This is a genomic window from Curtobacterium sp. PhB115, assembly GCF_003752025.1.
Lineage (GTDB): Bacteria > Actinomycetota > Actinomycetes > Actinomycetales > Microbacteriaceae > Curtobacterium.
The window spans coordinates 1-57,671 of the sequence record NZ_RJKR01000012.1; the positions used below are offsets into that span (position 1 = coordinate 1).

Consider the following 57,671-nt stretch of genomic DNA (forward strand, 5'->3'; position numbering starts at 1 on the left):
ACCTTGTGGGAGAGTAGGACGCCGCCGGACTTAACGTTGCAACACCAGGAAACCCCTGACCAAGTTTTGGTCAGGGGTTTTCTGCGTTTCCAGGGTGGTCGGCCGGCGCCGCGGTAGGATCGTCGGGTCATGACTGCGCCATTCACCACTGCCTCCGGATCCGACATCCGCGTCCGATTCTGCCCGAGCCCGACGGGGACCCCGCACGTCGGGCTCATCCGCACGGCGCTCTTCAACTGGGCGTACGCGCGCCACACAGGCGGCAAGCTCGTGTTCCGCATCGAGGACACCGACGCCGCCCGCGACAGCGAAGAGTCGTACGCGCAGATCCTCGATGCGCTGCGGTGGCTCCGTCTGGACTGGGACGAGGGCGTCGACGCCGGCGGTGAGCACGGCCCGTACCGGCAGTCCGAGCGCACCGCGATCTACGACGACGTGATCGCGAAGCTCAAGGCCTCCGGCCACATCTACGAGTCCTTCGTCACCCCCGAGGAGATGGAGGCGCGCAACAAGGCCGCTGGTCGCGACCCCAAGCAGGGGTACGACAACCACGAGCGCGACCTCTCCGACGACGAGCGCCAGGCCTTCCGCGACCAGGGCCGTGAGCCGGCGCTGCGGCTGCGGGTGCCGGATCGCGACCTCAGCTTCGACGACCTCGTGCGCGGGGAGATCACGTTCAAGCAGGGCACGTTCCCGGACTTCGTCGTCGTGCGTCCGAACGGCAAGCCGCTGTACACCTTCACCAACCCGGTCGACGACGCGCTGATGGGCATCACGCACGTGCTCCGTGGTGAGGACCTGCTGTCCTCGACGCCGCGTCAGATCGCACTGTACGAGGCGCTGTACGAGATCGGGCTCGCGCCGTCGATCCCGGTGTTCGGTCACCTGCCGTACGTGATGGGAGAGGGCAACAAGAAGCTCTCGAAGCGTGACCCCGAGTCGAACCTGTTCCACCACCGCGCCGCCGGCATGATCCCCGAGGGTCTGGTCAACTACCTCGCCCTGCTGGGTTGGTCCATCGGTGCCGACCGGGACGTGTTCTCCATCGACGAGATGGTCGCGGCGTTCGACGTCACCGACGTGAACCCGAACCCGGCCCGCTTCGACCACAAGAAGGCCGAGGCGATCAACGGGGACCACATCCGACTGCTCGACGCGGACGACTTCCGCTCGCGCCTGGTGCCGTACCTGACGGAGTTCCTCGCCGACCCGGCCACCCCGGAGCAGCTCGAGGTCCTGACGAAGGCCGCCCCGCTCGTCCAGGAGCGTATGCAGCTCCTCGGCGAGGCGCCGGCGATGCTCGGCTTCCTCTTCACACCAGACGCCGACCTCGTGGTCGAGGACGACGCGCTCGCCTCGCTCAAGGGCGACACCGGAGCCGTCCTGCAGGCTGGGATCGCGGCGCTGGAGCAGCTCGACGACTGGCGGACCGAGGCGATCGAGGGGGCGCTCCGCACTGCGCTCATCGAGGGCCTCGAGCTGAAGCCGCGCGTGGCCTTCGGACCGCTGCGTGTCGCTGTCTCCGGACGACGGATCAGCCCGCCGCTGTTCGAGTCCATGGAGATCCTCGGCAAGGAGTCCACGATCACGCGACTCCGCGCCCTCGCGGACCGCTGAGCGCCCGACCGTGAGCAGTCCAGACGTGCCGGTGGTCCACGACGTCGCGGTCATCGGTGCCGGCCCCGCGGGGCTGAGCGCTGCGCTCAACCTCGTCCGGGCGAAGCGCACTGTGCTGCTCGTCGACGCCAACAGACCGCGCAACGCGGCGACCCTGCGCTCGCACGGGTTCCTGACGCGCGACGGCATCTCGCCGCTCGAGCTCCGGAAGCTCGGGCGCGCCGAGGTCGAGGGGTACGACGAGGCGACCGTGGTGCAGGCCGTGGTCGACCTGGTGGCCCCGGACGGCGACGCGTGGCGGCTGCACGGTACCTGGCGCGGTGCCGAGGTCGATGCCCGTGCGCGGACCGTGGTGGTCGCGACCGGCCTCCGTGAGGAGTTCCCGGCGCTGCCGATGCTCCGCGCGTTCTACGGGACGGCCGTCCACAGCTGTGTCGAGTGCGATGCCTACGACAAGGCCGGGGAACCGCTCGCGTTCATCTGCGAGACGGACGACGTCGTCGAGCGTGCGCTCCTCATCGGTACCTGGACCGACGACCTGATCGTGTACACGAACGGCGTCGCGGAGATCGACGACGCCGGGCATGCACGGCTCGCAGCTGCGGGCATCGTGGTCGACGAGCGCGTGGTCGAGGACCTCGAGGGGGACCGGAGCGGGATGACCGGCGTCCGGCTGGTCGACGGGCACGTGGAGCCGCGCTCCGGCGGGTTCGTCCGACCGACCTGGCACGCCGACCTCGACTGGCTGCAGGTCGACACGCCCGACCCGCGCGGGACCCTCGATCGCGACGCCTCCGGGCTCCTCGTCGTCGACCGGGCGGGCCGGACCAGCGTCCCTGGGCTGTACGCCGTGGGGGACGTGACTCCTCCGGGGCCGGAGCAGCTCATCGTCGCGGCCGGGCACGGGGCCGTGACGGCCGCTGCCGTCCACCGTGACCTCGTCGGTGGTCTCACGGACCTCCGGGATGCTGTACAGTAGTTGATCGTGCCCCGGACAACGGGGCCGGAAGGCCAGCAGGCCTTTTGGGGTATGGTGTAATTGGCAACACAGCGGTTTCTGGTACCGTCGTTCTTGGTTCGAGTCCAGGTACCCCAGCACTCGATGAACAGCCCCCGGGAGATCCCGGGGGCTGTTCTCGTTTCCCGGTGGTGATCGCGACGGCGTTCTTCGCGACGGCGTTCTTCGCGACGGCGTTCTTCGCGACGGCGTTCTTCGCGACGGCGTTCTTCGCGACGGGGTTCATCGGGAACTCGTAGCCGACGCAGAGCGGACAGCGAGGTTGCGCGGAACCGCACGATGGCCGCAGCCCGCGGGCGGTGTGCGACGTCACCATCCCGGCCCGGACGTGCGGGGCGGGGCCGAACCGCGCCTCCAGGCCGGATGCGGGACCCCGCACACGACGTGCGCCGTGTCGCGACCCGGCGGGACCCCGACGTACCGTCCGAGGACCGTCGCGGCATCGTGGCGGCACCACAGACGAGATCCCGAGGTGTCATCGTGACCTCTGCCGAACCGCTGACCGCCGTCCACCACTGGACCCACCACGCCGCCGTGCCCGCGGCCGACGACCACTCCGTCCTGGATCGCTGGGACCGTGTCGTGGCCCTCCACGGCGACGCGCCCGCACTCACCGGTGACGGCAGAGCGTTCACGTTCGCCGAGGCCGACCGCGCTTCGCGGGGACTCGCGACCGTGCTCGCCGAGGTGCTCCGTCCGGACGACCACAGCGGCGCCGGCGTCGAGTCGGTCGCCGGCGGTGCATCGAAGCCGATCGGCATCATGGCCGGGCAGACCACCGAGGCCGTGGTCGGGATCCTGGCACTCGCCCGGGCCGGCCGCACCGTCGTGGTGCTCGACGACCACCTGCCGCCCGCGCGGCTCGCGCACGTCGCACAGCTCGCGGGCGTCGACGAGATCGTCGCGGACGCCGATCGCGCCGTCGCCGCGGAGGACGTCGTGGCCGACCGTGACGGCCGGGTGCACGCGCTCGAGGAACTGCTGGAACGGGCCGAGCACGCCGCGGACGCGACGAGCGCGGCCGACCACGCCGCCGACGCGACGAGCGCGGCCGAGCACGCCGCCGACGCGCACGAGCCCAGCGGGCACACCGCCCCGCGCCCCGGCGGCCGGGACCCCCTCGTCCTCGTCTTCACCTCCGGGTCGACCGGGATGCCCAAGGGCGTCGCGATGACCCACCGCCAGCAGCTCCAGAACGCCGAGCAGGACGCCGTCGCGCTCGGCACCGGCCCCGCCGACCGGCTCGCCGTCGTGCTGCCGCTGTCCTTCGCCGCCGGGTTCCTGTTCGCCTTCGACACCCTGCTGTGCGGCGGGACGGTCGTGCTCCTCGACCCGCGCGACCTCGGCGTGGAACGGCTCCTCGGCCGACTGCGGACGGACGACGTGAACACGCTCGTCTGCACCCCGCACCTGCTCCGCTCGATCGTCGGGGCGCAGACCGCCCCCGGCGCGCAGCCGACCACACCCGCCGCCCGGCCGGTGCTCGGCGGCCTCCGCTACCTGATGACCGTCGGGGAACCCGTCACGGGCACCGACGTCGCCGCGGCCCGCCCGCACCTCGACGACACCACCGTGCTGTTCAACGGCTTCGGCTCGAGCGAGATGGGCTGCGTCGCGTACTGCCCGGTCTTGCCGACGGAACCGGTGCCGGAGGGCGTCGTGCCCGCCGGGTACCCGCTGCCGGGCAAGTCGGTGCGGGTCGTCCTCGAGGACGGCAGCCCCGCGGGGCCGGGGGAGACGGGCGAGCTCGTCGTCGTCTCCGACGGCATGACCGCCGGCTACTGGGGCGCGCCCGAGAAGACGGCCGAGCACGCCGGCACCACGGACGGCGCGGACGGCACCACGGACGACGAACAGGGCACCGCACCGGGCACACCCACCTGGCGCCAGGGCGACCTGGCCCGGCTCGACCCGGACGGCCGGCTGGTCCTGCTCGGCCGGTCCGACGACGCCGTGAAGGTCCGTGGCTACCTCGTCGAGCCGAGCGAGGTCGAGGCGGCGCTCCGCGCGAACCCCGAGGTGCACGACGCCGTCGTCACCGCGCAGGTCGACCCGCCGGCGGTGACCCGGCTCGTCGCGTACGTGGTCGGCCGCCCCGGACACCGCACACCCGCACCGGCCGCGATCCGCCGGGACCTCCGCGAGCGGCTGCCGGAGTACATGGTGCCGGCGTCGATCGTGCCGATGACCGAGCTGCCGCGGAACGAGCGCGGCAAGGTGGACCGGGCCGAGCTCCCGGGGGCTCCGAGCGTCGAGACCGAGATGGTCGAGGGCGAGTACGACCAGTGGGAGCTCGTCGTCGGTCAGATCTGGGGCGAGGTCCTCGGGCTCCGCGGCGTGCACCTCGACGAGGACTTCTCCGCCCTCGGCGGGGACTCGCTCTCCGCCGAGGAGATGCTCGCCATCGTCCACGACCGCCTGGGCGTCGACCTGCGGTCCTCCGAGGTGCTCGAGCACCCGACCCTCCGCGCGTTCGCACGACGGGTCCGGAACGGTACGAGCGCCCTGCCGAGCCACCCGGACGTCGTGAAGGTGTCCGAGGCCCGCGAGTCCGGCCGCCCGCCGGTGTTCTGCTTCGCGGGCGGCGGTGCCCTGGCGCTGACGTTCCTGCCGCTCTCGCGGTACCTGCCCGAGCACGACGTGTACGCCTTCCAGCAGCACGCCCTCGAGCGACGCGGGCTGCCGGACTGGAACATCGAGCGGAGTGCCCGCCGGTACCTGGCGCTGATGCGCATCGTCCAGCCACGCGGCCCGTACCTGCTCGTCGGCCACTCGCTCGGTGGACTCGTCGCACTCGAGGTCGCCCGGCTCCTCACCGAGAGCGGGGAGCAGGTCGAACACGTCGTGCTGCTCGACACGTACCTGCCGCGGACGAAGTCCGAGCTCGCGCGACTGCACTTCGGCCGGATGGCCCCGCGCGAGCAGTCGAAGACCGTCGTGCGCACCCTGCAGCGCGGGGTCGACCGTGCGGTGCGGCGCGTCCTGCCGGCCGGGGTGCCGTACGGCGACCTGTTCGTCAAGCGGCTCCGCGCGTACAGCGCCGGGGTGCTCCGGCACGGCGGTCAGAAGGACTTCGACGCGTTCTTCGACCAGGCCGAGATCGTCACGAGGCGGCATGCCCCGACGCCGTTCCACGGCCGGGCGACGTACGTGCTCGCGGACGCCAACCCGGACGCCGAGGGCTGGTCCGCGCTCCTGCGCGGCCCGACCGAGACCGTCCGGATCGCCGCGGAGCACACGTCGCTGCTGCGGGAACCGCACGTCGCGGACCTCGCGACGTCCCTGCGAACCGCCTTCGCGACCGAGGCCGCGGCCCGGGACTGACGCAGGACGACGACGGGAGGCGCGGTGCCAGCTGGCACCGCGCCTCCCGTCCGTCGTCCTGCGTGCGTCCACGGTCCGCAGGCCGCTGCGCCCGTCCGGCCGCCTGCGCGGTGTTGCGGGTTTCCGTATCCGCACCCGGGGGTCCGCAAGGGACCGCACCGCGCATTGACCCCCACCCCGCCCACGGCGATGGTTGGACCGCGGGGGAGAGTACCCACTCCTCCGCGCATCCCGGTGGCGTCGTACCCGCGCCCCGCCGGCCGGCGACGTTCCCTCGTCGTCGAGGCGTCGTCAGTGGACGCCCGTTCCTCCCTGAGACACACCCGACAGCAACCCTGACCCGACAGGACCGCGCCAATGCCCGCACGAACCGTCCGACCTGCAGACCCCCGGGTCTCCGTCGTCATCCCGGCACGGAACGAGGCCCGCAACCTCGAGATCATCCTCCCGAAGCTCCCGCCGGTGTACGAGGTCATCCTCGTCGACGGCAACTCCGTCGACGACACCATCGCCACCGCGCAGCGCGTGATGCCCGGCATCCGCGTCGTCCACCAGACCCGCAAGGGCAAGGGCAACGCCCTCGCCTGCGGGTTCGAGGCCGTCACGGGCGACATCGTCGTGATGTTCGACGCCGACTGCTCCGCCGACCCCGACGAGATCCCGCGCTTCGTGCAGGCGCTCGTCGAGGGCGCCGACGTCGCCAAGGGCACCCGCTACTCGCTCGGCGGTGGCAGCGACGACATCACCATCGTCCGCAACCTCGGCAACCGCGGCCTGAACCTGATCTGCAACACGATCCTCGGCACCCGCTACAGCGACCTCTGCTACGGCTACAACGCCTTCTGGGCCGACGTCCTGCCGGAGATCGGGCTGCTCTCCTCCGAGCTGCCGAAGCCGTCCGACGGTTCGATGCTGTGGGGCGACGGGTTCGAGATCGAGACCGTGCTCACCTGCCGCTGGTCGGCCGCCGAGCTCGCGATCACCGAGGTCCCGAGCCACGAGAAGCTCCGCGTGCACGGCACCAGCAACCTGAACGCCGTCACCGACGGCATCCGCGTGCTGAAGTCGATCATGCACGAGCGCCGTCGCGCCGCCATCGGTCGCTCCGAGGTCCGCCGCGCCGCGATGAGCGTCGTCCCGCCGGCCACCCAGCTCGCCGCCGCACCGGCAGCGCCCCTCGCCGCCGCCGGAGCCGCCCACGGCGGACCCCTCGGCACGCCCGTCGCCGCAGCCGCGGTCGTCGGCCTCGAGGAGGACGTCGCGTGACGAGCGTCGCGGTCGTCATCTGCGCGTACACCCAGCAGCGCTGGGGCGACCTGCAGGACAGCGTCGAGTCGGCCAAGCGCCAGCCCGAGGCACCCGAGGTCGTCGTCGTGATCGACCACGAACCCGAGCTCCTCGCCCGCGCCACCGCGCGCTGGCCCGAGCTCCGCGTCGTCCCGAACACCGAGGACCGCGGCCTGTCCGGCGCGCGGAACACCGGAGTCGCGTTGACCGACGCCGACGTCGTCGCCTTCCTGGACGACGACGCGACGGCCGACCCGGACTGGCTCGGACACATGCTCACCGCGCTCGAGGACCCCACGGTCGTCGGGGTCGGCGGTCGCGCCACGCCGTCCTGGCCGACCGCGACCGGCGCCGGCCCCTACGCCGACGAGCTGCTCTGGATCGTCGGCTGCTCCTACCGCGGCCTGCCCGAGACCCCCGGCGACGTCCGCAACGTCATCGGCTCGAGCATGGCGTTCCGGCGCGACGCGATCCTGCTCGCCGGTGGCTTCCGCTCCGGCATCGGCCGCGTCGGCAACCAGCCGCTCGGCTGCGAGGAGACCGAGCTGTGCATCCGCATCGCCCAGGCCCGACCGGGTGCACGCATCCGGCACGAGCCGCGCTCGAACGTCTCGCACCGGGTCTCCCCGGACCGCGTGACGATGCGGTACCTCCGTCGCCGCAGCTACTACGAGGGCATCTCGAAGGCCGTCCTCAGCCGCCGCGTCGGCACCGGTGACTCGCTCGCGAGCGAGTCGACGTACCTGACCAAGGTGATCCCCGGCGCGGTCGTCCGCGAACTCGGTCAGATCGGACGCGGTGGTGCGCTCCGCGCCTTCGCGATCGTCCTGAGCGTCGCCTCGACCGTCACCGGCTACGCCGTCGGCCGGGTCCTCGGCGGCGTCGTCGTCAGCACTCCCGCAACCCGTCCCGTCCCGCAGCCGGTGGGCACGAGATGACCCGCGCGACCCTGGCGATGGTCATCTCGCCGATCGTCACGGGAACGCTGTCCCCGACGTGGGACGGCGCCCTGTGGGTCGGCGAGGTGGACCGTGCCGACGTGCACGCGTCCAGCCACCGCGACGTGGTCGCTCTCGAGGGCGCTGCGGGCTACCGCCGCGCCCGACTGCTCGTCCGCGACCACGGCGAACCGCTCGGGTTCGTCGAGGCGGACATCACCGAGCACCGTCGCATCGGTGGTGCCATCGACGTCCGCACCCTGCAGCGCGCGATCCGGCCGATGCCGGTGCCCGAGCGACGGCCGACAGCAGGTCTGGTGCTGCCGTCCGTCACCGTGGTCCTCTGCACCGACGGTGCGGCCGGTCCGACGATGCGCTCCGTGCTCGCGAACACCCACGAGGACTTCGACGTGCTCGTCGTCTCGCACGGTGCCGACGACGGCGGCACCGCCACGGTCGACATCGACGGCCACCGCGTCACCACGATCGCAGCACCGGCCGGCGGACTCGCCGCCGCACGCAACGCCGGGCTCCTCGCCGCGACGGGTGACGTCGTCGCCTTCGTCGCCGAGGGCGCCGTGGTCGACGCCGGCTGGATCGGCGCGATCGCCGGTGCGTTCGCCGCCGACCCCGACGTCGCCTGCGTGACCGGACCGGTGCCGAGCGCCGAGCTCCGCACCCCGGCGCAGCGCTGGCACGACGACCGCACCCCGGCCGGGCGCACCCTGCGTCGCCGGGTGTTCCGGCTCGACGGCGGCGCCGACGACCTGCCCCTGCACCCCTTCGCCGCTTCCGCCTACGGGACCGGCGCGAACCTCGCCGTGCACCGCGCGACCGCGCTCCGGATCGGCGGGTTCGACACCGCCTTCGGACCGGGGACCAGCGTCGGTGGCGGCGACGACCTCGACCTCTTCACACGACTGCTGTTCGCGGGTTCCGCGATCGCCGTCGAACCGGCCGCGATCGCGTGGCAGCGGACGGCGGACGACGTCGCGTCGCTCCGCAGCGCCGCCGCCGCGCACGGCCACGGACTCGGAGCCTGGATGACCAAGAACGCACTCGACCGCGAGACGCTCGCCGCCTCGGTGGACGCAGCGCCCGAGGCCGTCAGCGCCTTCGCACGACTCGGCCTCGAGCAGGGCGACCACGCCGCGGCGGTGGGCGGCGCTTCCGGTGCCTCTGGTGCTTCGGGGGCCTCCGGTGCCTCGGGTGCCGCCGGCGCCTCCGGTGTCGACGCCGTCGACGCCGAGTTCGCGCAGACCACGCGGCGGCTCCGCGGCGTGGAACAGCGTTCCGTGGTCACCGCACCGTTCCTCGCGCTCCGCGAGCGACTCGACGGCGCCGGCACGATCGACCGGACCGCACACGGACGCCACGAGCTCCAGCGCGGGCTCGCCGAGGCCGGGCCGGCGCGACGCGTCGTCGACGGCGCGATGGGACCGGTCAGCCGGCTCGTCGCAGCCGGGATCGTCGTCCTCACGCTCGTGCTCGCCGCGGTCGGCACGGTCTTCGACCTGTCGGTCCTGCGGGGGAGCGCCACCGGGCTCTTCCTCTTCGCCCTCCTCGGCGTCGCACCGCTCCTGCTCCTCCGTCCGGTCTCCCTCGCCCGGTTCGCCGTGTTCGCCGTCACCGGGTCGCTCGTCGGCACGATCGGCATCGGCTACACGATGGCGACCTTCCACCTCTGGGCGCCGGTCGTGCCGTTCGTCGCGGTCATCGTGCTCACCGCGGCGGCGCTCGCCGTCGCGGTGCCCCGCGACGTCGCGGAACTCCGGCGAGCCGGCCTGGTGCCGCCGGTCGCCCGCCCGCGGTGGGGGACCACCGCCACGGTCACGACGCTGTCCGTCGTCGGACTCCTCGTCGTCGTCGTCGCAGCGCTCACACACATCGGCGACCCGGTGCCCGCCGGGCTCTTCGGCTCGCTCGGCCCCGGTCTCGTCATCGGCCTCGCGCTCGTCGTCGGTGCCGCCGTCGTCGCCCTGGTGCGCGGTCGCGGACTCGCCGTGCCGGTCGTCGTCCTCGGCGGCTCGATCCAGCTCGCCCAGGCGATCACCTACGGCGTCCCGACCGTGACCGCGGCCGCCCGGCACATCGGCGTCCTCGAGTACATCCGGCAGTACGGCGGCACGAACCCGGCCGCCGACATCTTCCAGACGTGGTCGGGGCTCTTCGCCGGCGGCGCCTGGGTCGCCGACATCGGCGGGATCGCGAACGCGATGCTCATCGCCGCCTGGGTGCCGGTCCTGCTGGCCTTCAGCACGACGATCGCCGTCGGCGTGCTCGCGGCGCACTGGCTGCCCGGTGACCGGCGGCCGTGGATCGCGGCGCTGCTCACCGCGATGACCGGGTCGCTCAACACGACCTACTTCTCCCCGCAGTCCGTCGGCATCCTGCTGTCGATCACGATCCTGGTGCTCGCGACGGGTCCGCTCCGCGACGCCGTGGTGACCACCGCCGACGGGACCGTCGGGGCGAAGCCGCGTGCTCGGAAGGTCCCGCTCTCGAAGATCCTCGCGATCACGCTCATCGGGATCGTGATGGTCGTCACGCACCAGATCTCGCCGTACCTGACGGTCGCGGCGCTGGTGGCGCTCATCGTGTTCCGCCTGGTGCGGCCGTGGTGGCTCCCCGTCGTCGTGCTCGTGCCGGCGGTCGCCTTCGCCGCGCTGAACGGCGACATCCTCGGTCGGTTCCTGTCGCTCGCCGCCGTCGGCCGAGTGCTCGACAACGTGCAGCCGCCGACGCACGACATGACGGTGCTGCCGAAGCCGCTGGTCACCCGGCTCGCCTTCGACATCCCGGCAGCGGCACTCGTGGTCCTCGGGCTCGCAGCACTGATCACCGTGCTGCTCCGCCGTGACCGCGTGCACTGGGCGCTCCTCGCCGCAGCAGCCAGCCCGATCTCGCTGCTCGTCGCGACGAACTACGGGCAGGAGGGCGTCTTCCGGGTCGTCCTGTTCGCCACCCCGTGGATCGCGATCCTCGCCGCCGCGCTGCCGATGCCGTCCGGTCGACTGGCCCCCGTCGGCGCACTCGTCAGCCGGGCGATGCGTCCGTCCGCCGTGCGCTTCGCCGTGGCGGGAGCCGGGATCGCCGCGCTCGTCGCGATCGGTGCCTTCGGCCAGACCTCGCTCGACTGGAACCGCGTGATGACCCGCAGCCAGTCCGAGGCCACGCAGCTGTACGACCGCACGGCGCCGAGCGGCTCCGTGATGCTCCTCACCGGTTCCGCGAACGCGGTGCCGAGCAACACCGGCGCCCGCTACTTCGACGTCGGGTACCTGTCCCGTGAGGCGCTCGGGGCCTACCCGTCCGGCACCGACTACGACGCGGCCGCGGACGTGTCCGACATGACCCGCGAGCTCGTCGAGAACTGGACCGCGACCGGGTACTACGCCCTCGTGGCCGAACCGTTCGGTGCCTACGACGAGCGGTACGGATACCAGAGCGACGCCGACTACCAGGAGCTCGCAGCGGCGATGGCCGACTCGCCCTACTGGAAGGTCGTCTGGTCGTCCGGTACGACCGCGATGTACGAACTGACGACGGAAGGGATGCGTCATGCAACCGAGTGAGCACAGACCGAGCTGGAGGGGACGTGCGGCGTCCGTCGCGGCCGTGCTCGCGACGGTCCTGGCGGTCCTCGTCGTCCCCAACCTCGACGCCGGGGCGGCCGACGCGGCCACCACGGCACCGGACTGCAGCGCCGGGCGGGTGCTGAACGTCATCGCGCACCCCGACGACGACCTGCTGTTCCAGGGCACCGCGCTCCGCGCCGACATCGAGGCCGGCCGCTGCGTGCGGTCCGTCGTGGTGACCGCCGGTGACGCCGGGAAGCCCGCCTGGTACTGGCAGGAACGCCAGACCGGGCTGCTCGCGGCGTACGCGAGCATCGCGGGTGTCTCCGCCGCCACGACGACCGGGTCGATCACGGTGGCCGGTCGGACGCTGCACACCGAGACGCTCACCGCCGACCCGCGTGTCAGCCTGGTGCTCATGGAGCTGCCGGACGGCAACGTCGAGGGCAACGGCTTCTGGGCGACCGGCTACACGAGCCTGCAGCAGCTCTACCAGGGCGCCATCCCCACCCTGCAGACCGTCGCGGACGCCACCCACCCCGCGCAGTACACCCTCGCGCAGCTCAAGGCGACGCTGCTCGGGATCGTGCAGGACTTCGCGCCGACGGACATCCACACCCTCGACTACCAGGGCCAGTACGGCGACGGCGACCACAGCGACCACCACACCGTCGGGTACCTCACCGACCAGGTGCAGCAGCAGTACACGGCCGCCCACGGCTTCACCGGGTACCTCGGGTACCCGATCGCGGACCGACCCGCCAACCTCACCCAGGCGCAGACCGATGCGAAGGCCGCGGTGTTCTTCACCTACGCCGCCCACGACAGCGAGACCTGCGCCTCGTGGGAGGCCTGCGCGGCACGCCCCGAGAGCACTTGGCTGAGCCGTCAGTACACGGTCGGCTCATCGGTGCCCACGACCCCCACGGACCCGACCGACACCCGGACGGACGTGACTGCGTCGGCGACGGTGTCGGCGAGTGCGGAGAACCCGGCTGACGGGCAGACGGCTGCGAAGGCGGTGGACGGTGTGGTCTCCGGCTACCCGGCGAACCCGTCGGCGGAGTGGGTTGCTCCGTCGGGTCGTGCTGGGACGTGGATCCAGCTGACCTGGGCGAAGGGGACGTCGCTGGATGCGATCGACCTGGCTGACCGGCCGAACGCGAACGACCAGGTCCTCGGTGGGACGTTGACGTTCTCGGATGGTTCGAGTGTGGCGGTGCCGTCGTTGGCGAACGCGGGGACGGCGCAGCGTGTGACGTTCGCGGCGCGGACGGTGACGTGGGCTCGGTTCACGGTGACGTCGGTGAGTGCTTCGACGGAGAACATCGGTCTGGCCGAGATCCGCGCGTTCTCACCAGCAGCCACCACCACCCCGCCGCCGACCCGGACGGACGTGACTGCGTCGGCGACGGTGTCGGCGAGTGCGGAGAACCCGGCTGACGGGCAGACGGCTGCGAAGGCGGTGGACGGTGTGGTCTCCGGCTACCCGGCGAACCCGTCGGCGGAGTGGGTTGCTCCGTCGGGTCGTGCTGGGACGTGGATCCAGCTGACCTGGGCGAAGGGGACGTCGCTGGATGCGATCGACCTGGCTGACCGGCCGAACGCGAACGACCAGGTCCTCGGTGGGACGTTGACGTTCTCGGATGGTTCGAGTGTGGCGGTGCCGTCGTTGGCGAACGCGGGGACGGCGCAGCGTGTGACGTTCGCGGCGCGGACGGTGACGTGGGCTCGGTTCACGGTGACGTCGGTGAGTGCTTCGACGGAGAACATCGGTCTGGCCGAGATCCGCGCGTTCTCACCAGCAGCCACCACGACTCCGACGCCGACTCCGACGCCGACGCCGACTCCGACGCCCACCCCGACTCCGACCCCCACGCCGACTCCGACGCCCACGCCGACCCCGACCCCGACGCCGACCCCGACCCCGACGCCCACGCTCCGTGACGTGACGTCGACGGCGAAGGCGACCGCGAAGTCGGACAACCCGGCCGACGGTCAGACGGTCGCGAAGGCCGTCGACGGTGTGGTCTCCGGTTACCCGGCGAACCCCTCTGCCGAGTGGGTCTCGCCGTCCGGTCGCACCGGCGTGTGGTTCCAGCTCGACTGGACCTCCCCGATCGCCCTGCAGCGGATCATCCTGAACGACCGCCCGAACGCGGCCGACCAGGTCACCGGTGGCACGCTGACGTTCTCGGACGGCAGCAAGGTCACGGTCGGGTCCCTGCCGAACGACGGCTCCGACCTCGTGGTCGACTTCACGAGCCGGAAGGTCACCTGGGTCCGGTTCACCACGACCAAGGTCTCGAACAGCACGGTGAACGTCGGGCTGTCCGAGGTCCGCGCGTGGGCAGTCGTGTGACCGGGTTCGGTGACGGGTTCCGACCCGTCGACGACCGGTCCGCGGCTGGCCACGGCGCGCCACCGGCGCACGGTGCCGGGTTCGCCCGGCACCGGTTCCCGCTCCGCACCGGAGCACGACGCGTCGTGCTCGCCGCTGCCGCCCTGGCGATCGCCGCCGGGGCGGTCGCCGCGTCCACCACCAGCGCCACCGGTGACGGTGTCGACCCGAGCGGAGTGACGATGCCCACGACCTCAGACGGCTCCGGGTGGGAGCGGGTGTTCTCCGAGGACTTCGCCCTGACCACGCCGAAGGGCGGCTTCGAGGCGGACTACGGTGACCGGTTCTCCGTCTACCACGGGTTCGCGGACACCGCGGGCACCGGCCGGTACCAGTCGTCGACGCTCACCGCGCACGACGGCATGCTCGACATGCGGCTCCGGACCACCAGGGGCGGCACCCCGCTCGCCGGCGGCGTGGTGCCGCTCGTCGACGGGCAGTGGGGCGGTCAGACGTCCGGGCGCTACAGCATCCGGATGAAGAGCGACGAGGTCGACGGCTACGGTGTCGCGGTCCTGCTCTGGAGCGACGAGAACGTCTGGGAGGACGGCGAGGTCGACTTCCCGGAGGGGGCCCTCGGCGCGCCGGCGTTCCTCAACGTGCACTGCCTCGAGGACCCCGCCGAGAAGTGCGTCCAGTACGAGACCGAGGCGTCGCTGGCCGACTGGCACACGTACACGATCGAGTGGACGCCGGCCCGGATGTCCTTCCTCATCGACGACCAGGTCGTCGGGACGACGACGGAGAGCATCCCGACGTCGCGCATGCACCTCGTCGTGCAGGCGGGGTCCAACGACGGGCAGCCCCCGAAGAGCGCGGACGGCTCGCTCCTGATCGACTGGATGACCATCGACGTCCCCGCCGACGGCGCCGAGCCGGAGGCATCGCTGCCGTCGGACGACTCGGCCGTGCCGGACGAGGGCAGCTGGACCGCCGACATGGCAGCGCCGCAGTGACGGCGCAGTGACGGCGCAGTGACGGCCAGTGACGGCCAGTGACGGCGCAGTGACGGCGCAGTGACGACAGCGCGACACGACGAAGGGCCCCGGGGCGCTGAGCGATCAGCACCCCGGGGCCCTCCTTCTGCGCGCTGCGCGCGCGACGCGTCGGGTCAGCGGCCGGCGAGCTCCTGCAGCTCGTGCAGCAGCGCGGAGACGTGCGGTTCGCGGCCGTAGTGCGCTCCGACCCACTCGCGGCACCGTTCCCCGAGGGACGGGTCGTGCACGGCTTCGTCGAGCGTGTCGAGTAGCTTCTTCGCCAGGGCGTCCGGGTCCGCCGGGTCGACGGTGAACCGCGCCCACTCACCGGACAGGATCTCCCCGGTGCCGCCCGACGCCGCCGCGACCACCGGACGTCCGGCCGACATGGCCTCGACGACGACGCGCCCGAAGCCCTCCGGCTCGATCGAGGGGGCGACGACGAGGTCAGCGGCGTGCAGCAGCGGGACGACGTCGTCCCGCTCGGGTGCCAGCAGGACGGAACCGTCGGGCAGCGCGGCGATCGCCTGGTGCACGGCGTCCGCCTCCTCTGGGTAGAGCGCGCCCGCCAGCACGAGCAACGGGAGCCGACGGACGGGGTCCGGCGCGGCGGGGACGGTGTGGGGGAGCCGGTCCGCAGCGGTCGCGAGGACGCGACCCCATGCCTCCAGGAGGGCGAGCACGCCCTTCGACCGCGAGAGGCGACCGTAGTAGAGCACCGTCGGGGTCGCGTCGTCGATGCCGAGCGCGGCACGCGCATCGTGCACCTGCGCGGCGGACGCCGCCGGGAACGCGTCGGTGTCGACGCCGTTCGGCACGATCCGGATGCTGTCGGTCGGTGCGCCGGCGTCGTGCCAGGCGCTCGCCATCGCGTTCGAGACGGCGAAGTAGCGGGTCCGGCCCCCGGCGATCGGGCCGATCCGGCTGTAGTTCGGGGCGTGGTGCAGGTGCACCGCGAGCGGGACGCCCGACATCACGGAGGCGACGCGGCCGAACGGCAGGTACTCGGGGCGGTTCAGCCAGAGGACGTCGAGGTGGGAGCGGCGGAGCCGCAGGCCCTCGCGGGCGAAGCGCCAGGCGTCGCGGAGCGCGGTGCGGACGCCGAACCGGTAGTCGGTCGCGTCCACGAGCCGCACACCCATCGCGTCGAACGGCGCCGGGCCGTCCTCGGCGCGTGGTGCGTGCGCGTTGCGGTGCCAGATCTCGACCTCGTGGCCGGCGGCGACGAGGTCCCGGGTGTCCTCGAGCACGCAGCGCTCGAGTCCTCCGGTGATCGCGAGCCCGGTCACGACGACGCCGATGCGGAGCCGCCGTGGCTCGTCGGTCGATCGTTTGCGTCTGGTCATGAGACAACACCTCCACGTGCTGCTCGGAGCCGGCGGAGGAACCACGGCAGGCACGCGATGACGCCGGCGGCGCGGACCCAGTTCCAGAGGGCGTCCTGCGGGACGAGCAGCGACGCTGCTGCGACGGCGAGCGCCGCGGCGAGGGTCAGCACGACCCGGAGGCCGGGACCCCGCCACTCGCGGCGGTCGGACAGGGCGAACTGCTGCATCGCGGCCAGGATCACGTACGCCAGGACGGTCGCGAGCGCGGCGCCGGCGATACCGAACAGCGGGACGAGCAGCAGGTTCGCCGCGATGTTGACCACGCCCGCGATCGCGGCGATCACGCCGACGGCCACGCCTCGACGTTCCACCAGGAGCAACCGTCCGGTCGCTCCGCTCGCGACCACCGGCAGTGCCGTGATCGCGACGATGAAGACCACGACGGTGAGTTCCTGCACCCGGTACGACGCGGGCGCGAGGATCGGCAGCGCGACGGGTGAGGCCAGCGTGACGGCCAGCAGCACGGGCGCGAGCATCCGGTAGAGCTCGTCGCGCGAGTGCATGGCGAGCTCGCGGCGGGCGACGGCGTCGCGGAGGGCGGCGAAGTGCGGCGCCCAGGCCTGGTTGGTGAACGTGAGCAGCAGGATGACGGCGGACCCGACGACGTAGGCGATCTGGTAGCGGGCGACCTCTTCCGGGCCGAGCAGTCGCTGCACGACGACGCGGTCGCCGGCGTTCAGGACGAAGTACGACAGGTTGCCGAGCGCGATCGGGATGCCGAGCCGGAACGCACGGGCCGTGGTCTTCCGGTCGAACAGGCCGGCGAGCCGCGGTCGGGTGGCCGCGATGCCGATGACCATGGCGACGCCCTGTGCGACGACGCCACCCCACGCGTACGTGGTGGCGTCGGCGTGCACGAGGGTGAGCAGCCCGAGGCCGATGATCGAGCCGCCGATGGACGACAGCAGGCTCGTCACCGCGAAGACCTTGATGCGGTCCTGCGCGACGAGGAGCGCGAGGGAGATCTGCACGATCGCTGCGGGCCCGGTCCAGAGCACGGCGACGAGGAGCAGCGGGTGCGCGCCGACGAACCCGGCGGCGTCGCCCCAGAGCGGGATCGTGCTGAGGGCGATGACCGTGACCACGGACGCGGTGACCATGCCGACGGCGAGGAGACCACGGGCACGGCGATCGTCGCCGTCCTCCGCGCGCTGCAGCACCGAGGCCTGGTCGATGCCGGCGACCGCCAGCACGACGAGCGCCTGGTAGAGCGCGATCGCGGAGGCGAGGACGCCGAACTCGGCCGGCGGCATGAGGTGCGCGAGCACCGGGGAGATGAGCGAGGAGACGACGAGCTGCATCGACCACACGACGACGTAGAGCAGGCCGCGGCCGAAGAGCGCGTTGGCGCCCTTGCGGACGGCGACGCTCCCGGTGTCGAGCGATTCGGGCGCCGGGGCGACGGGCTGGTCCGACAACACCTCGGACACGTCGGCTGCTTCGCGCGCCGCACGGGCCTCGCGTCGGGTCTGCGGGGGAACGGTCACGGTGCGACCACCGCTGCAGCGGACGGACGAGCAGCAGGGCGAGCAGCCGGCTGAGCGGACGGACGCGCAGCGCCCTCCCGCAGCCCGAACGCGGCGTCGACGATGTCGAGCAGGTCGGCGCTCCGGTCGGTCGAGAACTTCCGCGCGAACAGGTGTGGCAGCTCGACGTCGGGGTCGGTGCGGCGTTCCAGCACCTGCCCGGCGTCGGCGGTCGTCAGCCACGGCGGGCTCTTCCGCGCCGTGCCGTCCCACCCGATCCACCACAGTGCGTGCGGGACGTGCTCGTCGGCGAACCCGGGGGTCAGGGCCGGCGAGTTGAGGACCGAGGGGACGAAGGTCTCGTCCGCGACCCAGCTCCGGCGCCAGAACCGGACGAGGTCCGGACGCTGGTCCACCGCGTCGACGACCGCCGCCGCGTGCTGTCGGGCCAGGACCTTCATCTGCGACCCACCGGCGGGCACGACGTCGTGGGGCAGGCGACGGGGGACCGGCAGCCGGAGCATGTGCTTGCGCCATGCCCAGTGCGGGTACCGCAGCCGGGCGACGCCGCCGTTCGGACCCCACTCCGCGTACGGCAGCGGGTGCACGGCGATGAACGACTCGTGCCGGTGCGCCTCGAGGAGCGCGGTCACCTCGGTCGCGTTCGCGAGCGGGTAGTCGCTGCCGGTGAGGACGGCCACGTGCGTCGCGTCCGTCTCGGCCAGGGCGGCGCGGTAGCCGGAGACCTCGGCGGCGACGTTCTCCCACTTCGCCCAACCGGTGCGGATCCGGGGCAGCAGCCGGACACGCGCGGGCAGGCCGTCGGTCATCGCCCGGAACACGTGGTCCGGGGTCCGTGCGTCGACGTGCAGGAACACCGGGAACGGGTCGAGCGCCTCGACGAGCCGGCGCACGTGCTCTGGGTCCTCGTGGGCGAGGACGATGCACGCAGGAGCGGCGGGGGAGATGGCCATGGACGCGACGCTAACCGCGTCGTTCCGGGCCCGACAAGGCAGTCAGGAGGCTCCTGCGGGGAAGCGGCGGTTTCCCGCACCACCCCCTGCTGATCAGCGGTTCCGGCGGAACTTCGGGCAGTCGCAGAGGGCGCAGTCGGTGCCGGGACGGTAGTGCTCGTGGGCGTCCTGCACGTGTCCGCAGACGCACGTCGTGGTGTCGACCACGAGGACGGTCCGTTCGGAGGGGAGCACGGTGCCGAACTCGGTGCTGGGGCCCAGCGGCATGCGTCCTCCTCGTGCCCGGCGCGCTGCCGCCGGGTCGTCCTCACGATCCTACGGGTCCGAGCCCCTCCGGTGGCGGCAAACCGCAAGTCGGACGACCGTCGCCGCATCCGCGGGGCACCGCCGTTGACCCCGCCGGAGCGTCCCCGGAGCATCGGAGCATGACCGACCACCAGGCGACCACCACCAGCGTGCTCACGCTCACGCCCGCGATGCCCTCGCCCGACGCGCCCACCTGGGCCGGCGCCGCCTGGGTCGGGGCCGTCGACCGGCAGGAGGCGCTCGCCGCATCCGCCGTCGAGCTCGCCGGTGCCGAGGGCTTCCGCCGCGCCCGGCTGCTCGTCCGCGACGGCCGCGAGATCGCCGGATTCGTCGACGTCGCCGTCGACGCGAGCGGGGACGTGGACCCGGCCGAGCTGGGACCGGCCCTGCGCGCCCTGCGTGCCACGGGCCTCCCGGCCGCTGCCACGGGCACGCCCGTCGGGCGCGTCTCGGTCGTCATCGGCACCCGCGACCGACCGGACGCCGTCCGTCGCGTCGTGCGCTCCGTGCTCGCGTCCGAGTACTACGACTTCGAGGTCTTCGTCGTCGACAACGCACCGAGCACGTCGGCGACGCGCGACGTGGTCGCCTCGTTCGCGGATGACCGACTGCACTACGTCCTGGAGGCCCGACCCGGCGTCTCGCGCGCACGGAACGCCGGTCTCGCCCTCGCGTCCGGGGCCGTGGTCGCCTTCGTCGACGACGACGTGGTCGTCGACCGGCACTGGCTCGCGGCGCTCGCCGACGCGTACGCCCGCGACGCGGACGTCGACTGCGTCACCGGACTCGTACCGAGCGGTGAGCTGCGGACCCCCACCCAGCGGTACTTCGACGAGCGGGTGACCTGGGCGCGCAACACCGAGCGCCGGGTGTTCCGGACCTCGGCGCCGCCAGCGGACCTGCCGCTGTTCCCGTTCTCGGTCGGGGCGTTCGGCACCGGCGCGAACATGTCGCTCCGGCGGTCGGCGGCCCTCGCCCTCGGCGGCTTCGACGTCGCCCTCGGCCCCGGCACGCCGGCGCGCGCGGGGGAGGACCCCGACGTGTTCACGCGGGTGCTCTTCTCCGGGGGCGCGCTGGCCGTCGAACCGACCGCCCTCGTGTGGCACGAGCACCGGGCCGACCGGGCAGCGCTCCGCTCGCAGGCGCTCGGCTACGGCACCGGGCTCGGCGCCTGGGTCGCGAAGCTCGTGCTCCGTCCCCGCACGGCGGTGGCGGTGTTCCGCCGGGCCGTCGGTGCGCTCCGGCAGCTCGGGGCGCTCGGACAGGGCCCCGGGACCGACCAGGTGGCGACGCCGGTGGACGGCGTCGGTGCGTGGACGGCCGACGAGGAGTTCCTCGCGGCGACCGCCGGCCTCAAGCGGGTCGAGCTGACCGCGGCGCTCGGCGGTCCGTGGCGCTACGTGCTGGGGCGGCTGCGCCGCGGGTGACCCGGGGCGCGGCGCGGCGGGCGCGGCGGGCGGGCACGCGGAGCGGCACCAGTCTTGCGACAGAACACGCGCGGTACGACGCGTGTTCTGTCGCAACTCGCGTGTGCTCGCGCGACCACGAACGGACGGGAGGCCCGTGGCGGTGTCGCCACGGGCCTCCCGTCCGTCGGTGTGGGTGCGTTCACTCCCCGTGGTTGCTGCTCGCCTCCACGTCACGCCAGAACTTCCGGCTCCGGAAGTACGCCGCGGGACCGGCCGGGAAGCCGCGGAACTCGTGGTAGGCCAGGGACCGGGGGATCCGGGTCGTGGAGGCCTCGGTGATCGTCTCGGCTGCGGCGTCGCGGCGGCCGGCCAGCCGTGACACGAGCTGCTTCAGCTTGATCTTGCCGGCACGGGGCATCAGTCGAGCGAGGACCAGCGCGTGCCGACGGTCCTTCGCGATGAGCTCGCACATCAGGGCCGTGAAGCCGACGCCGTTGGAGTGCAGCTGCCCGTGCAGGCCCTCGAGCGTCTGGCGGTGCCGGTGGTGCACGACGGCGCGGGGCTCGAAGCCGATCCGTCCGCCGGCCCACAGGATGTCGATGAAGATGGCGAGGTCCTCGCCGCCGCGTGCGGGCACCCCGGCGCCGAGCACCGGGTCGAACCCACCGACGGCGTCGAAGGCCGAGCGGCGGACGGCCCAGTTCGCGCCGGCACCGTAGCCGCCGATCCCGTACACCGCGAAGTGCTTCTGCACGGTGCCGTCGGGGCTCACCGCGGTCGCCTGCGCGTGCCGCATGACCCCGGGGACGTCGTCCGGGATGATCGTCACGGGAGCGAAGGTGCGCTCGCCGCTGAAGCCGCCGTAGTACGCCTCGTACCAGATCTGCGCGGGGGTCTCGAGTTCGACGGGCAGGATCATCCCGGTCACCGCGGCCACCTCGGGCTCGCGGACGAACCGGGTGCCGATCGAGCGGAGCCACTGCGGATCCACGCGGACGTCGTCGTCGGTGAAGGCGATGACCTCGCCGTTCGCAGCGGCGACGCCGGCGTTCCGGCCGGCCGAGCATCCAGGACGGCGTTCGACGACGAGTCGCACGTTGCGGCCCTCGAGGAGTCCGGGCAGCGCGTCGATCTCCGGCAGCTTCACGCGGTTGTCGACGAGGACGACCTCGTAGCGCGGGTAGTCGAGGTGCTCGAGGAAGTCGAGGAGCTTCCCGATGTCCTCCACGCGCGTGACGATGGTGGAGACCACGATCGAGATCAGCGGCAGCTCGTGGTCGGGGACCGGCGCCTGGTCGTCGCCGGTGGTGCGCACGACCTCGTCGACGAGCGGTGCGAGGGCACGGGCGGCGTCGGCCGGGTCGGCGGTGAGCAGCACGTCGAGGGTCGTGACGGGGAAGCCGTCGCGGTAGCCGACGACGAGTGCGGAGGAACCCGACTCGTCGGCGACCAGCCGCGGCAGCGGAGCGTCGAGATCGACGCTGACGACCCGACGGGGGCCGGGCACGGTGACGGAGGAGTGCTGGGTCATGTCCCGGACGCTACGGGGAGCGCCGTCCGCCGACAACGCACGGCGGTGCTCGTGGCGGGGTTCGTGCGGGGTTCCGCAGTCGGCGCGCTCGACCACCCCCGAACACGGGTGAGCGCTCACCCAGGAAGTCTCCGGGACTTCCAAGGTCACGCTCAGGTCACGGAACCGATGCAACCGGTTGCGGAACCCCCGGGGCGGGCGTAGCTTCCTCCACCAGCAGGCAGCGTCGCCTGCTCCAGGGCAGTGTCGTCGACACCCGATCGATGCCCCCTGGTGATCTCGATGAGGAGACAACGCTGTGAAGACAACACGCGCCAGGGTGCGGTTCGCATCCGTTGCGGGGGTCGCGGTCATCGGCCTCGTGCTCACCGGCTGCTCGAGCGGCAGCTCCGCGAACGACGACGCCAAGAGCGGCCAGGACAGCCGCGGGCCGATCACCTACGTGCAGGGCAAGGACAACTCCAACGTCGTCCGCCCGCTGATCGCGAAGTGGAACAAGGCACACCCCGACGAGAAGGTCACCTTCAAGGAGCAGTCCGACCAGGCCGACCAGCAGCACGACGACCTCGTGCAGCACTTCCAGGCCAAGGACGACAACTACGACGTCGTCGACGTGGACGTCGTCTGGACGGCGGAGTTCGCCGCGAAGGGCTGGCTGACCCCGCTGACCGGCGACATGAAGCTCGACACTTCGAAGCTGCTGCCGGCCACGGTGAAGACCGCGACCTACAACGACACGCTCTACGCCGCCCCGCAGACCTCTGACGGCGCGCTGCTCTACTACCGCAAGGACCTCGTCAAGACGCCTCCGACCACGTGGAAGGAGATGATGGCCGACTGCAAGATCGCGAAGGACGCCGGCATCGGTTGCTACGCCGGGCAGTTCGCGAAGTACGAGGGGCTGACGGTCAACGCCTCCGAGGCGATCAACGGCTCCGGCGGCTCGGTCCTCAGCAAGGCCGGTGACCCGGACGTCGACACCACGGACGCCAAGGCCGGTCTGCAGAACCTCGTCGACGCGTTCAAGGACGGGAACATCCCGGCCGAGGCGATCACGTACCAGGAGGAGCAGGGCCGCACCGCGTTCGAGGCGGGCAAGCTCCTGTTCCTGCGCAACTGGCCGTACGTGTACAACCTCGCGAAGACCGACGGCTCCAGCAAGGTCAAGGACACCTTCGGCATCGCCCCGATCCCGGGTGCGGACGGCGTCGGTGCCTCGACCCTCGGCGGACACAACGCGGCGATCAGCGCCTACTCGAAGAACAAGGCCACGGCGCACGACTTCCTCGAGTTCCTGACCTCGGACGAGACGCAGAAGTTCTTCGCGACCCAGGGCTCCCTCGCCCCGGTCGTCGGTGACCTCTACACGGACACCGAGCTGACCGCGAAGCTGCCGTACCTGCCCACCCTGCTGAAGTCGATCGAGTCCGCGGAGCCCCGCCCCGTGACGCCGTTCTACCCGGCCGTGACGAAGGCGATCCAGGACAACACCTACGCGGCGCTCAAGGGATCGAAGTCGGTCGACGAAGCCATGAAGGACATGCAGGACGCCCTCAAGTCGGCGACCAGCAGTTAGCAACACGCGGCTCCCGCCGCTTGCCGGACCGGAGGCCCGTGGTGCGTCCACCACGGGCCCCCAGTCCGCCCACACTTGCGTTCCGACACCCCCGGCAAGGAGGCCGACACGTGTCAGCAGCAACCGAGATCCCCGCAGCCATCCCGGACCCGAAGGGGATGGAGCCGAAGCAACCCCGCCGCAAGGGCGGCCTGAACGCCGAGCACGGCCGGTGGGCCGTGTACCTCATCGGCCCGACGATCGTCCTGCTCGCGATCGTCATCGGCTACCCGGTGGTCAGCGCGATCATCCAGTCGTTCCAGCTCGACCAGGGACTCGACAAGGCCACCGGACTCTTCGTCCAGGGCGGCTTCGCCGGGCTCTCCAACTACGTGCACTGGATCGGCCAGCGGTGCGGCGACGTCGCGTGCCCGCCCGGCAGCCTCGGCTCCCAGTTCTGGGTGGCCTTCGGCAACACGTTCTTCTTCACGATCGTGACCGTCGTCCTCGAGACCGTCATCGGGCTCTGGATGGCCATCATCATGAACCGCGACTTCAAGGGCCGCGCGCTCGTCCGTGCCGCGATCCTCGTGCCGTGGGCCATCCCGACCGCCGTCACCGCGAAGCTCTGGTACTTCATCTTCGACGCGAACGGCGTGCTCAACCACGTCATCGGCCACCAGGTCCTCTGGTTCTCCGACGAGTGGGCGTCGCGGTTCGCGATCGTCATCGCCGACACCTGGAAGACGACGCCGTTCATGGCGCTGCTGATCCTCGCGGGGCTGCAGCTCATCCCGGAGGACGTGTACGAGGCCGGCAAGATGGACGGCGCGTCGACGTTCCAGCGCTTCGTCCTCATCACGCTGCCGCTCGTCCGACCCGCCCTGATGGTCGCCGTCCTGTTCCGTGTGCTCGACGCGCTGCGCATCTACGACCTCATCGCGATCATGACCGGTGGCGGCGGTGGTTCCGGCAACGCCACCGTCTCGCTCTCGGTGCTGGTGGTCGACCAGATCCGGCAGGGCTTCAACGCCGCGTCCGCCCTGTCCACCATCACGTTCCTCATCGTCTTCATCGTCGCGTTCGTCTTCGTCCGGTTCCTCGGCGCGAACGTCGTGCAGACCCAGGCAGCACAGCAGAAGGGTGAACTCAAGTGACCCTCGCAGCAGACCGACCCCGCTCCTCGGCGGCCGCACGCGACCGCGCGATCGACCGTTCCGACGTCCGTGTCAAGCGGCACATGGGGCCGAAGATCCGCACGATCATCCAGGCCGCCGTCATCACCATCTGGTGCCTCCTGCCCTTCTACTGGATGGTGGTGACGAGCTTCCGCGACGTCGGGTACACGTTCGACCCGACGCCGTGGTTCACGCACGTGACGCTCGACAACTACGCGACCGCGTTCTCCACCGCACTCGGCAACCACCTCGGACGGGCGCTGCTGAACAGCGTCTTCATCGGGATCGCGGTGACGGTCATCGCCCTGCTGGTCGGCACCTCGGCGGCCTACGCGCTCGCCCGGCTCGAGTTCGGCGGCAAGTCGCTCATCGCCGGTGCGATCCTCGCCGCGTCGATGTTCCCCGGCGTCGCGCTCATCTCCCCGCTGTTCCAGCTGTTCACGGACATCGGGTGGATGGGCACCTACCAGGCGCTCATCCTGCCGAGCATCTCGTTCGTGCTGCCGCTGACCGTGTACACGCTCGCCTCGTTCTTCCGGGAGATGCCCTGGGACCTCGAGGAAGCGGCGCGCATCGACGGGTGCACCCGCGTGCAGGCGTTCCGGCGGATCATCCTGCCGCTCGCCGCCCCCGCGGTGTTCACGACGGCGATCCTGGCGTTCATCTCCAGCTGGAACGAGTACCTGATCTCCTCGCAGCTCTCGAGCGACGCCACGCAGCCCGTCACGGTCGCCATCGCGTCCTTCGCCGGGTCGCAGCCGCACCAGGAGCCCTACACGGCGGTGATGGCCGCGGGGACGATCGTCACGATCCCGCTCGTGATCCTCGTGCTGATCTTCCAACGTCGCATCGTGGCCGGCCTCACCGCCGGTGGCGTGAAGGGGTGACGACGATGGCACAGCGCGCGCCCGCCCGGCCCACCGCACGCATCGAGGAAGCGATCGGCTTCGTCGGCTGCTTCGGCGTCCTGTTCCTCGGCGTCACGATCTTCTCCGAGGTCACCGGTCGCCCGGCGCTCGGCTGGGCCCTGACCCTGCTCGTCTGCGTGCTCGGCGTCGTCGCCCTCGACCGCTGGCGGGTGGCGGTCCTCCGCCGCCACGGCGACGGGACGGCCGCCGACGGCATCGGTGGCGTGCCGGCCGTCGCGCCCGTCCGGACCACCGCGGCCGACGACACCCGTCGGCGGCCCCGGCCGGCGGCGGACGGCCGCGTGCACCAGCACGCCGGGTGGGACGAGCTCGCCCCGGCCGGACGACGCCAGGTGCGCGACGCGCGGCGGCGTGCTGCCGCGACCGGTGGCGGTGGAGCCGACCACCCGGCGGGCGTGACGCACGGCACGGACGGCTGACGGGCCTCCCGGGTCGCACCGATGGGCATCCAGGAGATCGCGACCGTCACGGGCCTGTCGAAGTCCACGGTGTCGCGGGCGCTCCGCGGCATGTCGAACGTCGCGGACACGACCATCGACGAGGTCCAACGGGTCGCCGACGAACTCGGGTACGTGCCGAGCTCGGCGGCGGCCGGCCTCGCCACCGGGCGCCAACGGGCCGTCGGCGTGGTCGTGCCGGTCATCGACCGCTGGTTCTACGTCAAGGCGCTCGGCGGCGTCGACGCTGAACTGCGCCGAGCGGGCTACGACCTCGTCCTCTACAACCTGGGCGGTCCCGGCGGTGATCGTGACCGGGCCTTCCGGCGCTCCATGCTGCGGCACCGGGTCGACGCCCTCGTGCTGCTGTCCCTCGTGCTCGACGAGACCGAGCGCGCCGAGCTCGAGCTCAGCCAGCACCCGATGATCGTCATCGGGGGACCCGCGCCGGGCCTGCGGAACGTCGGCGTCGACGACGGCGCCGTGGCCCGGATCGCCGTCGACCACCTGTGCGGCCTCGGCCACCGGTCCGTCGCGTACGTCGGCGGGCAGGACGAGGCGGGGATGAACGTGGCCGTCCCGCACCTCCGACGGGACGGCTTCGTGGACGCCATGCGCGCCGCGGGGCACGCGGTGCCGGAGCGGTGGCTGCTCGACGGACGGTTCTCGTTCGCGGGTGGGGTCGCGGCCGGGACGGTGCTGTTCGGCGGCCGCGGCGGAGCCGGCGGTGGAGGTGCCGCCGCTGACCGGCCGACGGCCGTGCTCTGCGCGTCGGACGAGATGGCGCTCGGGGTGCTCGTCGCCGCGCGCCGAGCCGGGCTCTCGGTCCCGCAGGACGTCTCCGTCATCGGGATCGACGGGCACGAGTACGGCGCCACCGTCGGACTGACGACCGTCGCGCAGGACCCGGAGGCGCAGGGGCGGACGGCAGCTCGCGCAGTGCTCGCCGAGGTCGACGGCGCCGCGGCCTCGGTGCTCCCGGCCGCGCCGGCGCACCTCGTCGTCCGGGAGACCACGGGCCCGCCGCCGCCCGGCGCGTAGGGTCGGGCGCATGGAGGTCACGAAGCTCGAGCACGCCTGCCAGATCGTGTCGGACGGAGACGCCCGGCTGGTCCTCGACCCGGGGAACTTCACCCGCCCGGTCGACGCCACCGGCGTCGTCGCCGTGGTGATCACCCACGAGCACCCCGACCACGTCACGCCAGAGCAGGTCCGTCGGATCCTCGAGGCGAACCCCCGTGCCGTCGTCATCGGGCCGGAGGGGGTGCGGGCGGCGCTCGCCGGATCCGGCGTCGACGTGGACGTCGTGACCGACGGGGACCACCGCACCGTCGGCCCGTTCGAGCTCGCCTTCCACGGCACGCGACACCAGCTGATCCACTCGTCCGTGCCGATCGTCGACAACACCGGCGTCCTGGTGAACGGCAAGCTCTTCCACCCCGGTGACTCGTACACCGACCCCGGAGTCCCGGTCGAGGTCCTCGCCGCACCCGTCGGAGCGCCGTGGCTCAAGGTCGCCGAGATGATGGACTACGTCGCGGCGATCGCTCCGGCCCGGGCGTACCCGATCCACGAGGCCACGCTGTCCGAGGTCGGCTACGGCATGCACACCGGGCGGCTCCGCGAGGCCGTCGAGCCCTGGGGGTCGCTCGTGGTCCTGGCGCCGGGGGAGTCCATGACGATCTGAAACGCGCCGGGCCGCGCCGTGGTCGCTTCGTGAGCAGGAATGGTCGGGTGGGCCCGACCGACGCGACCATTCCTGCTCACGAAGTGCGGCCCTGGACGTGCGCGCGGTCGGACGGGAGGCCCGTGGCGGGCCCGCCACGGGCCTCCCGTCCGATGGGCGGTCGCGTCCATGACCGCGCGACCGATGCGTCCGCATGTTGCGACAGAACGCTCGTCGTTCGACCGGTGTTCCGTCGGAATCTGCACGTGCAACGAACGCCGTATGCCCGCTCCGGCATGGCGGCACACCCGGGCGACACGCCTCGTTTTGGCGCGGTGCGCGGCTTGTGCAATACTTGTCGAGTTGTCGGAACGGCCCCATCGTATAGCGGCCTAGTACGCTGCCCTCTCACGGCGGTAACGCGGGTTCGAATCCCGCTGGGGTCACCACAGGTGACATGCTCCGAGTCCGACAACAGCCGCGGCCCCATCGTATAGCGGCCTAGTACGCTGCCCTCTCACGGCGGTAACGCGGGTTCGAATCCCGCTGGGGTCACAAGCACGCAACACCAGCACCACCACGAAAGCCCTCCGGTCCGCCGGGGGGCTTTCCTCGTGTGCCAGGCTTGCTCCGTGCCCGACGAACGACCACCGCACCTCCGCTGGCGCCTCCTCGGCCTCGTCGCGGTCGGTGGCGCGATCGGGACGGCCGCCCGTGCGCTCCTCGCCGAGGCGTTCCCCGCCCACGACGGCATCAGCTGGGTCATCCTCGTGATCAACGTCGTCGGGGCGTTCTGTCTCGGCCTCCTGCTCGACGCGCTCGCACGCCGTGGCCCGGACGTCGGGCGTCGTCGCACGATCCGCCTCCTCGTCGGCACGGGTGTGCTCGGCGGATTCACGACCTACAGCACCCTCGCCGACGACACCGCGCAGCTGCTCGACACCGGACGGTGGGGTGCGGGCAGCGGGTACGCCCTGCTCACCGTGGTGCTCGGGCTGCTCGCCGTCGCCGCCGGGGTCTGGGTGGCCTCGGTCACGAAGCCCCGGGAGGAGAACCGGTGAACCCCCTCGAACTGCTCCTCGTCGCCGTCGGCGGGGGAGTCGGCGCCGCACTCCGCTTCCTGCTCGACGGCCTCGTGAAGGCACGCGTCGCCCGGTCGCGACTCCGCGCCTTCCCGCTCGGCACCCTGGTCATCAACGTCTCCGGATCGTTCGTGCTGGGGCTCCTCACGGGGCTCGGGCAGGCGGGGACGATCCCGCTCCCGGCGGTCGCGGTGCTCGGGACGGGCATGATGGGTGGGTACACGACGTTCTCGACGGCGAGCGTCGAGACCGTACAGCTCCTCCGATCCGGCAAGTCCCGGCTCGCCGTCCTGAACGGCCTCGGGATGCTCGTCGTCTCGGTCGGCGCAGCTGCGCTCGGCCTCTGGATCGGAAGGAACCCATGACCTCGGAACGCCCCGGCGAACTCGTCCTCGTCCGCCACGGAGAGACGGAGTGGTCGAAGAGCGGTCAGCACACCGGCCGCACCGACATCCCCCTCACCGACAACGGCATCGAGCAGGCGAAGCGCGCCGGCCGGTACCTCGCCGACCGTTCGTTCGCGTTGGCGCTGTCGAGCCCGCTGCAGCGTGCCCGCGACACGGCGCACCTGATCGGCGTCGACCCGGAGCTCGACGAGGACCTGTACGAGTGGGACTACGGCGCGTACGAGGGGCTCACCACCCCGCAGATCAAGGTGTTGCGGCACGGGCCGTGGGACCTCTGGACCGACGGGGTGCCAGCCGGTGACACGCCCGGTGAGAACGCCGCCGAGGTCCGTGTCCGGGTCGAGCGGATCCTGAACCGCGCCCGTCCGGTGCTCGCCGAGGGGCAGGACGCCGTGTTCATCGCCCACGGCCACGTGCTGCGGGCCCTCGGCGCCGCGTGGATCCGGCTCGCGCCGCAGGACGGTGCCGTGCTGAAGCTCGGGACCGCGTCGGTCAGCATCCTCGGCTACGAGCACGGCCGCCCCGTCATCGACGCCTGGAACATCCAGCCGCGCGACTGACGTGCCGGCGGCGGGTCCGTGGGTGCGGTCTGCGAGAGCGACAGTTCCGCGCCACCTCAGCTGGTCAGTCCCGCGAGAGCGACAGAGTTGTGCGAACAGTTCGCGGAGATCTGTCGCTTTCGCGACCGGGTCGCGCCCACGACCGGCCTGGAGGCCCGTGGCGGCGCCGCCACGGGCCTCCAGGCCGTCAGACGGTGCGGATGGCGCTCGTCGCGCCCAGGGCCCGGCCACGTCGACGCTCGATGGCGCGTCCGACGAACAACAGCCCGACGCTCACGAGGGCGCCGAGGGTGGTCTGCGCGACGCGGTCGAGGGCGAGGAGCTCCGGCGCCTCCGGCAGGCTCAGCCACGACACCGCGAGGGCGAGCGGCGTCAGGAACAGCAGGCAGACGGCGTAGTTCCGTGCGACGAAGATCTCCGCGAAGAACTGCCCCACGACGGCGATGACGACGATCCACCACGCCGACGGTTCGAGCAGCAGGATCCCGACGGCGATGACGGTGCCGCCGATCGTGCCGACGAAGCGCTGGAACGCCCGGATCACGGTGTGCCGCTGGCGGAGGGCGGGCAGGGTCGACACCACGGCGATGACCGCCCAGTAGGGGTGTCCGAGCCAGGGGATCACCGACGCCACCGCACCGGCGACGAGCGAGCCGACCACGTTGAGCGCGACGGTCTCCCAGAGTGCCGGAGTCGCGAGGATCGCGAGCGACCGGTGCTTGCGGTCGGCGAGCGGCCGGAACCGGTGCGGGGCGCGGGGGTGCCACAGGTGCCGGATCACGAAGCCGGACATCGCGACGAGCCACGCCCAGACCACCGAGCAGCCGATGATCGTCGCCACCAGGGGCAGGTCGGCCGGTCGGACGGGCACCAGGGCGGAGACCACGAACGCGAACACGGGGAAGATCGGCTGCGCGGGGATGGCCCGGAGCGTCGACAGGGTGCAGACGGCGATGACGAGCACGACGACGAGCCCCGCCGCCTGCATCCAGAGCGGTGACCCGAGCAGGGCGACGCCGATGCCTGCGAACATGCACAGCGCCTGCAGTGCGCCGGCGACCCCGGTGGTGACGGCCCGCTGCCGGTAGGGCTCGGTCGCGCCGAAGATCGCGGTGAACCCGGCGAACATCGCGAACGCGGCGTAGCCCGGCATCCCGAGGGCGATGAGCAGCGCGAGAGGCGCACCACCCGCGATCGCTGCGCGTGCCGCGCCCTCGAGGTTGATCGTCCGGGTCGAGTGCGCAGGTGTCGTCATGTCCCGACCATCTTCCCACCGCGACGGGTGTCGTGGAGTCGCCACGGGCCTCCAGGCTTGGTCCGACGGCACGCTCGCGCGGCGACCCTCGTTGGTATACCAACCTGGTAGAGTCGCCTGATCGTGCCGCGGTCGCGGCGCAACGACGAGAACGAGGGAGTCGAGCTCATGGGTAGGACGCTCGCCGAGAAGGTGTGGGACGACCACGTCGTGGTCAAGGGCGAGGACGGCAACCCCGACCTCCTCTACATCGACCTCCACCTCGTGCACGAGGTGACGAGCCCGCAGGCGTTCGACGGTCTGCGGCAGGCCGGACGCCCGGTCCGTCGCCTCGACCTGACCATCGCGACCGAGGACCACAACACCCCGACGCTCGCGATCGACCGCCCCATCGCGGACCCGACGAGCCGGATCCAGATCGAGACGCTCCGTCGCAACTGCGAGGAGTTCGGCGTCCGCCTGCACTCCCTCGGCGACAAAGAGCAGGGGATCGTGCACGTCGTCGGCCCGCAGCTCGGCCTGACGATGCCCGGCATCACCGTCGTCTGCGGCGACTCGCACACGAGCACCCACGGTGCCTTCGGCGCGATGGCGTTCGGCATCGGCACCTCCGAGGTCGAGCACGTCCTGGCGACGCAGACCCTGCCGCTGAAGCCCTTCAAGACGATGGCGATCACGGTCGAGGGCACCCTGCGTCCCGGCGTCACGGCGAAGGACATCATCCTCGCGGTCATCGCGAAGATCGGTACCGGCGGCGGACAGGGCTACGTGCTCGAGTACCGCGGCTCCGCGATCCGTGCGCTCTCGATGGAGGGCCGCATGACGATCTGCAACATGTCGATCGAGGCCGGTGCCCGGGCCGGCATGGTCGCCCCCGACCAGATCACCTACGACTACGTCCAGGGCCGCGACCACGCGCCGACCGGTCAGGACTGGGACGACGCCGTCGCGTACTGGGACACCCTGTCGACCGACGACGACGCCGTGTTCGACGCCGAGGTCTTCATCGACGCCGACGAGCTCGAGCCCTTCGTTACCTGGGGCACCAACCCCGGCCAGGGCGTCTCGCTGTCGGAGAACGTGCCTTCGCCTCTTGACTTCGAAGACCCGAACGACCAGGCCGCTGCGCAGCGGGCCCTCGACTACATGGACATCGCCGCCGGCACCCCGATGAAGGACATCGCCGTCGACGCGGTGTTCATGGGTTCCTGCACGAACTCGCGCATCGAGGACCTGCGGGCCTTCGCGTCGATCATCCAGGGCCAGCAGAAGGCACCGGGCGTGCGCGTCATGGTCGTGCCCGGCTCTGCCCGCGTCCGGCTCGAAGCCGAGGCCGAGGGGCTCGACGTCGTGATCAAGGAGTTCGGCGCCGAGTGGCGGTTCGCCGGGTGCTCGATGTGCCTCGGCATGAACCCCGACCAGCTCGCACCGGGGGAGCGCTGCGCCAGCACCTCGAACCGCAACTTCGAGGGGCGCCAGGGCAAGGGCGGGCGCACCCACCTGGTGTCGCCGCTCGTCGCCGCCGCCACTGCGATCCGCGGCACGCTCTCCAGCCCGTGGGACCTCGAGAACGCCGAAGCGAACACCGTCCTGGAAGGGGCAGTCTGATGGACAAGATCACCACCGTCACCGGCATCGCGGCCCCGCTCAAGCGGTCGAACGTCGACACCGACCAGATCATCCCCGCGGTCTACCTCAAGCGCGTCACGAAGACCGGCTTCGAGGACGCCCTTTTCTCCGGCTGGCGGCAGGACCCTTCGTTCGTGCTCAACCAGGAGCGCTACCAGGGTGCTCGTGTGCTCGTCGCCGGCCCCGACTTCGGCACCGGCTCGTCCCGCGAGCACGCCGTCTGGGCGCTCCGCGACTTCGGCTTCGCGGTCGTGATCTCACCCCGGTTCGCGGACATCTTCAAGGGCAACGCGGGCAAGCAGGGCCTGGTCACCGCGATCGTGACCGAATCGGAAGTCGAGCGCCTCTGGGCCGCCATCGAGGCGAACCCGGGCATCGAGGCGACGGTGGACCTGGTGGCGCAGCGCGTGTCGCTCGGGGATGTGGACGTCCCCTTCGAGATCGACGCTTACACTCGTTGGCGGTTGATGGAAGGGCTCGACGACATCGGGCTCACCCTCCGTGACGAGACCTCGATCACGGAGTTCGAATCCCGCCGCTCCACATGGCGGCCGAAGACATTGCCGGTGAAGTAGTGAACTCTCTCGTACAGGACGCAGCAGCCGCAGGGGCGCGCGTGGGCCTCAAGTCGGACGAGATCGTCATCCGCGGGGGCAAGCCACTCGTGGGACGCATCGAGGTCCGTGGGGCGAAGAACCTCGCGACCAAGGCCATGGTGGCTTCGCTGCTCGGTGACACCCCGTCGATCCTCAAGGACGTCCCGGACATCTCCGACGTCAAGGTCGTCCGCGGGCTGCTCGAAGTGCACGGCGTGCGCATCACCGATCCTGCACGAGGCGAACTCATCCTCGACCCGTCGAACGTCGAGTCGGCGCACTTCGCCGAGATCGACGCCCACGCCGGCTCGAGCCGCATCCCGATCCTGTTCTGCGGCCCGCTGCTGCACAAGCTCGGCGAAGCGTTCATCCCCGACCTCGGCGGCTGCCGCATCGGCGACCGCCCGATCGACTTCCACCTCGACGCGCTCCGCGCCATGGGTGCCGTCGTCGACAAGCAGATCAACGGCATCCACCTGACGGCCCCCAACGGGCTGAAGGGCGCCTCCATCGAGCTGCCGTACCCGAGCGTCGGCGCGACCGAGCAGGTCCTGCTGTCCGCGACCCTCGCCGAGGGCGTCACGGAGCTGCGGAACGCCGCGATCGAGCCCGAGATCATGGACCTCATCGCGATCCTGCAGAAGATGGGCGCGATCGTGTCCGTCGAGCCGAACCGCGTGATCTTCATCGAGGGCGTCGAATCGCTCCGCGGCTACACGCACCGCGCGATCAACGACCGGAACGAGGCCGCGAGCTGGGCGTCCGCAGCACTCGCGACCGACGGCGACATCTTCGTCGAGGGCGCGAAGCAGCAGGAGCTCATGACGTTCCTCAACGTCTTCCGCAAGGTCGGCGGCGGCTTCGACATCCAAGAGGACGGCATCCGGTTCTACCGGGAGCGCGACACCCTGAAGCCCGTCGTCATCGAGACCGATGTGCACCCCGGCTTCATGACCGACTGGCAGCAGCCGCTCGTCGTGGCCCTCACGCAGGCCGAGGGGCAGAGCATCGTGCACGAGACCGTGTACGAGAACCGGTTCGGCTTCACCGAGGCCCTGAACGAGATGGGCGCCGACATCGTCGTCCACAAGGAGGGGCTGCCCGGGCACGACCGCCGTGTCGCACGCCGCCCGTTCGAGCAGGCCGCGGTCATCACCGGCCCGACGACGCTGCGCGCTGCGAACGTCCGCGTCCCCGACCTGCGCGGCGGCTTCAGCCACCTCATCGCGGCGCTGACCGCCGAGGGCGAGTCCCACATCACCAACGTCGGCATCATCAGCCGCGGCTACGAGCACTTCATCCCGAAGCTGCGGAAGCTGGGCGCCGACTTCGACTTCGCTGGCTGAGCCCGGTGTCTGCTGCTTCGTCGTCGGGTGACGGCCCGTCGCAGGGTGACGGCCCGTCGCGTGGTGACGGCCGGTCGCGTGGAGACGGCCAGTCGCGTGGTGACGGCCGGGAGGCCCGTGGTGCGTCCGCCATGCAGGTCGCGACCGGCCTGCCGGTCCGTGGACGGCGTTGGAAGCGTGGGGAGCTCAACCCCGCGTTCCGCATCGTGGCGTCGATCGTCATCCCGACGTTCCGGTTCTCGTCGAACTACCACTGGTACGGCCCGAACCGCCTGCCGGCGGACGGTGCCTTCGTGCTCGCCCCGAACCACTTCACGAACATCGACCCGCTGGTCGTCGGCACCGCCGTCTACATCAGTCGGCGGGCCCCACGGTTCCTGGCCAAGGCGTCGCTCTTCAAGGTGCCCGTGTTCGGCAAGCTGATGTCCGGAATGGGCCAGATCCCGGTCGAGCGCTCCGGCCGCACCCGGCTGAGCGACCCGCTCGGCGGCGGGCGGTCGCTCATCGAGCAGGGTGGGGCGATCATCGTCTACCCGGAGGGCACGCTCACCCGTGACCCCGACCTGTGGCCGATGCGCGGCAAGACCGGGGCCGTCCGGATCGCGCTCGAGAACGACGTGCCGCTGATCCCGATGGCGCACTGGGGCACGCAGGGCATCATGGCGCGCTACTCGAACAAGCTCCGCCTGTTCCCGCGGTCACGCGTGGACGTCATCGTCGGCGACCCCGTCGACCTCTCCGCCTACCGTGGTCGGCCGATCGACCAGCAGATGCTGATCGAGGCCACCGAACTGCTCATGCAGCGCATCACGGAGCTGCTCGAGCAGCTCCGTGGCGAGCAGGCCCCGAAGACCCGCTGGGACCCGGCGGCGAACAACCAGAAGGAGACCGGCCGGTTTGAGTGACCTGCGACCGCACGACGACCGACCCGACCCCGTCGCCGCGGCGCCAGGGGCCTTCGACACCGCCGCCATCCGCGTGGTGATGCAGTCGACCGACAAGCCGCGCGTGGCCGTCATCGGCGCCGGCAGCTGGGGCACCACCTTCGCGAAGGTCCTCGCCGAGGGCGGCGCCACCACGGTGGTGTGGGCCAGGCGGCCCGAGGTCGCGCGGGAGATCACCGAGACCAAGCGGAACTCCGACTACCTGCCCGGCATCAACCTGCCGCGCACCCTGACCGCGTCGACGTCGCTCGAGCAGGTGCTCGACGGCGCCTCGCAGGTGTACGTCTCGGTGCCGTCCCAGACCCTCCGGTCGAACCTCGCCGCGATCCGCGAACTGCTGCCGGCCGAGGTGCCCGTGGTCAGCCTGATGAAGGGCGTCGAGAAGAGCACCGGCCTCCGGATGAGCGAGGTCCTGCTCCAGGGGCTCGGCATCGACCAGGACCGCATCGCCGTCGCGAGTGGACCGAACCTGGCGCTCGAGATCGCTCGACGGCAGCCGACCGCCGCCGTGGTGTCGTCGTCGAGCGTGGACACCGCCACCGCCGTCGCCGCGGTCGCCACGAACCCGTACTTCCGGTCGTTCATCAACACCGACGTGATCGGCACCGAGTTCGGCGGCGTGCTGAAGAACCTCATCGCCGTCGCGATCGGCATCGTCGACGGTGTCGGCTACGGCGAGAACACCAAGGCCTCGATCATCACCCGCGGTCTCGCCGAGATGACCGAGTTCGCGGTGTCGCTCGGCGCACAGCCGTCGACGCTGTCCGGGCTCGCCGGCCTCGGGGACCTCATCGCCACCTGCCAGTCGCCGTTGTCGCGCAACAACACCGCCGGCCGGCTGCTCGGACAGGGGTACCGGTTCGACGAGGTCGTCCGGCAGATGAACCAGACCGCCGAGGGCCTGGCGTCCGTCGCCCCGATCCTCGAGCTCGCCGCGGCGAACGGTGTCGACATGCCCATCGTCAGCCAGGTCGGCGAAGTGCTCGCCGGTAGGCTCGATCCGCGCAACATCGCGCCGCACCTCACCGAGACCGACGAGCCCCAGGGCGAGTGAGCGGACCGGTCGGGTCCGCACGACACGAAGGGACACCCGTGCCCACGATCCCCGAGGGAACCCCCATGCCCACGACCACCGTCGCCGTGCTCTTCGGCGGTCGCTCCAGCGAACACGAGATCAGCTGCGTCACCGCCGGCGGGATCATGGACGTGGTGGACCGCACCGAGTACCAGCTGGTGCCGATCGGCATCACGAAGGACGGCGCGTTCACCCTGCAGCCGGACGACCTGGCGCAGTGGACGCTCCGTGAGGGCGAGCTGCCGACGGTGCCGGACAACGGCACCCGCGTCGCGTTCCCGACCTCCCCGGCGTCGCGCGACCTGATCGTGTCCCACCCGGACGGAACCGTGACGACGGTCCCCGACGTCGACGTCGTGTTCCCGATCCTGCACGGTCCGTTCGGCGAGGACGGCACGATCCAGGGGCTGCTCGAGATCGCCGGACTGCCGTACGTCGGCGACGGGGTGCTCGCGAGCGCCCTCGCCATGGACAAGCACGTCGCGAAGGCCGTCCTCGAGCACGCCGGCCTGCGGGTCGCCCCGTGGACGACGGTGCTCCGCCGCGAGTGGGCCGCAGAGCCCCTCGGTATCGCTGAGACGATCGCGGCGCACGGCTGGCCGTTGTTCGTGAAGCCGGCTCGCGCCGGGTCGAGCATGGGCGTCTCGCGGGTCGACGGCCCGGACGAGCTCGCAGCCGCGATGGACCTGGCGTTCGAGCACGACTCCAAGGTGATCGTCGAGCCCCGGGTCGTCGGCCGCGAGGTCGAGGTCGCCGTGCTCGAGGGCCGCGACGGTGTTCCCCGCACGAGCCTCCCCGGCGAGATCGTCGTGGCCGAGGACGGCTTCTACGACTTCGCGTCGAAGTACCTCGGTGGCGACGAGTCGCTGCTGTGCCCGGCACCCCTGAGCGAGGACGAGACCGACGAGATCCGCTCCATCGGTGCTCGGGCATTCGAGGCGATCGGCGGCTCCGGGCTCGCCCGGGTCGACTGCTTCCTGACCGATGACGGCTTCGTGGTGAACGAGGTCAACACGATGCCCGGGTTCACCCCGCTGTCGATGTACCCGCGCTGCTGGGCGGCGTCCGGGGTGTCCTACGGCGAGCTCGTGACGGAGCTCATCGAGCTGGGTCGCGCCGCCGTCCGCTGACGCGCGGCGGGGCTCAGCCCTGCGACGACGTTGGTTTCAGCCCTGCACGTCGGACGGGTCCAGGCACCGGGTTGGTCGGCGCTGTCCCGTCCTTCGGCTCAGCCCTGCACGTCGGACGGGTCCAGGCACTGGGTTGGTCGGCGCTGTCCCGTCCTTCGGCTCAGCCCTGCACGTCGGACGGGTCCAGGCACCGGGTTGGTCGGCGCTGTCCCGTCCTTCGGCTCAGCCCTGCACGTCGGACGGGTCCAGGCACTTGTGCCCGTCCTTCGGCAGCGTCGACACGGCGCTGGCGAGGTCCTGCAGGACCGCGCTGCCGGTCTTCGACGTGTCGACGACGACCTGCACCGCGGGGGAGCGCCCGAACGTCGTGTAGACGATCTGCTCGCCGCGGTCGTCCCGGATCCAGTCGATCGAGCCGAGCGAGAAGCACGGCAGGTCGGACACCGTCGGCACCGCGACCCCGCAGTGGTACAGCGCGGCCTCGGGGTCGCCCCACGCCGCGGTCGACTGCGCGTTGGTGTTCCGCAGGTCGTACGTCGAGTCGACGACGGCCGGCAGGCGTACCTGGGCGGCGGCGCACGCAGCGGTGTTCGCCGAGGGAGCTGCGGACATGCCGACGGCGTTCGTGCACCCGGTGAGCCCGGCGGCGAGGGCGATCACGACCCCGGCGATCGCGAGGGTGCGAGGGGTGCGGCGCGCAGTGTCCATCGTCGTCCAGGCTACCGTTCTCGTGTGGACGCGACGTACGACGCCTGGGCCGGACCGACCGTGGGGGAGCTCGGCGAGTTCGTCGTCCTCGACCGCATCACCCGGCGGCTGCCGACCGGGTCGCCGATCGTCGGTCCCGGCGACGACTGCGCCGTCGTCGCGGCTCCCGACGGTCGCTTCGTCGTCACGACGGACATGATGGTGCACGGCCCGGACTTCCGGTGGGCGTGGTCATCGCCGGAGGACGTCGGTTGGAAGGCCGCCGCCACGAACCTGTCCGACGTCGCGGCGATGGGTGCGGTCCCGAGTGGACTCGTGATCGCCCTCGCGGCGCCGCAGGACACGCCCGTCGCGGTGCTCGAGGGCATCGCGGACGGCTTCCGGCTCGCCCTCGACGCCCTTTCCCCGGGGTGCGGTGTGGTCGGTGGCGACCTGTCCACGTCGGCGACGTTCACGGTGGCGGTGACGGCGTTCGGCGACCTCGAGGGCCGCTCGCCGGTGCTCCGGTCGGGTGCGCGCCCTGGTGACGTCGTCGCCGTGTCCGGGGAGCTCGGGCGAGCGGCACGGGGGCTCGCCCGGCTGTTCCACGACGGCGTCGACGCGCAGGGTGAGCCCGACCGTGCGGCGACCGGGGCGAGCGGTGCCGACCGGGACCCCGACGTCGGACGACAGCGGCGCCCGGTCCCGCCGATCGCCGACGGACCACGCGCGGCGGCTGCGGGCGCGACGGCGATGCTCGACCTCTCCGACGGGCTCGCGATCGACGCCGGACGGCTCGCTCGCGCGAGCGGGGTGACGCTCGACCTGTCCGACGCCGCGGACCTGGACGACGTCGCGCTGCACGGTGGAGAGGACCACGGCCTCCTCGCGACGTTCCCCGCCGATGCCGTACTGCCCGGGGGGTTCCGCCGCATCGGGGTCGTGCGGGAGCACGGCGACGCGGACCTGCTGCGTGGTGGGTCTCCGGTCCCGACCACCGGCTGGGACCCCTACGCCGACTGGGACGGCGCCGCCGGCTGACCCGCGGGCCGTCGGCTGGCCGTCGACGCTGCCCGGCGCCGTCCGCAGCCGGCATGGCGGAGCCGACCCGGGCCTCCCGGTCGTTGCGTGTGCATGTTCCGACAAGGCACGAGTCGATCGCCTCGTGTTCTGTCGCAACTCGCGCGCGCAACCGCGCGCGCAGCACGCCGCGCCGCTCAGGAGGGCGTCACGGCCTCCCACGCCACGGTCTCGCCGTAACTGCGCTTGCTGAACGGCTCGAGCCCCGTCGGCCACGCCGGCTCGGGCGAGCGCTTGCTGCGCTCCACGACCACCACGGCGCCCGCGGTCAGCCGCGGCACCAGTGCCTCGAGCAGCTCGGCGATCTCGTGCTCGGTGACGTCGTACGGCGGGTCGATGAAGACCAGGTCGAAGGTGCGCACGGTGCCACGGACGAACCCGAGGGCCGGCTGCGCGTGCACGTCGATCCGCACGCCGGGTACCCGCTTCTGGACCGCGCGGGCGTTCTCGCGGCACGCTGCCGCCGCGCCGGAGGCCCGGTCGACCAGCACGACCTCGACCGCCCCGCGCGACGCCGCCTCGAGCCCGAGCGCCCCGGTGCCCGCGTACAGGTCGGCCACCGCCCGGTCGTCGACGAGCCCACGGGCCTCGAGCGACGAGAACAGGGCCTCGCGCACGCGGTCGCTCGTCGGCCGGGTGCCGGACTTCGGCACGCGGAGCGTCGTGTTGCCGGCGGCTCCGGCGATGATGCGGGTCATGCAGCCACCGTATCGGCCCGTCGGGCCGGTCCCGACGTTCTCCACAGGCCGGCCTGGAGGCGCGTGGTGCGTCGGCGGTGCCCGGTACCGTTGGACCCGTGGTCACCTCCGGAACCCCCGCTGCGCCGGCCGCGCCCGACCTCGGTCCGGCGCCCCTCGACGCGCGGCTCGCGAACGTGCTCGGCGGTCGGACGGCGACCGCGATCGAGAAGGCGTTCGGGTACCGCACGGTGGGCGAGTTCCTCGAGCACGCGCCGCGTCGGTACGCCGAGCGCGGTGCCCTCACGGCGCTCGACTCGCTGGCCATCGGTGAGCCCGTCACCATCGTGGCCGAGGTCGTCGACGTCCGCGAACGCACGATGCGGGCCCGGCGCGGCTCGATCCTCGAAGCCAAGATCGGCGACGGCAAGGGGCTGCTGACCCTCACGTTCTTCAACCAGGGGTGGCGCACGAAGGACCTCGTGCCCGGTGCCCGCGGCATCTTCTCCGGCAAGGTCAGCGACTACCGGGGCGCCCGGCAGCTCGCCCACCCCGACTACGAGCGCTTCGACCCCGACGACCCGCGCGCCACGGCCGAGCCCGGTTCGGACGAGGCGATCCGGTGGTCCCGCCAACCGATCCCGATCTACCCGGCGACGGCGTCCCTCACCTCGTGGCAGATCGCGAAGTCGATCGGCATCGTCCTCGACACCCTGCCCGACCTGCCCGACCCGGTCCCGGCGTCGGCGCGCACGCGCCTCGACCTCGTGCCGTTCCGGCGTGCCCTCGAACTGCTCCACCGTCCGGAGAAGGTCGCCGACTTCAAGCGGGCGCAGGACGCCCTGCGCTACCGCGAGGCGTTCGTGCTGCAGACCGCGCTCGTGCAGCGCCGGATCGCGGCCAGACGCACCGCGGCGACCCCACGGGTGGCGGGCTCCGGCGGGATCCTCGAGCGGTTCGACGCCACACTGCCGTTCACGCTGACCGACGACCAGCGTGCCGTCGGTGCCGAGGTCGACCAGGACCTCGCTCGGACGTGGCCGATGCACCGACTCGTCCAGGGCGAGGTCGGTTCCGGCAAGACCCTCGTGGCGATCCGGGCGATGCTCACCGTCGCCGAGTCCGGCGGGCAGTCGGCGTTGATCGCCCCGACCGAGGTCCTGGCGGCGCAGCACCTCCGGTCCATCGTGAAGTTCCTCGGCCCGGACCTGGCGGCCGAGCTCCGTCCGGTGATCCTCACGGGCTCGCAGTCCACCGACGAGCGTCGACGGGCCCTCCTCGCCGCGGTGTCCGGCAGCTCCCGGCTCGTCGTCGGCACGCACGCGCTGCTCGGCGACCGTGTGGATTTCGCCGAGCTCGGCCTCGTGGTGGTCGACGAGCAGCACCGCTTCGGCGTCGAGCAGCGCGAAGCGCTCCGCACGAAGGGTGCGACCCCGCCGCACGTGCTCGTCCTCACCGCCACGCCGATCCCGCGGACGGTCGCGATGACGGTGTTCGGCGACCTCGACGTCTCGACCATCACCGGGATGCCGTCCGGCCGCGCCGGGGTGGAGACCTTCACGGTGCCGCTGGCCGAGCACCCCGGGTGGGAGTCCCGCATCTGGTCGCGGATGGCGGAAGAGCTCGACAAGGGGCGTCAGGCGTTCGTGGTCTGCCCGGCGATCGACGACGCCCACACCGAGGACGACGGCGAGCCCGCACCGGACGGCGCCGAGGACGACAGCCCGAAGCGTGCCCCGGCGACCGTGCTCGCCACCGCCGAGCGCATGCGCACGATGCCGGTGCTCGAGGGCCGCCGGATCGCGGTGCTGCACGGCCGCATGACGGCAGAGGAGAAGGACCGCGTGATGACGTCGTTCGCGGCCGGCGACCTCGACGTCCTGGTCGCGACGACCGTGATCGAGGTCGGCGTCGACGTGCCGAACGCCGCGATGATGGCGGTGCTCGACGCCGACCGGTTCGGCGTCTCGCAGCTCCACCAGCTCCGCGGACGCATCGGCCGTGGCGAGTGGCCGGGTGTCTGCCTCCTCGTCACCTCCGCCGAGCTCGAGACCACCTCGCGCGAACGGGTCGACGCCGTCTCCGCCTCGGACGACGGCTTCGAGCTGGCCCGGGTCGACCTGGAGCTCCGGCGCGAGGGCGACGTCCTGGGCGAGCGGCAGTCCGGCGGCCGGTCGTCGCTGAACCTGCTGCGGGTGGTCGAGCACGCGGACCTCATCATGGACGCGCGTGAGGAAGCCGAGCGGGTGCTCGAACCCGATCCCGAGCTCGAGGGCGCACCCGCCTTGCGTGAGGCGTTGGCACGGCGCCTGGACGAGTCCGACGCCGCCTTCCTCGGCAAGAACTGAACAGGCGCCGGTCGCCGCGGCACGGACCGGTATCGTCGCTGCCATGGCGCAGATCGCGGTGGTCCCCGGTTCCTTCGACCCCGTCACCCTCGGGCACCTCGACGTGATCGGCCGCGCGGCCGGACTGTTCGACGAGGTGCACGTGCTCGTGGTGCACAACCCGGACAAGAAGCCGGCGATGTTCGAGGCGGTGGACCGGGTGCGGCTCATCGAGGAGTCCCTGGCCGAGGTCGGGACCCCCGGCACCGTGCGGGTCGGGGAGTGGACCTCCGGGCTCCTGGTCGACTACTGCCTTCAGGTCGGCGCGAAGGTGCTCGTCAAGGGCGTGCGCTCCGGCGAGGACGTCGCGTACGAGACCCCGATGGCGATCATGAACCGGCACCTGGCCGACGTCGAGACCGTGTTCCTGCTGCCGGACGCGTCGCGTTCCCACGTGTCGAGCTCGCTCATCCGCCAGGTCTCCTCGCTCGGCGGCGACGTCACGCCGTACGTGCCCCGCGTGGTCGCCGAGGCCCTCGCCGCGCGCTGAGCCGTCGCCCTGCCGCGGCTGCGCCGTCGTGCTGCCGGCGCCGCGCCGCACGCTGGACGGTCCGGCGCGCGGACACACCCCCGGCTGCCTCGACTCTCGGCCGGGTTCACGCTAGGCTTGTCGATCGTGTCTTCCCCCGTGAACAGCCCCTACGCCCTGCGCGTGCGCGACCTCGCGCACCGGCCGGGCGAGATGCGCGAGCACTCGCTCGACATCGAGGTGCCCGACGCGATGGGAGCCGGTCTGATCGCCGTTCGCCAGGGCGCCGATCTGCACATCGACCTCCGGCTCGAGGGCCTGCACGAGGGCGTCCTTGTCTCCGGGCACGCCTCGGCCGACGCGACGGGGGAGTGCTCGCGCTGCCTCATCGACATCAGCGAACCGGTCGAGGTCGATTTCGCCGAGCTGTTCGCGTATGATGCCTCGGAGGATTTCGACTTCTTCGTTCGTGACGACCACGTCGACTGCGAACAGGTCGTTCGAGATGCGGTGGTGCTGTCGCTGCCGTTCCAGCCGGTCTGTCGACCGGACTGCCCAGGCCTCGACCCGGTGACGGGTGAGCGACTGGCCGATCTCGATGAGCAGCCCGTTCACGAGACGCTGGACCCGCGCTGGGCTGCCCTGACCGGCATCCAGCTCGAAGCAGCCGAACGTGCCGCCGACGGCGACACCACCGACACCACGACCACCGAGGGCGAGGAGCGGGCCGAGGCCGAGTAGGCCCCGACACCGCCAGCCCCCGTACTGACCACCGACCAACCGAAAGAGATTCACCATGGCCGTTCCCAAGCGCAAGCAGTCCCGTGCGAACACGCACGCCCGTCGTTCGCAGTGGAAGGCCACGCCGATCCAGCTCGTGAAGACGATCGAGAACGGTCAGGTCACCTACAGCCTTCCGCACCGCGCGAAGGTCGTCGAGGACTCGGCCGGCACCCCCCTGTACATGGAGTACAAGGGCCGCAAGGTCGCCGACGTCTGATCGGACCGTACGCATGACGACGACGTCCGGCACGACGGGGTCCCGCCCCGTGGGGCCGGACGTCGTCCGTCTGCAGGGACAGCTCGGGGTCGACATCGACCTCGAGCTGCTCCAGCTCGCCCTCACCCACCGCTCGTACGCGTACGAGCACGGGGGCATCAAGCACAACGAGCGCCTCGAGTTCCTCGGCGACTCGATCCTCGGCCAGGCCGTGACCGTGAAGCTCTACCGGTCCTTCCCCGACCTCGACGAGGGTGACCTCGCGAAGCGTCGCGCCAGCCTCGTGTCGACGGTGGCCCTGGCCGAGATCGCCCGGATGATCGGGCTCGGCCAGTACCTGCGCCTCGGCAAGGGCGAGGAACAGACCGGCGGCCGCGACAAGTCCTCGATCCTCGCGGACACGGTCGAGGCCGTGATCGGTGCGACCTACCTCTCCGCGGGCCCCGACCCGGCGACCGAGCTCGTGCTCCGCCTCGTCGAGCCGCTCATGATCGACCCGGACCGCTTCGGTGCCGCGATGGACCCGAAGACGAGCCTGCAGGAACTCGCGTCGAGCCGGTCCCTCGGCAATCCGGCCTACCGGGTGACCGAGACGGGCCCCGACCACGACAAGACCTTCAGCGCGACCGTCGTCCTGCAGGGCGAGGACATCGCCACGGGCACCGGCTCGAGCAAGAAGGCCGCCGAGATGGCCGCCGCACTCGACGCCTGGACCCGGTTGTCCGGCCGAGCGGCCTGACACCGGTGCCCGAACTCCCCGAGGTCGAGGTCGTCCGTGCCGGCCTCGAGCCCGCGGTCAGCGGCGCACGTGTCCTGCACGTCGACGTCGTGGACGACCGCGCGCTCACCCGGCACGACGGCCCCGCCGAGGACTTCGCCGACCGGCTGACGGGTCGCACCATCGCCGCCGCCGTCCGACGCGGCAAGTTCCTCTGGATGCCGCTGCAGCCCGAGCACGAGGGCGACCGCCCCGAGGCACTCGTCGCCCACCTCGGCATGAGCGGCCAGATCCTGCTCGGCCGCGGGCGCGACGTGGCGAAGCACCGCCGGATCCTCATCGACGTGCAACCCGCCGGGACCGACCGCGACGGTGTCCCCGAGCCACCGGTCGAGCTCGAGTTCGTCGACCAGCGGACGTTCGGCTCGATGGCGATCGACCCGATGGTCCCGACGATCGACGGCGCTCCGGCCGGCCACGGCGGACAGGTCGACCAAGTCGACCCTGACGCTGCTTGGCGACGGAGCATCCCGCAGCAGGTCTCGCACATCGCCCGCGACCCGCTCGACCCCGCGTTCGACGACGACCGGTTCACCGCGATGGCCCGGAAGCGCTCGAGCGGCATCAAGCGGGTCCTGCTCGACCAGGGCGTCGTGAGCGGCATCGGGAACATCTACGCGGACGAGTCGCTGTGGGCCGCGAAGCTGCACTACGACCGTCTGGCCGATCGCCTGACCCGCGCCGACCTGAGTGGGCTGCTGACCGAGGTCCGGAGCGTCCTCCGGCGTGCGCTCGAGGACGGCGGGACGAGCTTCGACGCCCAGTACGTCAACGTGAACGGGCAGTCGGGGTACTTCTCGCAGCGCCTCGCCGTCTACGGGCAGCAGGGCAAGCCGTGCCCCCGGTGCGGTGCGACGATCGTGCGCGAGGCCTTCATGAACCGGTCCAGCCACCGTTGCCCCGTGTGCCAACCCGTCCCGCGGGCGCGCAGGCGTTAGCCTGACGCCCAGCAGCACAGCCCAGCAGCGGCGCCGCCGCCGCGCGAGCGAGCACACCCGGAGACCGCCATGTACTTGAAGAGCCTCACCATCAAGGGGTTCAAGTCCTTCGCGCAGCCGACGACGTTCGCCTTCGAGCCGGGTGTCACGTGCATCGTCGGGCCGAACGGCTCCGGCAAGTCCAATGTCGTCGACGCCCTCGCCTGGGTGATGGGGGAGCAGGGGGCGAAGACCCTCCGCGGCGGCAAGATGGAGGACGTCATCTTCGCCGGCACCTCGACCCGCGGGCCGCTCGGTCGCGCGCAGGTGCTGCTGACCATCGACAACTCGGACGGGCTGCTGCCCATCGAGTACTCCGAGGTGACGATCGCCCGCACGCTGTTCCGCAACGGCGGTAGCGAGTACGCGATCAACGGTGAGAACTGCCGGCTCCTCGACGTCCAGGAGCTCCTGAGCGACACCGGCCTCGGGCGCGAGATGCACGTGATCGTCGGGCAGGGGCAGCTCGACAAGGTGCTGCACGCCACCCCGGAGGACCGCCGCGGCTTCATCGAGGAGGCAGCGGGGATCCTCAAGCACCGCCGTCGCAAGGAGAAGACCCTCCGCAAGCTCGACGCGATGCAGACGAACCTGACCCGCTTGTCGGACCTGGCCGGTGAGATCCGGCGGCAGCTGAAGCCCCTCGGGCGGCAGGCCGAGGTCGCACGCAAGGCCCAGTCGGTGGCCGCGGTCTTCCGCGACGCGAAGGCCCGCATCCTCGCCGACGACGTGGTGCGCCTGCGCCGCGAGCTGCACGACCACCAGGAGGTCGAGGCCGGCCGCAAGTCCGAGCGCATCGTCCTGACCGAACGACTCGACCAGACCCGGGTCCGCCAGCAGCACGTCGAGCAGAGCATGGTCGGCGACGACGTCGACCGCGCCCGCACCGTCGTGCACCGGCTCGAGAGCGTCCAGGAGCGGCTCCGCGGGCTGTCCAGCCTGGCGAACCAGCGACTGATGTTCCTGGCGCAGCAGGCCGATGCGCCGCAGCAGGGTCCCTCGATCACGCCCGAGCGGGTCGCCGGCGTCCGCGCCGAGGCCGATCGGCTGGCTGCCCGCGCCGACCAGATGCAGGGCGGTTCAGCGGAGACCGCTCGTGCGGTGCAGGCAGCGCGTGACGCCCTCGACGCCCTGGACGAACGCATCGCCGCGCAGGCAGCCCGGGTGTCGCAGCACGACCTCGAGGCACAGCGGCTCGCGAACGCGGTCGACGTCGCCCGGTCGAAGCGGCAGTCGACGGTGGCGGACCGGGAACGTCGGGAGCGCGCCCTCGCCGAGGCGGGAGAACGCGCCGAGCGTGCGGCCGCAGCACTCGCCGAACTCGGTACCGATCCGTCCGAGGGCGTCGACGAGGACGTGCTCGCCCGGACCCTCGAGACCGCGCGAGCTGCACTCGAACACGCGCAGTCCACCCGCGACGTGCACCGGGACCGTCTGCACGTCCTCGAACGCGAGCGGGACGCCCTCGACGCCCGGGTCGCGGCGCTCGGCATGTCGATCGACGTCCGCGACGGGTCGCAGGCCCTCATCGACGCCGGTCGCGCGGGCATCGTCGGTCGCCTGGCCGACAGCCTGACGGTGTCGCCCGGCTTCGAGGGAGCGATCGCGATCGCCCTCGACGGACTCGCCGACGCCGTGCTCGCCGACGACCGGTCGGTCGCGCTCGACGCCGTCGACCATGCCCGCTCCGCGGACATCGGTCGCATCGACGTGGTCGTCGCGAACGCAGGAACCGACGCAGGAACCGACGCAGGAGCAGGAACCCACACGACGCCCACGGACCTGCCCGACGTCCTGCCGTCCGGTGTCCGCCGCGCCCTCGACCTCGTGCAGGGACCGCCGGCCATCGCCGCGATCCTGCGGAACACCCTGATCGCGGACGCGCCGACGGGTGCAGAGGACCTCGACCTGGAGGCGGTGCTCGCGGCCGCCCCGCACGCGACCGTCGTCACGCGGTCCGGTGACCTCGTCCGCGCCGTCCGCGTCACCGGCGGCGGTGAGCGCGTGACCTCGCGGATCGAGCTCGTCGCGGAGCGCGACGACGCCGTGACGCGACGCGACGCCATCGCGACGGACGTCGAGGACGCCGCCACGGGCCTCCAGGCAGCACGCACCGCCGTCGAGGACGCACGCCGCCGGGCGGACGAAGCAGACGCTGCATCGCGTACGTACGCGAAGGCGACGGCCGAGTACGACCGGACCAGCGCGTCGACGCGCGCGAAGGCCGAGAACGCTGCCGCCGAGGTCGAACGCCTCCGGGCGGCCCTGGCCGAGACCGACGGCGCCGTCGAGTCGGTGGACGCTGCCCTGGCGGCGGCCGAGTCCGCGCACCGCGCCTTCACCGAGCAGGAGCGGCCGGTCGTCGACGCCTCGGAACGGCCGGGGCTGCAGGACGCCCTCGAAGCCGCGCGTGCCGCCGAGGTCGAGCAGCGCATCCAGGTGCAGACCGTCCGCGAGCGGGTGCGTGCCGAACGGCACCGGGCCGACCAGCTGGAACGCCAGCTCGAGGCCGAGCGGGCGGCGGCGGAGGAAGCCGCTCGTCGCGCGGTGATCCGCCGGGGCCAGATCGAGACCGCCGAACGCGTGCTCGCCGACCTGCCCGGTGTCCTCGGGGCCGTCGACCGCTCCCTCGCCGAGGCCCGCGTGCAGCTCGCGACCGAGGAGTCCGAGCGGTCGAAGCGGAACACCGAGCTCCAGACGATCCGGAACGAGGAGCGCGAGCTCCGCGACCGACTGCAGACCATCACCGACGGCGTGCACTCGCTCGAGATGGAAATCTACGAGAAGAAGCTGCACGTGTCGGGTGTCCTCGACCGGGCGCAGAGCGAGCTCGGGCTGACCGAGGCCGTGCTCGTCGCCGAGTACGGGCCGGACGTGCCGGTGCCGGTCGACGTGCTCGTCGACCCGCGCGTGCTCGCCCGGAAGCACCGCGAGGCGGAGCGCGCGGCGGCAGCGGCGGCAGCGGCGGCTGCCGCGTCGTCGTCGTCCGGGACGGTCGGCGAGCCCGACAGCAACGCGCCCAGCGCCGAGCCCGACAGCAACGCGCCCAGCGCCGAGCCCGACGGCGACGAGTCCGACGCCGACGCCCCGGACGCCGACTTCGACACGACGCCCGCCGACGACGCCGTTGCGCTCATCGACGCGGAGTCCACGCTCCCCGGCGGCCCCGCGCTGCCCGAGTTCGACGCCACCGACGAGGTCGACCTCGCCGACGTCGAGACCGTGCCGTACGTCCGCGCCGAGCAGGAGCGCCGCCTCAAGGCCGCCGAGCGCGACCTCGGCCAGCTCGGCAAGGTGAACCCGCTCGCACTCGAGGAGTTCCAGGCGCTCGAGCAGCGGCACGCGTTCCTCGCCGAGCAGCTCGAGGACCTGCAGAAGACCCGCACCGACCTGATGACGATCATCGACGAGCTCGACACGAAGATGCAGACGATCTTCGAGTCGGCGTTCAACGACACGAAGGAAGCCTTCGACGTCATCTTCCCGATCCTGTTCCCCGGCGGGTCGGGGTCCATCAACCTGACCGACCCGACCGACCTGCTCGGCACCGGGATCGACGTGCAGGTGAAGCCCGCCGGCAAGAAGATCGACCGCCTGACCCTGCTGTCCGGTGGCGAGCGGTCCCTGGCGGCCGTGGCGCTCCTCGTCGCGATCTTCACGGCACGGCCGTCGCCGTTCTACATCATGGACGAGGTCGAGGCGGCCCTCGACGACGCGAACCTCGGTCGGCTGCTGACCGTGTTCGAGCGGCTCCGCGAGTCCTCGCAGCTCATCGTCATCACGCACCAGAAGCGCACGATGGAGATCGCCGACGCCCTGTACGGGGTGTCGATGCGGCAGGACGGCGTGTCCGCGGTCGTCGGGCAGCGGGTGCAGAAGCGCGAGCCCGCCGAGGCGGTCGCGTAGCCGAGCCGAGCCAGAGCCGGAGCCGGAGCCGCTCGGCAGCTCACGCGCTCAGCGACACCTCACGCGCGTTCGGAGCCGTGAAGTGTCGCTCAGCCCGAAAGGTCGGGGGCAGGCCGGGCCGGGCCGGGGCGCGCGACGCGACCACGGACGGACGGGAGGCGCGGTGCCAGCTGGCACCGCGCCTCCCGTCCGTCAGGTGGTGACGGCTACTTCGCGTCGGCCTCCGCCGTCGTCGGCTCGCCCGTCGGGGTCAGGCCGCGCTCCTGGCGCTTCTTCGAGACGACCAGCGACGCGATCGTGGCGACCGTGATCGTCAGCAGGATGAAGCCCAGCGAGAACCAGATCGGGATCTCCGGCGCCCACTCGATGTGCTGTCCGCCGTTGATGAACGGCAGCTCGTTGACGTGCATCGCGTGGAAGACCAGCTTCACGCCGATGAAGGCGAGGATGACCGCGAGGCCCTGGCCCAGGTAGATGAGCTTCTCGAGCAGGCCGGCGATGAGGAAGTAGAGCTGGCGGAGCCCGAGCAGCGAGAACGCGTTCGCCGTGAACACGATGAAGGCGTCCTGCGTCAGGCCGAAGATCGCCGGGATCGAGTCGAGCGCGAACAGGACGTCGGTCAGGCCGATCGAGACCATGACGAGCAGCATCGGGGTGAAGAGGCGCTTGCCGTCGACGCGGGTGGTCAGGCGGTCGCCGTCGTAGTCCTTCGAGGTCGGGATGATGCGTCGCAGGATCCGGATGAGCCGGGAGTCACCCTCGGACGCGTCGTGCTCGTTGCCGCCCTTGACCTGCGACCAGGCGAGCCAGAACAGCAGTGCGCCGAAGAGGTAGAAGACCCACGAGAAGTTGTCGATGATGGCGACGCCGGCCGCGATGAACCCACCGCGGGCGATGAGGGCGATGGCGACACCGACCAGCAGGACCTTCTGCTGGAACGCCTTCGGCACCGCGAAGGTCGTCATGATGATGAGGAAGACGAAGAGGTTGTCGACGGACAACGCCTTCTCGGTGAGCCACCCGGCGAAGTACTCGCCGCCGGCTTGTCCGCCGCCGAACACCCAGACACCGACACCGAACAGGATCGCGAGGGCGATGTAGAAGGCCGACCAGAACGCGGATTCGCGGATCGTCGGCTCGTGGGGCGTGCGGACGTGCGAGTAGAAGTCGAAGACCAGCAGCGCCAAGATGCCTGCGATGGTCAGAAGCCAGACGAAGAGTGGGACGTCCACGGTGTTCCTTCAGGTAGAGGGCGCTGCCGCGAAAACGGGTGCGCCGAAGCCTGAAGGTCTCTTCCGCCGCGATCCACCCGACTGGGTGCTTCACGACCGACGCCCCGGGTCCAGGTCGTTCTGGGCCGTACTGACGGGGTCGCCGAGAGGGAATACTCCCCTTCGTGACCACGAGCCTACTGGGCCGCACCGGTCCGTGGTGCGCTCTAAGCTGGGAACATGGCGAGTACCTGGTCACTGTCCTCCCGGCTGCGCGGGCTGTTCCAGCGCAAGACGATCGACGAGACCACGTGGGATGACCTCGAGACGGCGCTCATCGGCGCCGACTTCGGGCCGGACATCTCCGAGGCGATCATCGAGGACCTGCACGCCCGGGTCGACCGGTACGGCACGACCGACCCCGCCGACCTCCAGCGGATGCTGCGCGAGGTGCTCGAGGAACGCCTGTCGAAGCTCGACACCACGCTCAAGCTCAGCGCGCGGCCTGCCGTCGTGCTCGTCGTCGGGGTCAACGGCGTCGGCAAGACCACCACGATCGGCAAGTTCGCCAAGTTCCTGAAGACGTACGACCGCACCGTGCTGGTCGGCGCGGCGGACACCTTCCGCGCCGCGGCGGTCGAGCAGGTCGCCACGTGGGCCGAGCGCGCCGGCGTCGACGTCGTCCGTCCGTCGCAGCCCGGGCAGGACCCGGCATCGGTGGCGTACCAGACCGTCGAGAAGGCGATCCGGGACAACACCGAGATCGTCGTCATCGACACCGCCGGCCGACTGCACACCAAGGCGGGCTTGATGGACGAGCTCACGAAGATCAAGCGCGTCGTCGAGAAGCAGACCGAGATCAGCGAGGTCCTGCTCGTCCTCGACGCCACCACCGGGCAGAACGGCCTCGCACAGGCGCAGGCGTTCATCGAGGGCGCCGGCGTCACGGGCCTCGTCATCACGAAGCTCGACGGCTCCGCGAAGGCCGGGTTCGTCCTGAGCGTGCAGGAGAAGACGGGCATCCCGATCAAGCTCATCGGTCAGGGCGAGGGCATCAACGACCTCACCGGTTTCACCCCGCACGTGTTCGTGCAGAACCTCGTCGGCTGATTCCGGGTAGCGTCCCTGTCGGCCCGGGCATCCGCTCGGTCTCGTTCCAGGGATAGGAGACCCTCATGCCCGCACTGCTGATCATCGCGATCATCGTCGGCCTCGTCCTGCTCTTCAGCGGCATCTTCGTCGGTGCACTGAAGTTCCTGCTGTGGGTGGGCATCGTGCTCATCATCCTGGCCGTCATCGGCTGGCTGCTCAGGAGCATCCGCGGTCGCGCCTAGCGACGCGGCGTCCGTGACGGACGCGTGCAACGGACGGGAGGCACGGTGCCAGCTGGCACCGTGCCTCCCGTCTGTCCGTGGTCGCGACCAGTGCCGCGAGGGCGACGGATCTCGTCGCGGACCCACGATCCTCTCCGCGAAAGCGACAGACTGCCGCGGACTGTCGGCGGAGACCTGTCGCTTTCGCGAGTCGGTGGACGACCTCAGACGGCCTGGCGACCCGGGGCGGCGTCGAGCAGGTGCGAGAGGTGCGCGGGAACGGAGCCGCCGCGCGCGACCGTCGCACGGGCCCACAGGCGCCCGGCGCGGTACGACGACCGGACGAGCGGTCCGGCGAGCACCCCGGCGAAGCCCATCTCCTCGGCGACCTCGCGCAGCGCGACGAACTCGTCCGGCGTCACCCAGCGCGCCACCGGCAGGTGCCGCGGCGACGGGCGCAGGTACTGCGTCAGCGTGATGATGTCCGTGCCGGCGTCGAACAGGCGCTGCAGGGCGTCCTCGATCTCGACGCGCTCCTCGCCCATGCCGAGGATGAGGTTCGACTTCGTGACGAGCCCGGCGTCGCGGCCCTGCGTGATGACGTCGAGGGAGCGCTCGAACGTGAACGCCGGACGGATGCGCTTGAAGATCCGCGGCACGGTCTCGACGTTGTGGGCGAAGACCTCGGGGCGGGCGTCGAACACCTGGCCGAGCTGGTCCGGGCGGCCGTTGAAGTCCGGCACCAGGATCTCGACGCCGGTGCCGGGGGAGTGCTCGTGGATCTGGCGGATGGTCTCGGCGTAGAGCCAGGAGCCGCCGTCGGGCAGGTCGTCGCGGGCGACGCCGGTCACGGTGGCGTACTTCAGGCCCATCGAGACGACCGAGTCGGCGACACGGCGGGGCTCGTCGCGGTCGAGCGGCTCGGGCTTGCCGGTGTCGATCTGGCAGAAGTCGCACCGGCGGGTGCACTGGGAGCCGCCGATCAGGAACGTGGCCTCGCGGTCCTCCCAGCACTCGAAGATGTTCGGGCAGCCGGCCTCCTGACAGACGGTGTGCAGCTGCTTGTCCTTGACCAGGGCGGACAGCTCGCGGAACTCCGGGCCCTGGGTGGCGCGGGTCTTGATCCACCCGGGCTTCGTCTCGATCGGGGTCTCGGCGTTGCGGGCCTCGACGCGGAGCATCCGGCGGCCTTCGGGGGCGAGGGTCATACGAGGGTCTCCTGTCGTGCGGGCGCGGTGCTGGTGGATGCAGTGCTGGTGGATGCGGTGCTGGTCGCTGCGGTGCTGATGTCCGCGGCGCTGCGTGCGTCGCTGCTGATCCGGTGGCCGGTGCGCATCCCGTACTCGGCGGCGCGGATGCGGTCGACGACGGTGGCGGCGAGGTCGTCGACCGTGACGGGCTCGCCAGCGGCGGCGCTCAGCGTGGTCACGCCGGCGTCGGCGATGCCACACGGCACGATCGCGGCGTAGGCGTCGAGCGCGTTGGCGCAGTTGATCGCGATGCCGTGGGTCGTCACGCCCTCGGCGACGTGCAGGCCGATGGCGCCGACCTTGGCGGGCGGCGTGCCCTCCGTTCCGCGGACCCAGGCGCCGCTCCTGCCGTCGACCCGCTCGGCGCGCACGCCCACGGAGGCCGCAGCGTCGACGATGACCTGCTCGAGGTCGCGCACCCACGCGACGACGTCGATCGGGTCGGCCAGCCGGACGATCGGGTACGCGACGAGCTGGCCGGGGCCGTGCCAGGTGATGCGTCCGCCGCGGTCGACCTCGACCACCGGCGCACCGTTCGTCGGGAGGTCGGAGGGCTCGGTTCGGCGCCCCGCGGTGTAGACGGACGGGTGCTCGCACAGCACGAGCGCCCCGGGGGAGCGGCCGGCGACGACGTCGGCGTGGAGATCCCGCTGCAGCGCGAGTCCCTCGGCGTAGTCGAGCAGCCCTTCGGGCCGCACGATCTCGAGTTCCGGCATGCGAGGGAGCCTACGACGCTTTCTGGACGGAGTACAACAACGTCGACGCGGCTCGTGTTCCGGGACCTGCCGGAGATGACCGGCGCGCTCCACCTCGCGATCACGATCCCGACGGGCACGTTCGACGCGGCTGCTGCGTGGGTCGCCCTGGTCGCGACGGTGCTGGTCGACGCCGACGGCCGTGACGAGTTCGACGGGCCGCCGAACTGGAACTCGCGATCGGTGTACTTCGAGGGGCCGGACCAGCAGCTGCTCGAGCTGATCGAGCGGCGCGACCTCGTCGCGTCCGCCTCAGCCGTCCCCGCACCCGCACCCGCTGGCGCCGTTCCGCTCGTCTCGGTCAGCGAGGTCGGCATCGCCGTCCCGCACGTGCTCGAGGCGGTCGAGTCGCTCCGCCGTGCCGGGTTCGAGGCGTACGCCAACCCGGCGGAGGAGGCCTTCGCGGCCGTCGGCGACGTCCACGGACTCGTCATCCTGGTCTCGCCGGAGCGGCGGTGGTTCCCGACCGGCGACCGCGAGCCCTCGACGGCGCCGGTGGTCGTCGACGTCGGCCTCGGTGCGGAGCTCGAACTCGCCCCTGGCGTGCTGCTGCGCTGAAGCGCGGCCGGTCAGCGCAGCCGGTCAGCGCAGCCGGTCGAGCTCGCCGATGAAGTACGCGTCTGCCCGCTCTCGGGCATCGCCCGACGTGTTCTCCGGGGGCAGGTCGTCGAAGGGCCGTGCGCGCTCGAGCTCATCGGCGACGAACCGGACGAGCAACTCGGGCGGCGTGCCCGACCCGAGCTCCCGGGTCCGTGCCTTCACCGCGATGAGGTCCGCGGTCGCCTGCCGGAGCGCATCGGACACCGTCGACTCGGCGAGCAGCGTCGGCAGGTCCATCGGTGGCATCGCGCTCTCCGGGTGGTCGAGCAGCCAGCGGAGCGACGCCGCGGTCCGGAGGACGTAGAAGAACCGCTTCAACGTGATCTCCCGCTCGTACTGCCGTGCGGCGACGTGCAGGTAGTGCCGCCCGATGCGCCCACGGTCCGCAACACTCGCGACGAACGCCAGCAGGCGGTCCCGGAACCCCTCGTCGCCCGAGTAGACGATGGGGGAGCGCAGCCACTCGCCGACCGTGGCGTTCCCGTTCACGGCCAGTCGCACGGTCTTCGCGAGGTCCCATCCGTTGACGTCGAACACCTTGTCGAGCGGGGTCTCGATGACGTCACGGCCGGGCCAGAGCGACAGGTAGTCGTCCGGACGCCGCAGGTACAGGAAACGGCAGTCGTAGTCGCTGTCCGGCGACGGGAACCCCCACGCGCGGCTGCCGCTCTCGATCGCCCAGGGGATCGTCACGCCGAGGTCGGTCTGCAGGCGGGCCAGCCGCCCGTCGATCTCGGCGACCACGGCGGGGTCGAGCTCGTCGGGGATCGCGCGCATGCATCGACGATACCGATCGCTGGACGCCGGATCAGGGAACCTGCTCGTCAACCAGTAGAATCGACGGATCATGGCGCAATTCGGTTCACTCTCCGATCGGCTGACCGAGACCTTCCGCAATCTGCGGAGCAAGGGTCGGCTGACTCCGTCCGACGTCGACGGCACCGTCCGCGAGATCCGGCGGGCGCTCCTCGACGCCGACGTCGCGCTCGAGGTCGTCAAGGCGTTCACCGCAGCAGTGCGCGAGCGCGCCCTCTCCGACGAGGTCAACCGTGCGCTGAACCCCGCGCAGCAGGTCGTCCAGATCGTCAACGAGGAACTCGTCGGCATCCTCGGCGGGCAGCAGCGACGCCTCGAGTTCGCGAAGAAGCCGCCGACGGTCATCATGCTCGCGGGTCTGCAGGGTGCCGGTAAGACCACCCTCGCCGGCAAGCTCGGCAAGTGGCTCAAGAAGGACGGCCACACCCCGATGCTCGTCGCGGCGGACCTCCAGCGTCCGAACGCCGTCCAGCAGCTGCAGGTCGTCGGCGAGCAGGCCGGCGTGCACGTGTTCGCTCCTGAGCCCGGCAACGGCGTCGGTGACCCGGTCAAGGTCGCCAAGAACGCCATCAAGGCCGCGGTCGACCAGCAGTACGACACCGTCATCGTGGACACCGCCGGTCGTCTCGGTGTCGATGCCGAGCTGATGAAGCAGGCCGCGAACATCCGCAAGGCCGTCGACCCCGACGAGGTCCTGTTCGTCATCGACGCGATGATCGGTCAGGACGCCGTCGTCACCGCCCGCGCGTTCCAGGAAGGCGTCGACTTCACCGGTGTCGTCCTGTCGAAGCTCGACGGCGACGCCCGCGGTGGTGCGGCCCTGTCGGTCGCCAGCGTCACCGGCCGCCCGATCATGTTCGCCTCCACCGGTGAGGGCCTCGACGACTTCGAGCCGTTCCACCCGGACCGCATGGCGAGCCGCATCCTCGACCTCGGCGACATCATGTCGCTCATCGAGCAGGCCCAGTCGGCCTTCGACGAGGACGAAGCCCGAGCGGTCGCCGAGAAGATCGCGTCCGACTCGTTCACCCTGAACGACTTCCTGCAGCAGATGCAGCAGCTCCGCAAGGCCGGCTCGATCAAGGGCATGCTCGGCATGCTGCCGGGCGCCAAGGGCATGCGCGAGGCGCTCGACAACTTCGACGAGCGTGAGATCGTCCGCACCGAGGCGATCATCCAGTCGATGACGCCGAAGGAGCGCGAACTCCCGAAGCTCCTGAACGGCTCGCGTCGTCTCCGCATCGCGAAGGGTGCCGGCTCCACCGTGACCGAGGTCAACGCCCTGGTGAACCGGTTCGAGCAGGCCGCGAAGATGATGAAGACCGTCGCCCGCGGTGGTGTGCCGCAGATGCCGGGCATGGGTCCGATCCCGGGCATGCACGGCGGCAAGAAGCAGCAGCAGGGCGGCAAGAAGAAGTCGAAGGTCGGCAACCCGGCCAAGCGCGCGGCGATCGCTGCCGGTACCGCTGCGGCGCCGCAGCAGGCGCCGAAGGGCTCCGGCCTCGGCCTCGGCGGTGCCGCCAAGGGCGGCAAGGCGCCGACCGAGGAAGAGCTCGCGAGCCTGCAGAAGTTCCTGGGGCGCTAGTCGCGACCCCCTGACGGACGGGAGGCCCGGTGCCAGCTGGCACCGGGCCACCCGTCCGTCTGTGCGCGCGTCCAGCGCGTCGCTCGCTACAGCGACTCGCGGAACTCCGTGACCAGGTGCCGGACGACCTCGCGGAGGTCGCCGTCGTGCTGCTGCGCGACCACGAGCTGCCGCTGG

Annotated in this window: 49 protein-coding genes and 3 tRNA genes (1 of these 52 running past the window's edge); 39 read left to right on the forward strand and 13 right to left on the reverse strand. The window is 71.6% G+C overall.

Translation table 11 applies throughout. From position 1 onward, the window contains the following. The first annotated feature begins 129 nt into the window (after nucleotides 1-129). The 9 genes from gltX (at nucleotide 130) to EDF19_RS16700 (ending at nucleotide 15,119) form a co-directional block, all read left to right on the forward strand. Nucleotides 130-1,617 carry a glutamate--tRNA ligase gene (gene gltX / locus EDF19_RS16660; protein WP_123681996.1) on the forward strand — a complete coding sequence of 496 codons (1,488 nt, stop codon included), beginning with the start codon at nucleotides 130-132 and terminating at the stop codon, nucleotides 1,615-1,617. A 10-nt stretch (nucleotides 1,618-1,627) separates the two neighbouring features. Then, on the forward strand, nucleotides 1,628-2,596 hold the full coding sequence (locus EDF19_RS16665; protein WP_123681997.1) for an NAD(P)/FAD-dependent oxidoreductase: 969 nt from the start codon (nucleotides 1,628-1,630) through the stop codon (nucleotides 2,594-2,596). A 45-nt stretch (nucleotides 2,597-2,641) separates the two neighbouring features. Beyond that, nucleotides 2,642-2,713: transfer RNA gene (locus EDF19_RS16670), tRNA-Gln, on the forward strand. A gap of 402 nt (nucleotides 2,714-3,115) precedes the next feature. After that, entirely contained in the window at nucleotides 3,116-5,959 is a 2,844-nt protein-coding gene (locus EDF19_RS16675) for an alpha/beta fold hydrolase (RefSeq protein ID WP_185022916.1), read from the forward strand. A 357-nt stretch (nucleotides 5,960-6,316) separates the two neighbouring features. Beyond that, entirely contained in the window at nucleotides 6,317-7,225 is a 909-nt protein-coding gene (locus EDF19_RS16680) for a glycosyltransferase family 2 protein (RefSeq protein WP_123681999.1), read from the forward strand. Next, nucleotides 7,222-8,184: a glycosyltransferase family 2 protein gene (locus tag EDF19_RS16685; protein WP_123682000.1), complete on the forward strand. Its 963-nt coding sequence runs from the start codon at nucleotides 7,222-7,224 to the stop codon at nucleotides 8,182-8,184. The genes EDF19_RS16680 and EDF19_RS16685 overlap by 4 nt, the downstream gene beginning before the upstream one ends. Continuing rightward, nucleotides 8,181-11,759 (forward strand): glycosyltransferase family 2 protein, encoded by a 3,579-nt coding sequence (locus EDF19_RS16690; RefSeq protein WP_123682001.1) that lies wholly within the window; start codon nucleotides 8,181-8,183, stop codon nucleotides 11,757-11,759. The genes EDF19_RS16685 and EDF19_RS16690 overlap by 4 nt, the downstream gene beginning before the upstream one ends. A 43-nt stretch (nucleotides 11,760-11,802) precedes the next feature. After that, nucleotides 11,803-14,124: a PIG-L family deacetylase gene (locus EDF19_RS16695; RefSeq protein ID WP_123682002.1), complete on the forward strand. Its 2,322-nt coding sequence runs from the start codon at nucleotides 11,803-11,805 to the stop codon at nucleotides 14,122-14,124. Then, the gene (locus EDF19_RS16700) at nucleotides 14,109-15,119 is read left to right on the forward strand and encodes a glycoside hydrolase family 16 protein (RefSeq protein ID WP_148071137.1); all 1,011 of its coding nucleotides are present in this window, start codon (nucleotides 14,109-14,111) and stop codon (nucleotides 15,117-15,119) included. Before EDF19_RS16695 ends, EDF19_RS16700 begins: the two co-directional genes overlap by 16 nt. 155 nt (nucleotides 15,120-15,274) lie before the next feature. On the opposite strand, the gene EDF19_RS16705 is transcribed toward EDF19_RS16700, so the two are convergent. The 4 genes from EDF19_RS16705 to EDF19_RS19255 all read right to left on the reverse strand — a co-directional run bounded on the left by EDF19_RS16705 (nucleotide 15,275) and on the right by EDF19_RS19255 (nucleotide 19,235). Then, nucleotides 15,275-16,486: a glycosyltransferase family 4 protein gene (locus EDF19_RS16705; protein ID WP_123682004.1), complete on the reverse strand. Its 1,212-nt coding sequence runs from the start codon at nucleotides 16,484-16,486 to the stop codon at nucleotides 15,275-15,277. Next, nucleotides 16,483-18,015 carry a lipopolysaccharide biosynthesis protein gene (locus EDF19_RS16710; protein WP_123682005.1) on the reverse strand — a complete coding sequence of 511 codons (1,533 nt, stop codon included), beginning with the start codon at nucleotides 18,013-18,015 and terminating at the stop codon, nucleotides 16,483-16,485. Before EDF19_RS16710 ends, EDF19_RS16705 begins: the two co-directional genes overlap by 4 nt. Next, the gene (locus EDF19_RS16715; protein WP_123682006.1) at nucleotides 18,012-18,968 is read right to left on the reverse strand and encodes a beta-1,6-N-acetylglucosaminyltransferase; all 957 of its coding nucleotides are present in this window, start codon (nucleotides 18,966-18,968) and stop codon (nucleotides 18,012-18,014) included. The genes EDF19_RS16710 and EDF19_RS16715 overlap by 4 nt, the downstream gene beginning before the upstream one ends. Before the next feature lie 93 nt (nucleotides 18,969-19,061). After that, entirely contained in the window at nucleotides 19,062-19,235 is a 174-nt protein-coding gene (locus tag EDF19_RS19255; RefSeq protein ID WP_185022917.1) for a hypothetical protein, read from the reverse strand. Between the two features lie 158 nt (nucleotides 19,236-19,393). Here EDF19_RS19255 and EDF19_RS16720 point away from each other — a divergent pair, with 158 nt between their 5' ends. Further along, complete coding sequence (locus tag EDF19_RS16720; RefSeq protein ID WP_123682007.1) at nucleotides 19,394-20,701, forward strand: glycosyltransferase family 2 protein; 1,308 nt, start codon at nucleotides 19,394-19,396, stop codon at nucleotides 20,699-20,701. 181 nt (nucleotides 20,702-20,882) lie between these two features. Here the strand turns inward: EDF19_RS16720 and EDF19_RS16725 are convergent, their stop codons facing one another. Beyond that, nucleotides 20,883-22,214 carry a glycosyltransferase gene (locus EDF19_RS16725; protein WP_185022918.1) on the reverse strand — a complete coding sequence of 444 codons (1,332 nt, stop codon included), beginning with the start codon at nucleotides 22,212-22,214 and terminating at the stop codon, nucleotides 20,883-20,885. Nucleotides 22,215-22,512: 298 nt separating this feature from the next. Between EDF19_RS16725 and EDF19_RS16730 the strand changes: the two genes are divergently transcribed. The 11 genes from EDF19_RS16730 to EDF19_RS16780 all read left to right on the forward strand — a co-directional run bounded on the left by EDF19_RS16730 (nucleotide 22,513) and on the right by EDF19_RS16780 (nucleotide 30,028). Next, a complete protein-coding gene (locus EDF19_RS16730) occupies nucleotides 22,513-23,790 on the forward strand; it encodes an ABC transporter substrate-binding protein (protein ID WP_123682008.1) in 1,278 nt (425 codons plus the stop codon). 158 nt (nucleotides 23,791-23,948) lie between these two features. Further along, entirely contained in the window at nucleotides 23,949-24,926 is a 978-nt protein-coding gene (locus EDF19_RS16735; RefSeq protein ID WP_123682175.1) for a carbohydrate ABC transporter permease, read from the forward strand. 83 nt (nucleotides 24,927-25,009) lie between these two features. Continuing rightward, nucleotides 25,010-25,834, forward strand: coding sequence for a carbohydrate ABC transporter permease (locus tag EDF19_RS16740; RefSeq protein WP_260217276.1), 825 nt, complete (start codon nucleotides 25,010-25,012; stop codon nucleotides 25,832-25,834). 5 nt (nucleotides 25,835-25,839) lie between these two features. Further along, complete coding sequence (locus EDF19_RS16745; protein WP_148071138.1) at nucleotides 25,840-26,295, forward strand: hypothetical protein; 456 nt, start codon at nucleotides 25,840-25,842, stop codon at nucleotides 26,293-26,295. A gap of 21 nt (nucleotides 26,296-26,316) precedes the next feature. Further along, entirely contained in the window at nucleotides 26,317-27,354 is a 1,038-nt protein-coding gene (locus EDF19_RS16750; RefSeq protein ID WP_123682011.1) for a LacI family DNA-binding transcriptional regulator, read from the forward strand. Between the two features lie 10 nt (nucleotides 27,355-27,364). Continuing rightward, on the forward strand, nucleotides 27,365-28,000 hold the full coding sequence (locus EDF19_RS16755; RefSeq protein WP_123682012.1) for an MBL fold metallo-hydrolase: 636 nt from the start codon (nucleotides 27,365-27,367) through the stop codon (nucleotides 27,998-28,000). A 352-nt stretch (nucleotides 28,001-28,352) separates the two neighbouring features. Next, a tRNA-Glu gene (locus EDF19_RS16760) sits at nucleotides 28,353-28,428 on the forward strand. A 33-nt stretch (nucleotides 28,429-28,461) separates the two neighbouring features. Beyond that, nucleotides 28,462-28,534 (forward strand) — tRNA-Glu (locus tag EDF19_RS16765). A gap of 77 nt (nucleotides 28,535-28,611) precedes the next feature. Further along, nucleotides 28,612-29,040, forward strand: coding sequence for a CrcB family protein (locus tag EDF19_RS16770; protein WP_123682013.1), 429 nt, complete (start codon nucleotides 28,612-28,614; stop codon nucleotides 29,038-29,040). Then, entirely contained in the window at nucleotides 29,037-29,426 is a 390-nt protein-coding gene (gene crcB, locus EDF19_RS16775; RefSeq protein WP_123682014.1) for a fluoride efflux transporter CrcB, read from the forward strand. Before EDF19_RS16770 ends, crcB begins: the two co-directional genes overlap by 4 nt. Next, nucleotides 29,423-30,028, forward strand: a complete 606-nt coding sequence (locus tag EDF19_RS16780) for a histidine phosphatase family protein (protein ID WP_123682015.1) — start codon at nucleotides 29,423-29,425, stop codon at nucleotides 30,026-30,028. Before crcB ends, EDF19_RS16780 begins: the two co-directional genes overlap by 4 nt. A gap of 187 nt (nucleotides 30,029-30,215) precedes the next feature. Here the strand turns inward: EDF19_RS16780 and EDF19_RS16785 are convergent, their stop codons facing one another. Continuing rightward, complete coding sequence (locus tag EDF19_RS16785) at nucleotides 30,216-31,283, reverse strand: FUSC family protein (protein ID WP_123682016.1); 1,068 nt, start codon at nucleotides 31,281-31,283, stop codon at nucleotides 30,216-30,218. 168 nt (nucleotides 31,284-31,451) lie between these two features. Here EDF19_RS16785 and leuC point away from each other — a divergent pair, with 168 nt between their 5' ends. The 6 genes from leuC (at nucleotide 31,452) to EDF19_RS16815 (ending at nucleotide 38,003) form a co-directional block, all read left to right on the forward strand. Beyond that, nucleotides 31,452-32,891, forward strand: a complete 1,440-nt coding sequence (leuC, locus tag EDF19_RS16790; RefSeq protein WP_123682176.1) for a 3-isopropylmalate dehydratase large subunit — start codon at nucleotides 31,452-31,454, stop codon at nucleotides 32,889-32,891. After that, nucleotides 32,891-33,487 (forward strand): 3-isopropylmalate dehydratase small subunit, encoded by a 597-nt coding sequence (leuD, locus tag EDF19_RS16795; RefSeq protein WP_123682017.1) that lies wholly within the window; start codon nucleotides 32,891-32,893, stop codon nucleotides 33,485-33,487. The genes leuC and leuD overlap by 1 nt, the downstream gene beginning before the upstream one ends. After that, a complete protein-coding gene (gene murA, locus EDF19_RS16800; protein WP_123682018.1) occupies nucleotides 33,487-34,854 on the forward strand; it encodes a UDP-N-acetylglucosamine 1-carboxyvinyltransferase in 1,368 nt (455 codons plus the stop codon). The genes leuD and murA overlap by 1 nt, the downstream gene beginning before the upstream one ends. A 5-nt stretch (nucleotides 34,855-34,859) precedes the next feature. Then, entirely contained in the window at nucleotides 34,860-35,759 is a 900-nt protein-coding gene (locus EDF19_RS16805) for a 1-acyl-sn-glycerol-3-phosphate acyltransferase (protein WP_260217255.1), read from the forward strand. 79 nt (nucleotides 35,760-35,838) lie between these two features. Further along, a complete protein-coding gene (locus tag EDF19_RS16810) occupies nucleotides 35,839-36,852 on the forward strand; it encodes an NAD(P)H-dependent glycerol-3-phosphate dehydrogenase (protein WP_123682177.1) in 1,014 nt (337 codons plus the stop codon). 65 nt (nucleotides 36,853-36,917) lie between these two features. Further along, nucleotides 36,918-38,003 carry a D-alanine--D-alanine ligase family protein gene (locus tag EDF19_RS16815; protein ID WP_123682019.1) on the forward strand — a complete coding sequence of 362 codons (1,086 nt, stop codon included), beginning with the start codon at nucleotides 36,918-36,920 and terminating at the stop codon, nucleotides 38,001-38,003. A gap of 222 nt (nucleotides 38,004-38,225) precedes the next feature. Here the strand turns inward: EDF19_RS16815 and EDF19_RS16820 are convergent, their stop codons facing one another. Further along, nucleotides 38,226-38,711, reverse strand: a complete 486-nt coding sequence (locus EDF19_RS16820) for a DUF3515 family protein (protein ID WP_123682020.1) — start codon at nucleotides 38,709-38,711, stop codon at nucleotides 38,226-38,228. 24 nt (nucleotides 38,712-38,735) lie between these two features. Between EDF19_RS16820 and thiL the strand changes: the two genes are divergently transcribed. After that, a complete protein-coding gene (gene thiL / locus EDF19_RS16825; RefSeq protein WP_123682021.1) occupies nucleotides 38,736-39,731 on the forward strand; it encodes a thiamine-phosphate kinase in 996 nt (331 codons plus the stop codon). A gap of 176 nt (nucleotides 39,732-39,907) precedes the next feature. Here the strand turns inward: thiL and EDF19_RS16830 are convergent, their stop codons facing one another. After that, on the reverse strand, nucleotides 39,908-40,468 hold the full coding sequence (locus EDF19_RS16830; protein ID WP_123682022.1) for an RsmD family RNA methyltransferase: 561 nt from the start codon (nucleotides 40,466-40,468) through the stop codon (nucleotides 39,908-39,910). 98 nt (nucleotides 40,469-40,566) lie between these two features. Here EDF19_RS16830 and EDF19_RS16835 point away from each other — a divergent pair, with 98 nt between their 5' ends. The 7 genes from EDF19_RS16835 to EDF19_RS16865 all read left to right on the forward strand — a co-directional run bounded on the left by EDF19_RS16835 (nucleotide 40,567) and on the right by EDF19_RS16865 (nucleotide 49,964). Further along, entirely contained in the window at nucleotides 40,567-42,795 is a 2,229-nt protein-coding gene (locus tag EDF19_RS16835) for an ATP-dependent DNA helicase RecG (RefSeq protein ID WP_123682023.1), read from the forward strand. A gap of 43 nt (nucleotides 42,796-42,838) precedes the next feature. Then, nucleotides 42,839-43,324 (forward strand): pantetheine-phosphate adenylyltransferase, encoded by a 486-nt coding sequence (gene coaD / locus EDF19_RS16840; protein ID WP_123682024.1) that lies wholly within the window; start codon nucleotides 42,839-42,841, stop codon nucleotides 43,322-43,324. A 138-nt stretch (nucleotides 43,325-43,462) separates the two neighbouring features. Further along, on the forward strand, nucleotides 43,463-44,044 hold the full coding sequence (locus tag EDF19_RS16845; protein WP_123682025.1) for a DUF177 domain-containing protein: 582 nt from the start codon (nucleotides 43,463-43,465) through the stop codon (nucleotides 44,042-44,044). 55 nt (nucleotides 44,045-44,099) lie between these two features. After that, nucleotides 44,100-44,303: a 50S ribosomal protein L32 gene (gene rpmF, locus EDF19_RS16850; protein WP_017888273.1), complete on the forward strand. Its 204-nt coding sequence runs from the start codon at nucleotides 44,100-44,102 to the stop codon at nucleotides 44,301-44,303. Between the two features lie 13 nt (nucleotides 44,304-44,316). Next, nucleotides 44,317-45,042 (forward strand): ribonuclease III, encoded by a 726-nt coding sequence (rnc, locus tag EDF19_RS16855; protein ID WP_260217256.1) that lies wholly within the window; start codon nucleotides 44,317-44,319, stop codon nucleotides 45,040-45,042. A gap of 5 nt (nucleotides 45,043-45,047) precedes the next feature. Beyond that, a complete protein-coding gene (mutM, locus tag EDF19_RS16860) occupies nucleotides 45,048-46,019 on the forward strand; it encodes a bifunctional DNA-formamidopyrimidine glycosylase/DNA-(apurinic or apyrimidinic site) lyase (RefSeq protein ID WP_123682026.1) in 972 nt (323 codons plus the stop codon). 69 nt (nucleotides 46,020-46,088) lie between these two features. Further along, nucleotides 46,089-49,964 (forward strand): AAA family ATPase, encoded by a 3,876-nt coding sequence (locus tag EDF19_RS16865; RefSeq protein WP_123682027.1) that lies wholly within the window; start codon nucleotides 46,089-46,091, stop codon nucleotides 49,962-49,964. 206 nt (nucleotides 49,965-50,170) lie between these two features. On the opposite strand, the gene EDF19_RS16870 is transcribed toward EDF19_RS16865, so the two are convergent. After that, entirely contained in the window at nucleotides 50,171-51,196 is a 1,026-nt protein-coding gene (locus EDF19_RS16870; protein ID WP_123682028.1) for a TerC/Alx family metal homeostasis membrane protein, read from the reverse strand. 219 nt (nucleotides 51,197-51,415) lie between these two features. Here EDF19_RS16870 and ftsY point away from each other — a divergent pair, with 219 nt between their 5' ends. Beyond that, nucleotides 51,416-52,285, forward strand: a complete 870-nt coding sequence (gene ftsY / locus EDF19_RS16875) for a signal recognition particle-docking protein FtsY (protein ID WP_123682029.1) — start codon at nucleotides 51,416-51,418, stop codon at nucleotides 52,283-52,285. Between the two features lie 65 nt (nucleotides 52,286-52,350). Then, nucleotides 52,351-52,509 carry a DUF4175 domain-containing protein gene (locus EDF19_RS18865; RefSeq protein ID WP_139199230.1) on the forward strand — a complete coding sequence of 53 codons (159 nt, stop codon included), beginning with the start codon at nucleotides 52,351-52,353 and terminating at the stop codon, nucleotides 52,507-52,509. Between the two features lie 203 nt (nucleotides 52,510-52,712). On the opposite strand, the gene lipA is transcribed toward EDF19_RS18865, so the two are convergent. Together lipA and lipB are read right to left on the reverse strand one after the other, a co-directional pair. Continuing rightward, entirely contained in the window at nucleotides 52,713-53,696 is a 984-nt protein-coding gene (gene lipA, locus EDF19_RS16880; RefSeq protein ID WP_123682030.1) for a lipoyl synthase, read from the reverse strand. After that, nucleotides 53,693-54,454 carry a lipoyl(octanoyl) transferase LipB gene (gene lipB, locus EDF19_RS16885; RefSeq protein ID WP_123682031.1) on the reverse strand — a complete coding sequence of 254 codons (762 nt, stop codon included), beginning with the start codon at nucleotides 54,452-54,454 and terminating at the stop codon, nucleotides 53,693-53,695. The genes lipA and lipB overlap by 4 nt, the downstream gene beginning before the upstream one ends. 75 nt (nucleotides 54,455-54,529) lie before the next feature. Here lipB and EDF19_RS16890 point away from each other — a divergent pair, with 75 nt between their 5' ends. Continuing rightward, on the forward strand, nucleotides 54,530-55,051 hold the full coding sequence (locus EDF19_RS16890; protein ID WP_148071139.1) for a hypothetical protein: 522 nt from the start codon (nucleotides 54,530-54,532) through the stop codon (nucleotides 55,049-55,051). Between the two features lie 24 nt (nucleotides 55,052-55,075). Here the strand turns inward: EDF19_RS16890 and EDF19_RS16895 are convergent, their stop codons facing one another. Continuing rightward, nucleotides 55,076-55,870: a nucleotidyltransferase domain-containing protein gene (locus EDF19_RS16895; protein ID WP_123682033.1), complete on the reverse strand. Its 795-nt coding sequence runs from the start codon at nucleotides 55,868-55,870 to the stop codon at nucleotides 55,076-55,078. A 70-nt stretch (nucleotides 55,871-55,940) separates the two neighbouring features. On the opposite strand from EDF19_RS16895, the gene ffh reads away from it, so the two are divergent. After that, the gene (gene ffh / locus EDF19_RS16900; protein WP_123294804.1) at nucleotides 55,941-57,494 is read left to right on the forward strand and encodes a signal recognition particle protein; all 1,554 of its coding nucleotides are present in this window, start codon (nucleotides 55,941-55,943) and stop codon (nucleotides 57,492-57,494) included. Nucleotides 57,495-57,580: 86 nt separating this feature from the next. Here ffh and EDF19_RS16905 read toward each other — a convergent pair whose 3' ends face one another. Further along, nucleotides 57,581-57,671, reverse strand: partial view of a glutamate--cysteine ligase gene (locus tag EDF19_RS16905; protein WP_123682034.1) — the 3' portion only. Its footprint extends 1,040 nt past the window's final position; the window shows 91 of its 1,131 coding nt (coding positions 1,041-1,131); its start codon lies off the right edge, out of view; the stop codon is at nucleotides 57,581-57,583.

Excerpts from the sequence above, each read along its gene's own strand:
- EDF19_RS16890 (WP_148071139.1), top strand. The coding sequence starts at position 54,530 with ATGACCGGCGCGCTCCACCTCGCGATCACGATCCCGACGGGCACGTTC.
- EDF19_RS16745 (WP_148071138.1), top strand. The coding sequence starts at position 25,840 with ATGGCACAGCGCGCGCCCGCCCGGCCCACCGCACGCATCGAGGAAGCG.
- EDF19_RS16725 (WP_185022918.1), bottom strand. The coding sequence starts at position 22,214 with ATGACCCAGCACTCCTCCGTCACCGTGCCCGGCCCCCGTCGGGTCGTC.
- EDF19_RS16750 (WP_123682011.1), top strand. The coding sequence starts at position 26,317 with ATGGGCATCCAGGAGATCGCGACCGTCACGGGCCTGTCGAAGTCCACG.
- EDF19_RS16830 (WP_123682022.1), bottom strand. The coding sequence starts at position 40,468 with ATGACCCGCATCATCGCCGGAGCCGCCGGCAACACGACGCTCCGCGTG.
- EDF19_RS16755 (WP_123682012.1), top strand. The coding sequence starts at position 27,365 with ATGGAGGTCACGAAGCTCGAGCACGCCTGCCAGATCGTGTCGGACGGA.
- ftsY (WP_123682029.1), top strand. The coding sequence starts at position 51,416 with ATGGCGAGTACCTGGTCACTGTCCTCCCGGCTGCGCGGGCTGTTCCAG.
- EDF19_RS16720 (WP_123682007.1), top strand. The coding sequence starts at position 19,394 with ATGACCGACCACCAGGCGACCACCACCAGCGTGCTCACGCTCACGCCC.
- EDF19_RS16680 (WP_123681999.1), top strand. The coding sequence starts at position 6,317 with ATGCCCGCACGAACCGTCCGACCTGCAGACCCCCGGGTCTCCGTCGTC.
- leuD (WP_123682017.1), top strand. The coding sequence starts at position 32,891 with ATGGACAAGATCACCACCGTCACCGGCATCGCGGCCCCGCTCAAGCGG.
- leuC (WP_123682176.1), top strand. The coding sequence starts at position 31,452 with ATGGGTAGGACGCTCGCCGAGAAGGTGTGGGACGACCACGTCGTGGTC.
- EDF19_RS16740 (WP_260217276.1), top strand. The coding sequence starts at position 25,010 with ATGGGGCCGAAGATCCGCACGATCATCCAGGCCGCCGTCATCACCATC.
- EDF19_RS16715 (WP_123682006.1), bottom strand. The coding sequence starts at position 18,968 with ATGGCCATCTCCCCCGCCGCTCCTGCGTGCATCGTCCTCGCCCACGAG.
- ffh (WP_123294804.1), top strand. The coding sequence starts at position 55,941 with ATGGCGCAATTCGGTTCACTCTCCGATCGGCTGACCGAGACCTTCCGC.
- lipA (WP_123682030.1), bottom strand. The coding sequence starts at position 53,696 with ATGACCCTCGCCCCCGAAGGCCGCCGGATGCTCCGCGTCGAGGCCCGC.
- EDF19_RS18865 (WP_139199230.1), top strand. The coding sequence starts at position 52,351 with ATGCCCGCACTGCTGATCATCGCGATCATCGTCGGCCTCGTCCTGCTC.
- EDF19_RS16815 (WP_123682019.1), top strand. The coding sequence starts at position 36,918 with ATGCCCACGACCACCGTCGCCGTGCTCTTCGGCGGTCGCTCCAGCGAA.
- EDF19_RS16690 (WP_123682001.1), top strand. The coding sequence starts at position 8,181 with ATGACCCGCGCGACCCTGGCGATGGTCATCTCGCCGATCGTCACGGGA.
- EDF19_RS16735 (WP_123682175.1), top strand. The coding sequence starts at position 23,949 with ATGGAGCCGAAGCAACCCCGCCGCAAGGGCGGCCTGAACGCCGAGCAC.
- EDF19_RS16780 (WP_123682015.1), top strand. The coding sequence starts at position 29,423 with ATGACCTCGGAACGCCCCGGCGAACTCGTCCTCGTCCGCCACGGAGAG.
- gltX (WP_123681996.1), top strand. The coding sequence starts at position 130 with ATGACTGCGCCATTCACCACTGCCTCCGGATCCGACATCCGCGTCCGA.
- EDF19_RS16820 (WP_123682020.1), bottom strand. The coding sequence starts at position 38,711 with ATGGACACTGCGCGCCGCACCCCTCGCACCCTCGCGATCGCCGGGGTC.
- lipB (WP_123682031.1), bottom strand. The coding sequence starts at position 54,454 with ATGCCGGAACTCGAGATCGTGCGGCCCGAAGGGCTGCTCGACTACGCC.
- EDF19_RS16785 (WP_123682016.1), bottom strand. The coding sequence starts at position 31,283 with ATGACGACACCTGCGCACTCGACCCGGACGATCAACCTCGAGGGCGCG.
- EDF19_RS16865 (WP_123682027.1), top strand. The coding sequence starts at position 46,089 with ATGTACTTGAAGAGCCTCACCATCAAGGGGTTCAAGTCCTTCGCGCAG.
- coaD (WP_123682024.1), top strand. The coding sequence starts at position 42,839 with ATGGCGCAGATCGCGGTGGTCCCCGGTTCCTTCGACCCCGTCACCCTC.
- rpmF (WP_017888273.1), top strand. The coding sequence starts at position 44,100 with ATGGCCGTTCCCAAGCGCAAGCAGTCCCGTGCGAACACGCACGCCCGT.
- EDF19_RS16895 (WP_123682033.1), bottom strand. The coding sequence starts at position 55,870 with ATGCGCGCGATCCCCGACGAGCTCGACCCCGCCGTGGTCGCCGAGATC.
- EDF19_RS16810 (WP_123682177.1), top strand. The coding sequence starts at position 35,839 with ATGCAGTCGACCGACAAGCCGCGCGTGGCCGTCATCGGCGCCGGCAGC.
- EDF19_RS16705 (WP_123682004.1), bottom strand. The coding sequence starts at position 16,486 with ATGACCAGACGCAAACGATCGACCGACGAGCCACGGCGGCTCCGCATC.
- EDF19_RS19255 (WP_185022917.1), bottom strand. The coding sequence starts at position 19,235 with ATGCCGCTGGGCCCCAGCACCGAGTTCGGCACCGTGCTCCCCTCCGAA.
- rnc (WP_260217256.1), top strand. The coding sequence starts at position 44,317 with ATGACGACGACGTCCGGCACGACGGGGTCCCGCCCCGTGGGGCCGGAC.